The following is a 54,544-nucleotide window of genomic DNA, read 5'->3' as shown; positions in this document are numbered from 1 at the left end:
CAAGCTGCTCGGTGATCGCGAAGCCGGTGACGAAATCGGAAAGGTCGGCGGGCGTCGCCATCATCACCGCGTAGGCGATGCCGTTGAATTCGAGCGCGACGGGCGCTTCCACCGGAATCTCGCGCGTGATCGCGGCGCTGCCGCTGTTTGCGAAGATCTCGGTGAACTGCGCGTGTCGCGCGGCGGTATCAGGCATCGGCGGCGGCGCGGACCTTGCCGAGCGCCGCGCGCGCGGCTGGCGAGAGCCCTTCGCCGCCCGCATCCAGATGGCTGAGGATCATGGACTTCATGCGCGGATCCCAGAAGGCGACGATGTGCGCGGCGGTCGTGTCCGCCGCCTTGTCGCCCTCGGTTTCCAGATTTCGCGCGATCTGGTTCGCCATGTAAACCAGCTTTTCGAGGCTGTTCATTCGGCGGCGATGCCTTCGATGCGGCGCGCGCGCTCGCTCTGGCGCGAATAGTCCTCCTGCCAGTCGGTCGGCCCGTTGGAGGCACTGATCTGCACCGCTGTGACCTTGTATTCTGGGCAGTTGGTAGCCCAGTCCGAATAGTCCGTCGTCACCACGTTCGCCTGCGTCGCGGGGTGGTGGAAGGTCGTGTAGACGACGCCCGGCGCTACCCGGTCCGTCACCAGCGCGCGCAGTGCCGTCTCGCCCGAGCGGCTGGCGAGCTTCACCCAGTCGCCGTCCTTCAGGCCGCGATTTTCGGCGTCGGACGGGTGGATTTCCAGCAGGTCTTCGGGGTGCCAGGCGACGTTCGCGGTGCGGCGGGTCTGCGCGCCGACATTATAGTGGCTGAGGATGCGGCCCGTGGTGAGCAGCAGCGGGAAGCGCGGGCCCGTGCGCTCGTCGGTCGGCACATAGTCGGTGACGACGAACTTGCCGCGCCCCCGCACGAAACCGTCGATGTGCATCACGGGCGTTCCGTCCGGCGCGGCGTCGTTCACCGGCCACTGCATCGAGCCTTCCGCGTCCAGCCGGTCGAAGCTGACGCCCGCGAAGCTGGGCGTCAGGCGCGCGATCTCGTCCATGATCTCGGCGGGGTGCGTGTAGTTCCAATCGAGCCCCATTGCCTGCGCGAGGCGCTGCGTCACCTCCCAGTCGGACAGGCCGTTCAGCGGCGACATCACCTTGCGCACCGGCTGGATACGCCGCTCGGCGTTGGTGAAGGTGCCGTCCTTCTCAAGGAAGGTCGAGCCGGGCAGGAAGATGTGCGCGTAGTTCGCGGTTTCATTGAGGAACAGGTCGTGGACGATCACGCATTCCATCGCGGCGAGGCCGGCGGCGACGTGCTTCGTGTCGGGGTCGGACTGCAGGATATCCTCGCCCTGCACGTAAAGCGCCTTGAACACGCCGTCGACGGCGGCGTCGAGCATGTTGGGGATGCGCAGGCCGGGCTCGGGATCGAGGTGAACGCCCCAGTCATCCTCGAAGAGCTTGCGCGCGGCGGCGTCGGAGATGTGGCGATAGCCGGAAAGCTCGTGCGGGAAGCTGCCCATGTCGCAGGCGCCCTGCACGTTGTTCTGGCCGCGCAGCGGGTTCACGCCGACGCCCGGCCGTCCGATGTTGCCCGTCGCCATCGCGAGGTTGGCGATCGCCATCACGGTGGACGAACCCTGCGAATGTTCGGTAACGCCGAGGCCATAGTAGATCGCCGCGTTGCCGCCGGTGGCATAGAGGCGCGCGGCGGCGCGAAGCTCGGCAGGATCAACGCCCGTGACCGGGGCGAGCGTTTCGGGCGAATTCTTGGCGTCGGACACGAACGCCGCCCAGTCCTGATACTCGTCCCAGTCGCAGCGTTCGCGGATGAAGGCTTCGTCGGCGAGGCCTTCGGTGACGATGGTGTGCGCCATCGCCGTCAGCACGGCGACGTTGGTGCCGGGGCGCAGCGGCAGATGGTGCTCCGCCTCGATATGCGGCGAGCGGACGAGATCGGTGCGGCGCGGATCGATGACGATCAGCTTCGCGCCCTGGCGCAGGCGCCGCTTCATGCGGCTGGCGAAGACGGGGTGGCCGTCTGTGGGGTTGGCGCCGATGACGAGCATGACGTCGCTCTGTTCGACGCTGTCGAAATCCTGTGTGCCCGCCGAGGTGCCGAACGTGGTCTTCAGGCCGTAACCGGTCGGCGAATGGCAGACGCGCGCGCACGTATCGACATTGTTGTTGCCGAAGCCTGCGCGGACGAGCTTCTGGACGAGGAATGTCTCCTCGTTGGTGCAGCGCGACGAGGTGATGCCGCCGAGCGCCTTGTCGCCGTACGTCGCGGCGATGCGCTTCAGTTCGGAGGCGGCGTAGGCGAAGGCTTCGTCCCACTCCACCTCGCGCCAAGGATCGTTGATGCTGGCGCGGATCATCGGTTTCAGGATGCGGTCGGCGTGCTGGGCATAGCCCCACGCGAAGCGGCCCTTCACGCAGCTGTGGCCGCGATTGGCCTTGCCGTCCTTCCACGGCACCATACGGACGAGCTGCTCGCCGCGCATCTCGGCGCGGAAGGTGCAGCCGACGCCGCAATAGGCGCAGGTGGTGACGACGCTGCGGTCGGGAAGGCCGATTTCCTTCACCGACTTTTCCTGCAGGGTCGCGGTGGGGCAGGCCTGCACGCAGGCGCCGCAGGAGACGCATTCGGAGCCGAGGAAATCGTCCGAGCCAAGCCCCGCCGAGACCTTCGATTCGAAGCCGCGCCCTTCGATGGTCAGCGCGAACGTGCCCTGCACCTCGTCGCAGGCGCGCACGCAGCGCGAGCAGGCGATGCACTTCGAAGGGTCGAAATCAAAATAGGGGTTCGACGTATCGAGATCGAGCGCGAGGTGGTTTTCGCCCTCATAGCCGTAGCGCACGTCGCGCAGGCCCACGGCGGCGGCCTGATCCTGCAGTTCGCAGTCGTTGTTGGCCGAGCAGGTGAGGCAGTCGAGCGGGTGATCGGAGATGTAAAGCTCCATCACGCCGCGCCGCAGCTTTTGCAGGCGCGGCGTTTCGGTGTGCACCACCATGCCGCCGGCGACGGGCGTGGTGCACGAAGCGGGCGTGCCGCGCGCGCCGTCGATTTCAACGAGGCACAGCCGGCACGAGCCGAACGCCTTGAGGTTGTCGCTCGCGCAAAGTTTGGGAATCGCGGTGCCGATTTCGGCGGCGGCGCGCATCACGGTGGTGCCCTTGGGCACGCTCACCGCCCGCCCGTCGATGGTGAGCGTGACGGTTTCCTCGCTCAGTGATGCGGGCGTTCCGAAATCGTTCTGGCGAACATAGGTCATGCTGCGTTTCCTTCAGCGGCGGACTCTACCACAAAATCCTCCGGAAAGTGATTGAGCGCCGAAAGCACAGGGTAAGGTGTGAAGCCGCCGAGCGCGCAGAGCGAGCCGAACTTCATGGTTTCGCAGAGGTCGCGCAGCAGTGCGACCTCGTCTTCCGCCGCGCGTTTGCGACGAGGGGCGTTGTGGATCTGCGGCAGGTTTTCAACCGCACCGCGCGTCCTTCCGCCTGCCATAAGGCGGTCGATGGTCTCCACCCCGCGCACCGCGCCGATGCGGCAGGGCGTGCATTTTCCGCAGCTTTCCACCGCGCAGAACTGCATCGCGAAGCGCGCCTGCCGCGCCATGTCCACGCTGTCGTCGAACACGACGATGCCGCCGTGGCCGATCAGGCCGTCGGCTGCCGCGAACGCCTCGTAATCGAACGGCAGGTCGAACTGCGACACCGGCACATAAGCGCCGAGCGGCCCGCCGACCTGGACGGCGCGCACGGGACGGCCGGAGGCGGTGCCCCCGCCGATCTCGTTCACGAGCGCGCCGAGCGTGATGCCGAACGCGATCTCATAGAGGCCGCCGTGCCTGATGTTTCCGGCAAGCTGCACAGGCATCGTGCCGCGCGACCGGCCCATGCCGTAGTCGGCATAGGCTTTCGCGCCCTCCGCCAGCACGAACGGCACGGCGGCGAGCGTCAGCACGTTGTTGATGACGGTGGGGCAGCCGAAAAGCCCCTCGTGCGCGGGCAGCGGCGGCTTGGCGCGAACCTCTCCGCGCTTGCCTTCAAGGCTGTTCAGCAGCGAGGTTTCCTCGCCGCACACATAGGCGCCCGCGCCGGTGCGGATTTCCACCTCGAACGGGGCGATGATCGGCGAAGCGAGCGCGGCGGCGGCCTCCATCTTCGCGATCGCGTGCGGATATTCGCTGCGGATGTAGACGTAGGCCTTGCCGGCACCCACCGCGAGGCCTGCGATGGCGAGCCCCTCGATCAGCATGAAGGGATCGCCCTCCATCACCATGCGGTCGGCGAACGTGCCGCTGTCGCCTTCGTCGGCATTGCAGACGATGAACTTGCGCGGCCCCGGCGCGTCCGCGACCGTGCGCCACTTGATGCCCGCCGGGAACCCCGCGCCGCCGCGCCCGCGCAGGCCCGAGGCGAGCACTTCGGCGATGGTGTCGTCGGCGCCGAGCGCGCGGGCGCGCTCCAGCCCCTTCCAGCCGCCGGTCGCGGCGTAATCGTCGAGGCTCAGCGGGCGTGTCTTGCCGAAGCGCGCGAAGGTCAGGCGCTGCTGGCTCTTGATGAACGGGTGCTCGGCAACCGCGCCGATGCGAAGGTCGTCGGCGCGGCCTGCGAGGATGTCCCCGACGCGATCCGGCATCACCGGTCCGTAGCCGATGCCGTCCACCTCGACGAGCGGTTCCAGCCAGTGCATGCCCCAGCTCGATACGCGCTCGGCTGTACGGCCTGCCTTCGCAAACGCCTCGGCGACCGCGTCCGCACCGCAGGCAAGCGCTGCCGCATCGTCGGAAATACGAATGGTCATGGCCTACAGCGCCTCGATCAGGGTCGCGAGACGGTCGCCGTCCAGGCGGGCATGAACCTGCCCGTTCGTCATTGCGGCCGGGCCGATGGCGCAGAGGCCGAGGCAGTAGACGGTTTCGATATGCACGCGCTCTCCCGCCGCCCTTTCGGCCTCCGCGACAAGCGCCTCGACCCCGCGCGCCTGGCAGGCCTCGGCGCGGCAGAGTTTGAGCACCGGGCGGGGATCGGCCTTCGCCTTGTAGTCATGATAAAAGCTGACGACGCCGTGCACCTCGGCGCGGCTGAGGTTGAGCGCGGCGGCGAGCGCGCGCACTGTATCCTCGTCCACGCAGCCGAACGCTGCCTGCACGTCGTTCAAAATGGGCAGCAGCGCGCCCTCGCGATTGTGATGAGCCGCGATGATATCGGCCAGACGATCGTCCCTCATACGCGGCGGTGTAGCGCCGTCGCGCCGCAGGAACAATTTCAAATCCGCTTTGTCGCGCCTGTCATTCAGCTTGTGCGATGCCGGGCGAGCATCGGTCGACGAGGACCATGACCTGACCGGCGACGACGAACGCGGCGCCGATGACGGCGACAGTGATCGCGGCCTGCAGAAGGCCTTGACCTGCATCGCATAACGCGAGAGGCCCGGCAGAATGACGAAGGCCGCCGAACGACTGGGCAAGAGCCGCACCGCATTTGCCGTGCTCGGGTTCCTCGCGGGCGCGCCGCGCTCGGGCTACGAGATCAAGAAGGCGATCGAGCGCAGCACCAGCTATTTCTGGAACGAGAGCTTCGGGCAGATATACCCCATCCTGCAGAAGCTGGAGGCCGAAGGGCTGGCGGAATGCCTGGGCGCGGAGACGCACGGGCGGCGCAAGAGCCGCAAGTACGCGATCACCGAAACCGGGCGGGAGGCGCTTCGGGACTGGCTTGCCGCACCGGTTTCAGGCGCGGGTATTCGCAACGAGCACATGCTGAAACTGTTCTTCGGCCGCCATGTCGCGCCCGAGGTCAGCATCGCCCATCTTTCGGACTATCGTCGCCAGCTCACGCACGACCTGGCGACGTTCGAAGCGTTTCGCGCAGGCTATGAAGACGCGATCCGCGCCGGGCGGACCAGCAAGACGCTGATCTACGTGCTCGCACCGCTCGATTTCGGCATTCGCGGCGCACGCTCGCAGATCGAATGGTGCGACGAGACTATCCGCGCGCTGGAGGCGCTGCGGGAAAGCTGAGACAGACAAGAAGGCCGCCGCCGTCCTGGTTAGCGAAGCGCACGGTGCCGTCGCTGCGCTCGACAAGTGCGCGGACGATGGCGAGCCCCAGCCCGACGCCGCCCGTGGTGCGGTCGCGCGACGGGTCGAGGCGTCCGAACGGCTCCCCGAGCCGCGCAAGCGCGGCAGCGGGTACGCCCGGGCCGTTATCGGACACCCGAATCTCGATCGTCTCGCCCTCGCGTGTCGTGCTCAGCGAAACCGTCGTGCCGTGGCGCAGGCCGTTGTCGATCAGGTTGGCAAGGATACGCCGGAGCGCGAGCGGGGAAAGGCGCACCGCTGTACCCTTCGCGCCCCCATCGAACCAGACTGCGTCTTCCATCTCGCGCCGCACCGCGACGAGCGCCTCGATCTCGGCATCGATGTCGAGGTGCGCGGGGTCCGGGCCGTCACTGGCGTCCTGCCGCGCGAACAGCAGCGTGTCGTCGAGCATCGCCGACATTTCCTGAAGGTCGGCGGCGGCTTTCCGGCGCTGTTCCGGGTCTTCGATGAAATCGGTGCGCAGCCGCAGCCGCGTGATGTAGGTGCGCATGTCGTGCGCGACGGCGGCGAGGATGCGCGTGCGCTCGTTGACGAGATCGGCGATGCGCCGCTTCATGTCGTTGTAGGCAACGGCAAGTTCGCGCATTTCGCGTGCGCCCTCCACGGGCACGTCGGGCGCATCGAGTTCGCTGCCGAAGCGGCGCACACCCGCCGAAAGCCGAACCAGTGGTTTCGTCGCGCGGCGCACGGCGACGGTAAGGATCGCGAGCAGGAGGAGCCCGCCGATCACGCCCAGCAGCGCGCGGCGGCGCAGATAGGTGCGGACCACTGCGGAGGGGCGGCTTTCGATGACGAGCGTTTCGCCGATCGAGAGGCGGACGGTAAGTTGAACGGGCGAGAACAGCCGGCCGGTCCAGCGGTTTTCGCGAAACGCTCCGCCGATCAGCGGGCGGCGCGAGGGCAGCGTCACCGTGCGTCCGGGCAGCGCGGCCGCATAGGTCGCGTGAAGCGCCGAGAGGCCGCCGTCGAAACCGGCGGGGCTGCCGCGCGCCAGCCGCAGCGTGTAGAGCGAATCGTTGAACAGCGAGAGCAGCTCCGCGCGCCGGGCAGGTGGCGATGTTTCCAGCGTTTCCGCGAGCACTCGCACGTCGTCTGGCTGCGGCAGATTGAAGGGCCGATGCGCGTCGCCGCGCGTCGGCAGCGCCGTAACCGCCAGCAGCAACAGCTGGATGATGACGAACCCCGAAAGCAGGATGGCGATAATGCGAAGGCCCAGATTCGACATTGCGCTCAGTCCCGTTCGACGCCGGCTGCGAACAGATAGCCGCCGCCGCGCACGGTCTTGATGAGCATCTCGCCGCCGTGGTCGGCGAGCTTGCGGCGCAGGCGGCTGAGCTGCACGTCGATGGCGCGGTCGAAGGGGCCGGCGCTGCGTCCGCGTGTCCAGTCGAGCAGTTGATCGCGGTTCAGCACGCGCTGCGGGTGCGTCACGAACGCGAGCAGCAGGTCGAACTCGCCGCCGGTGAGATCGACCACGCCAGCGGGCGCATTCAGCGCGCGGGTTCCCACGTCGAGCGTCCACCCGTCGAAGCGGTAGCGCTCCGATGGCTGCGCGGCGACCGACACGCGGTTCGTGTCGCGCGTGCGGCGCAGCACGGCGCGGACGCGCGCCACAAGTTCGCGCGGGTTGAACGGTTTGGCGAGATAGTCGTCGGCGCCGATTTCGAGCCCGATGATGCGGTCGATGTCGTCGCCCTTCGCCGTCACCATCAGCACGGCGACGTCGCCGCGTGCGCGCAGGCGGCGGCAGATCGAGAGCCCGTCCTCGCCCGGCAGCATGATGTCGAGCACAGCAAGATCGACGCGCTGGCGTTCGAGCAGCCGGTCAAGCTCCGCGCCTGAACGGCAGCCCGATACCTCGAAGCCCTCGCGCGCAAGGAGCCCGGTGACGAGTGTGCGGATTTCGTTGTCGTCCTCGACGACGGCGATGAAGCTGCTGCCCATGCGCCTGTTTGTGCCGCAGCCGCGCCGTGAGGGGAACGGGGCACGGCGGCGGCGTTACACTTTGTTACCGTCCGTTACCTTGCGGCAGCACGCCGCTTACGCAAGCCTTCTACACAAGGCCCGGACGGACATGATCCGTCGGTATCGATTGAAGACCCGGAGCAAACCCATGATGAAGCCACTTCTCGTTTTCGCGGTGATCGGCACGACCGCGCTCACTGCCGCCGCGCTTCCCGCCGAGGCGCGCGACCGCACCCGTATCGTCAATGTCGAGGGCGCAGGCGGCAGCCTCGTCAGGCAGCGCAGCGTTTCGCGCGAGCCGGGAAGCAGAGCGGTGTCGCGATCGGTGCAGGGCGGCGAAGGGCGCGGCTACGTGTCCTCGCGCGGCCGATCGGTCGAGGACGGCGCCTACACCGGCGGCCGCATGACGACCACGAACCGCGGCGCCACCTTCGGCCGCAGCACCGCAGCGGCGGCGAACGGCGACGGCAGCGCCGATTATTCGACGACGCGCACGCGCCGCGACGGTTCAACGACAACCAGAAGCGGGACCGTAACCCGCGACGACTGAGGATCCCGACCCGTTCCTCTCCCTCCGACCGACTGGCCGCGCCCCTTAACCCCAACCCCCCGCCGGGGCGCGGCCGTACTTTTCGCAGGATACGCATCCATGACCCGCAGAGTTCTGATCGCCCTTGCCGCTGCTACGCTCGTCGCGTCCCCCGCCGCCGCGCAGCGCTGGGGCGGAGGTGACGGCGCCGCCGCTTTCGACAAGGCTGATGCCGACGGCGACGGCGTCGTCACCCGCAGCGAGTTCCTGAAAAGCCGCAGCGCCCGCTTCGATACGATGGACCGCAACAACGATGGTGTCGTCAGCGAGTCCGATTTCAAGCGTATTCTGAAGTTCCGGCCCGAAGCCGGCGCGCGTCTCGAACGCCTGATCGCCGAGGCCGATGCCAACCGCGACGGCAAGGTGACGCGGGCCGAATTTGATGTGGCGCCCACGCCCGTGTTCGATCTCGCCGACACCAACGGGGACGGTAAAGTCGACAGGGCCGAACTGGAAACCTTCCGAAACAAGGCTGCGCAGGCGAAATCCGGCAGGCCGTAAGGCAGGCCTCAGACCGCCAGGCCGCGCAGCGTCACGATGCGGTCGGCCTCGGCGGCGGGCTTGTCGATGCGGATGCGGCTGATGCGCGGGAAGCGCATGGCGAGGCCGGATTTATGGCGCTTCGATGCGTGGATCGAATCGAAGGCGACCTCCAGCACCAGCGTCTTTTCCACCTCGCGCACGGGGCCGAAGCGGGCGACCGTGTGGCTGCGCACGAAGCGGTCGAGCATCATCAGTTCCTCGTCGGTGAACCCCGAATAGGCCTTGCCGACGGGCAGCAGTTCGCCCTCCTCGGTCCAGCAGCCGAACGTGTAATCGGAATAATAGCTCGATCGTTTGCCGTGGCCGCGCTGCGCGTACATCATCACGCAGTCGGCCACGAGCGGGTCGCGTTTCCATTTGTACCAGAGCCCGACGCGGCGCCCCGAAACATATGGGCTGTTGCGCCGCTTCAGCATCAGCCCTTCGATCGCGGCCTCGCGCGCGCCGAGCCGCAGCGTTTCCAGCGCGGCGAAATCCGGCGCATCGACGAGCGGGGATATGTCGAAGCGCGCGCTGTCGAGCCGCGACATGAATGTCTCCAGCCGGGCGCGCCGCTGCGTCCACGGCTGCGGGCGAAGGTCTTCGGGGCCGTCGAACAGAATGTCGTAGAGGCGGACGAAAGCCCGAAAATCCCGCAGCATCGCCTGTGAAACCGTCTTGCGGCCGAGCCGCTGCTGCAGGGCGTTGAAACTTGCCGCCGCGCCGCCCTGCACGTCGCCGCGCACGAGCAGTTCGCCATCGAGAACGCCGGGCGTGCGATAGCTTTCCGCGACCTCGGGGAAACTCTGCGTAATGTCGTCGCCCGCGCGGCTGTAGAGCCGGGTCTCGCCGCCGACATGCACGAGCTGCACGCGAATGCCGTCCCACTTCCATTCGGCGGCATAGTCTGAAAGATCGACATCCCGGTCGTCGAGCGGATGCGCGAGCATGAAGGGGCGAAACACCGGCGCATCATCGGACGACGGGCGCTCGCCGCGTCCTTCGCCCCAGGCAAAAAGCGCCGTGTAGGGCGGCGAAACGCCGTGCCAGACTTCCTCGACATCGTCGGGATCGAGCGCGAAGGCCTGCGCGAACGCCGTCTTGGCGAGGCGCGCGGAAACGCCGACGCGCAGCCCGCCGGTCGCGAGCTTGAGCAGCGCGAAACGGCCGTCCGCGTCGAGGCGGTCGAGCAGCCGGGTCATCACCGCCGGTGCCTGCGTGCGGGTGATCCGCTGCAATTCGTCGACCACTTCGGAAAGGCGCGGCGGCGGGGCGGCGATCTGTGCGCCGGGCCAGATCAGGGCTGCGGTTTCCGCAAGGTCGCCGACATAATCGTAGCTGAGCCCGAACAGCACCGGATCCACACGCTGGGAGACGAGCGCGCGGATGATGCCCGGCTGGACCGCCCGAAGCGAAAGATCGCCGGTCAGCGCGGCGAGCGCCCAGCCGCGGTCGGGGTCGGGCGCCGCTTTCAGATACGCGCCGATCAGGGCGAGCTTTGCGTTGCGCGAGCGCGTGTAGATCAGGCTGTCGAGGAGCTGCGCGAACGCCTGCATCAGTCGTCCTCATCCTCGCGGCCGACGAGGGCGAGTTCGCGCGCCGGGATCTGTCGCTGTCGGCACCAGTGCACCAGCGCATCCTCGCGGCCGTGCGTCACCCAGACTTCGCCCGGTGCGATCTCGCTGATCGTTCCGGTCAGCTCGTCCCAGTCGGCGTGATCGGAGATGACGAGCGGCATCTCGACGCCGCGCTGCCGCGCCCGCTGGCGCACACGCATCCAGCCGCTCGCCATCGCCGTAACCGGATCGGGCAGCCGCCGCGACCAGCGATCATTGAGCGCAGAGGGCGGCGCGAGCACGATCCGGCCGGCAAGCTCGGCAGGTTTCAGGTCGGCGACGGGGCGGAGTTCGCCGAGGTCGACCCCCAGTTCGCGGTAGAGGTCGCACAGGCGCTGCATCGCGCCGTGAATGAAGATCGGCGCGTCATAGCCGTGACGCCTCAACTCCGCGATCACGCGCTGCGCCTTGCCGAGCGCATAGGCGCCGATCAGCACGGCCCGTTCCGGCTGCGCCTCCCGCACGGCGAGCAGCCGGTCGATCTCGCCGCCGATCGGCGGGTGCCGGAACACCGGCAGCGCAAACGTCGCCTCGGTCACGAACACATCGCACGATACGGGTTCGAAAGGGGCGCATGTCGGATCGGGGCGGCGCTTGTAGTCTCCCGACACCACGACACGCTCGCCGCCGCGTTCCAGCACCGCCTGCGCCGACCCGAGCACATGCCCGGCAGGGACGAGACGGAGATCGACGTCGCCGAGGCGGATCGTTTCGCCGTAGCCGATCGCCTGTCCGGGCTGCGGGCCGTAGCGGCAATCCATGATGGCGAGGGTTTCGCGCGTGGCGAGCACGGCGCGGTGCCCGCCGCGTGCATGGTCCGCATGGCCGTGCGTGATGATCGCGCGATCGACGGGAACGGCAGGGTCTATCCATGCGTCTGCGGTCGGCAAATAAATGCCGGTCGGGTGGGCTTCGATCCAGGAAGCGCGCGGGGCCATATCCGCTATAGGGGAGAAAGCGCGGGAAAGTTCCCGCCGCCGCTCAAATCGGCTGGATGCCGCCGGGCTCTTCTCCGTGCAGGCTCATCAGCGAATCCATCAGATCGCCTTCGGCCGCCGAACAGACACCGATGGTCAGCGCCTCGTCGCAGCCTTCGCCCACCACATAGGCGTGGCCCATGCTCGAATCGAGATAGATCGATTGCCCGGCTTCGAGCACGATCGGATCGTAATATTCCGTGTGCACGACCATGCGGCCCTCGATCACATATACGAACTCCTCGCCGGGGTGGCGCACGAGTTCGCCGAACTCCTCGACCGACCGCGCGCGGATGCGCGTCACCAGCGGGATCATGCGTTTGCGCCGCAGTTCGGTGCACAGGTAGAAATAATCGTAGTTGTTCGTCTTCACCCGGATCGCGCGGTCCTGGCTGCCAATGCTGCGACGTCCGGTGACGGCGGCGGCTTCCGCCGGCTCCTCCTCCGCGAACAGCTCCGACATGCGGATGCTGAGACGCTGGCTGAGCTGCAGCAGCTTGTCATAGGTCAGCGTCAGGCGGTCGTGTTCGACCTTGGAGAGCGTGGAAACGGGTATGCCGCTCCGTTCGCTCATTTCCTTGAGCGTCCAGTTGTTGCGCGTGCGGAGCCCCCGCAAAAGCGTGCCGAGCGTCGGCTTATCGGATTTCACGCCCGGACCTCGGGGCCCGAAGGCGATGTCTGCTGCATCATGCTGTTTGACAATTTTCCAAATGGGCTCATTATTGCCTGCATGGGACAAAATAACTAGTTCGCGCGCACGGTATATCGTCCGCGTCGAACACGCAATGCAACATGCCGCTCCGCGCGGCAAGGAAGTCTGGAGGGGGAATATGCGAGCCTTACTGAAACCTCTTTTTGCAGGAGCGGTTGCCCTGATGGCGCTGCCCGCACTGGCGCAGCCGGTGCAGGGGCCTGCGCCCGCCAATCCCGTGGCGGCGACGCCCGAAGCCGCCGGTGTACCGATTCCGGTGCCGAGCGGACCGACGCTCACGAAGGCCGATGTCGATTCCTGGCTCGACGGTTTCATGCCCTATGCACTGGCGCGCGGCGCCGTTGCGGGCGCGGTCGTTGTCGTGGTGAAGGACGGCGCGGTGCTGACGCAGCGCGGTTTCGGCTATTCGGACGTCGAGAAGCGCACGCCGGTCGATCCGGAGACAACACTGTTCCGCCCCGGTTCGGTGTCGAAGCTGTTCACATGGACGGCGGTGATGCAGCTCGTGCAGGAGGGCAAGCTCGATCTCGACGCGGACGTGAACACGTACCTCGATTTCAAGATTCCGGCGCGTGACGGCAAGCCGGTGACGCTGCGCAACATCCTGACGCACACCGCCGGTTTCGAAGAACAGATTCGCGGCCTGATTTCGGTGGGCAAGCCCGCGCCGCTCGGCGATCTTCTGAAGCGCTGGGTGCCGAACCGGATTTTCGCGCCGGGGACGACGCCGGCCTATTCGAACTACGCGACCGCGCTCGCGGGCTATATCGTCGAGCGTGCGTCCGGCATGTCTTTCGATGACTATATCGATCAGCGCATCTTCGCGCCGCTCGGCATGAACCATTCGAGCTTCCGCCAGCCGCTGCCGCAGCGGCTGCAGCCGCTGATGTCGAAGGGCTATGCGACAGCGTCCGGCGAGCCCAAACCTTATGAAGTGATTGGTCTTGCGCCGGCGGGCAGCCTTGCCGCGAGCGGCGCGGACATGGCGAAGTTCATGATCGCGCATCTTTCGAACGGCGGGCCGCTGCTCTCGCCCGAAACGGCGAAGCTGATGCACACGACGACGCTCACCATTCTGCCGCCGCTCAACCGCATGGCGCTCGGCTTCTACGAACAGCAGATCAACGGTCAGACGGCGATCGGCCACGGCGGCGACTCGCAGTGGTTCCATAGCAATCTGATGCTGTTCCCGCAGGAAAACGTCGGCATCTACATTTCCATGAACAGCGCGGGGAAGGAGGGCGTGACCAGCCCGATCCGCAGCCATTTGTTCGAAGGTTTCGCGGATCGCTACTTCCCGCTTGAGCGCACGATCACGGCGGGCGTCGATGCAAAGACGGCGGCCGAGCATGCGAAAATGCTGGCGGGCACCTACATCAGCTCGCGGCGCGCGGAGTCGAGCTTCATGAAGGCGCTCGATCTTGCGGGCGGAATGAAGATTGCGCTTGATGCCAAGGGCAATCTCGTCCTGCCGTTCAAGAACACCGGCGGCGAGGATTCGAAGTGGGTGGAAACCGCACCCTTCGTCTGGGAAGAGGTCGGCGGTCATGGCCGCCTTGCCGCCAAGCTCAAGGACGGCAAGGTCGACTGGGTCAGCATCGATGCCATCTCGGCCATCATGATGCTGCAGCGACCGGTGTGGTATGCCTCGCCTGCGTGGCTGTCGCCCGGCGTAATCGCGGGTCTCGTCATCCTCGGGCTCACCGCTCTGTCATGGCCGGTCGGCGCCGTTGTTCGCCGTCGCTACGGTGCGCGGCTGGCGCTTGTCGGCAAGGATCTCAAGGTGTTCCGCCTCGTCCGCGGGTTTGCGGCGGCGGTGACGCTGGTGCTCATCGGCTGGGCGACGACGATCATCACGATGATGGGCGATTTCAGCCTGCTCGGCGGCGCGATGGACTGGGCCGTGTACCTGCTCCAGATCGTCGGCACGGTTGCCTTCATCGGCATGGTGGCGGTCGCGGCGTGGAACCTTGTCCTCGTGTGGACAGGCGCGCGCGGCTGGTTCTCCAAACTGTGGAGCGTTCTCATCCTTCTCGCCGCGATCGTGATCCTGTGGGCCGCGTTCGCCTTCCATCTCATCAGCTTTGGAGTTCAGTTCTAATGTCGGTTGCCGGAAACCTCTCTCTCGAAGTCACCGTTGAATCCCTGCCCCTGGCGAAACCGTTCAGGATTTCAGGGCATGTCTTCACCCACTCCGATCTGGTTGTCGTCACGCTTTCAGACGGCACCCATTCGGGGCGGGGAGAGGCTTCCGGCGTCTATTATCTCGGCGACGATGTCGATGCGATGCGCAAAGCCATCGAAGCCGTCCGTCCGGAGATCGAGCGCGGCATCGACCGCGCCGGTCTCCAGACGCTGATGCCCGCAAACGGCGCGCGCAATGCGCTCGACTGCGCGCTGTGGGAACTCGAAGCTAAGCAGACCGGGCGCAGCGTGTGGGACATCGCAGGGTTCGAAACCTCGCGTCCGCTGCTCACCACCATGACGCTCGGCGCCGATACGCCCGAGGTGATGGCGGAGGGCGCCACGGTCGGATACGCGCAGGCGCGCGCGCTGAAACTGAAACTCACCGGCGATCTTGAAGACGATATCGCCCGTGTCCGCGCGGTGCGTGCCGCGCGGCCCGATTGCTGGATCGGCGTCGATGCCAACCAGGGCTTCAGCATCGCCGACCTTCCCGCGCTCGTCGATGTTCTCGTCGAAGCCGACGTGAAGCTGCTGGAGCAGCCGCTGCGCCGCGGCGCCGAAGCCGACCTCGACGGTTTCACCTGCCCGATACCGCTGGCCGCCGACGAGAGCGTTCTGACGCTTGCCGACGTCCCCGGCCTCGTCGGGCGTTTCAATGTCGTCAACATCAAGCTCGACAAGTGCGGCGGCCTTACCGAAGGGCTCGCGATGGCCCGGAAGGCGCGCGAACTCGGGCTCGGCGTGATGGTCGGCAACATGGTGAGCACCAGCCTTGCGATGGCGCCGGCCTTCGTCGTCGGGCAGCTTTGCGACGTGGTCGATCTCGACGGGCCGATCTTCCTTGCGAAGGATCGGGAGCCCGGAATCGTCTATGAAGACGGATATGTGCGCTGCCCGGATAGCGTCTGGGGCCGCGACGCCTGAACGAAGTCGGATAAAAGGGGTAAGACATGAAGTCAGTTCTCGGGCTGCTGCTTGCAGCCACGATCATCAGCGGCGCGGCTGCGGCCGATGGTCCCGTCACGTATGTTCAGGCCGGGCGCCTGCTTGCCGATCCGGCGAGCGGCCGGGTCGAAACGGAAAAGACCATCGTGGTTCAGGGCGGCCGCATCACGGAAATCCGCGATGGGTACGTGGGCGAAGGCAAGGTCGTCGATCTGCGCGATGCCTTCGTGATGCCGGGCTTCATCGACAGTCACGTCCACATCACGGGCGAATCCAACCCCAACGAGCGCAACGACGCGCTCGCCAAGTCCGCGACGGACAGTGCGTTCGACGGTGTTGTCTTTGCCGGGCGCACGCTGCGCGCCGGGTTCACCACGGTGATCGATCTCGGCGGCGAGCCGCAGGCCATCTACGGCCTTCGCAACGCCATCGCGGTGGGCAAGGTCGAAGGGCCGCGCATCATCGCGGCGGGCGGCGTGGCGGCGCATGGCGGCCACGGCGACATCCACGGCTACCGTCAGGAAATCCTCGATCTCTACCGCTCGCCGACCTTGTGCTCGGGCGCGGACGACTGCGCGCGTGCGGTGCGGCAGGCGATTCAGAGCGGCGCCGATGTCATCAAGACCGCCTCGACGGGAGGCGTGATGTCGAACACCGCCGCAGGTCTCGGCCAGCAGATGAGCGACGCGGAACTCACGTCGATCGTGGACACCGCGCACCGGCTCGGCCGCAAGGTGGCGGCGCACGCGCACGGCACCGACGGGGTCAACGCCGCACTGCGCGCCGGGGTCGATTCGATCGAGCACGGCACCTATCTCGATGCCGAATCCACCAAGCTCTTCAAGGCGAAGGGCGGCTACCTCGTGCCCACCCTGCTCGCCGGCGACACGGTGAAGAAGCGCGCCGAAACGGCCGAATGGATGCCCGCGCCGGTGCGCGCCAAGGCGCGCCAGGTCGGCCCGCTGATGGTAGATGCGCTGCGGCGCGCGCACAAGGCAGGCGTGAAGATCGCGTTCGGCACCGATTCCGGCGTGTCCGCGCACGGCGACAATGCGCAGGAGTTCGCGCTGATGGTGGAAGCGGGGATGACCCCGCTGGAAACCATCCGCGCAGCGACGGTTTGGGCGGCGGAGCATGCCGGGCTCGGCAGCGAGATCGGCACGCTCGCCCCTGGCAAGGCTGCCGATATCGTGGCCGTGAAGGGCGATCCGCTCAGCAATGTGCGGGTGCTCGAAACCACCGCCTTCGTCATGAAGGGCGGCGCCATCGCCAAGGCGCCCGGACAAGCGGTTGATTGACAATTTTCCGATCAGGACTAATAAGCCTGACCGGGCTGAATTCACAGATAGACAGGGAGAACGGCGATGACTGCATTGCCCGAAGTTTCTCGTCGCCGCCTGCTCGGCGGCGCAGTTGCGGCAGCGGCCGTCACCGGTTTCCCGATGATCAACACGGGCCTGTTCCGCGCCCACGCTGCGGCGACGAAGGCCTATTCGAAGCGCGCCGTCGATCTCGTCAAGCAGTCGCTCGTCATCGATATGCTCGCGCCGCTCAAGATCGATTTCCGGCCTGAATATTACGCGAATCCGCTCAGCGAGAAGGATGCCGCCGAATTCCGCGCGAGCGGCATTACCGGCTTTCACAATGCCGTCGGCACCGGCGGGCCGGAGGCCTACGCGAACACCCTCGCGTGGATCGCCGCTTGGCAGGGCTTCGCGGGCCGCAATTCGCACGTGTTCTCGCTCGTCGGCAAGGTCGAGGATCTCGATCGCGCCAAGCGTGAAGGCAAGTGCGCGGTCATCATGGGCGTCCAGAATTCCGAGCACTTCCGCAAGGTGGAAGACGTGAAGAGCTTCTACCAGATCGGCCAGCGCTGCTCGCAGCTCACCTACAACAGCCAGAACCTTCTGGGCTCCGGCAGTACCGAGCGTGTCGATGGCGGCATCACCGATTACGGCGCGGCGATCATCAAGGCGATGAACGACGTCGGCATGCTCATCGACGTGTCGCACTGCGGCGATCGCACCACGCTCGACGCCATCGATATTTCGCCCAGGCCCATCGCGATCACGCACAGCAATTGCCGCGCGCTCGTCGATCACCCGCGCGTCAAGGCAGACGAGGCGATCAAGGCGCTTGGCGCCAAGGGCGGCGTCATGGGCATCACCGGCGTGCGCATGTTCGTCAGCGCGAAGGAGCCGACGGCGATCGGCGACATGGTCGATCACATCGATCATGTCGTGAAGCTGATCGGCATCGATCATGTCGGCATCGGTTCGGACGCCGACCTCAACGGCTATGACGACATGCCCGCCGACCAGTACAAGATGCTGAAGGCCGGCTACAAGGCGAGCTATGCGTTCCGCGACAAGATCGATACGGACGGTTTCGATCATCCGATGAAGACTTACGACCTCGTTGAGGAACTCATCCGCCGCAAATATTCGAACGACAACATCACCGCCATCCTGGGAGGAAACTTCCGCCGGTTGCTGGGTGCGACCTGGGCATAAAGCCCGGGCGTTCAATCTCTCTTTCCAACCTGAAGAATTGACTGGTATTCACGCACATGTCGTCTTTTCCCGGAAACGCCGCGCTTCGGCTTCCAACTCCCTATCTTTTGTTTCTCGGCGACAGCGTTGAGGGTGGTTACGCGAAGACGGCGTTCGGTCTTCGGGACTGGGCCGGCGACAAGTGCATAGCCGAGTATCGTCTGGCGCCGGGTACGGTGACGGCGGGTTTGCCGATGATGAGCCCTGCGGCGGCGTATGCTGCGGGGGCGCGCGCGCTGGTGATCGGCGTCGCGCCGAGCGGCGGCGGCATTGCGGCGGCGTGGGTTCCTGCGCTGGTCGAGGCGCTGGAGGCCGGGCTTGATCTGGTGAGCGGCATGCATGTGCGGCTCGGCGACGTACCGCAGCTTGCGGCGGCGGCGGCGAAGCACGGCCGGGCGCTGATCGACGTGCGCGTTCCGCCTGCGGGCTTGCCGGTGGGCACGGGCCGCAAGCGGACGGGCAAGCGGCTTCTCACGGTGGGGACGGACTGCGCGCTCGGCAAGAAATACACGGCGCTGTCGCTGGCAAACGCGTTTGCGGAGCGCGGCGTCGATGTCGATTTCCGCGCGACGGGCCAGACCGGCATCATGATCGCGGGCGGCGGCATTCCGATGGACGCGGTGGTTTCGGATTTCGAGGCGGGCGCGGCGGAAGTGCTGAGCCCGGATGCGGCACCCGATCACTGGGACGTGGTCGAGGGGCAGGGATCGCTGTTTCACCCGGCCTACGCGGCGGTGTCGCTGGGGCTTCTGCACGGCAGCCAGCCCGACGTCATCGTGGTGTGCCACCAGCCGGGCCGCACGGAGATCCTGGGCGCGCCGGGATATGTGATCCCCAGCCTTGAGGAAACCGTCGAGCTCAACCTGCTGCTCGGGCGCCGCACCAACCCGGCGATCCGCTGCGCGGGCTTTGCCTTCAACACCGGCGACATGGACGCTGCGGAGGCCGAGGCCCTGATGGACGCGGAGAGCAAGCGCCTCGGCCTCCCGGTCGCAGACCCCATTCGCGGCGGTGACGCCTTCAAAAAACTCGTCGACAACTGCCTGGGATAAAATTGATGACAGCCACGACAACCACACAGCCGTCGTGGTTCCAGCGTTTCCTGCTTCCGGGCCTTATCTTCAAGGGCGTCGTCATCGGCGGCGGCTATGCGACGGGCCGGGAGCTTGCCGAGTTCTTCCTGGGCAGCGGGCCTTTTGGCGGGCTGATGGGCATTCTGCTTGCCATGGTCGTGTGGAGCGCCGTGTGCGCGGCGACGTTCCTGTTTTCCTACCGGTTTGCGGTCTACAACTACCGCGACTTTTTCAAGGCTTTGCTCGGTCCGGGCTGGGTCGTGTTCGAAATCGCCTATCTGGCGCTGCTGGTGCTCATTCTCGCCGTCGTTGCGGCGGCCGCCGGCACGATCGGCGCGGAGGTGTTCGGCCTGCCGGAGATCGTGGGCACATTGTTCCTCGTCATCTCGATCGCCGCGACGGCAAGTTTCGGCAATGCGGGCGTCGAGCAGGTCTTCAAATATGCCTCGACCTTCATCTACCTGACCTATGCGGTGTTCCTCGTGCTCGCGCTGTCGACGTTCGGAGACAGGATCGCGCCGTCTCTGGCGCTCGATGTGCCCACCACGGGCTGGGTCATGGGCGGGCTGACGTACGCCAGCTACAACGTGGTCGGCGCGATTGCCGTGCTTTCGTTCGTGACCAACTTCACACGTCCGCGCGACGCTGTGATCGCGGGGGTCGTCGCCGGTCCGCTTGCGATGATTCCGGCGATCGCCTTCTTCCTCTGCATGGTCGCGTTCTATCCCGAAATTGCGAGCGCCTCGCTGCCGTCCGATTTCCTGCTGCGCCGCATGGACGCGCCGTGGCTTCAGATCGCGTTCCAGCTGATGATCTTCTGCGCGCTGCTTGAAACCGGCGTGGGCGTCGTGAACACGCTGAACGAGCGCATCGCCGGTGTCGCGGCAACGCGCGGCAAGCGTTTTACGCCGCTTGCCCGTCTCGGCGTTTCGGCGGCTGTTCTGCTCGCCTGCGGTTTCGTTGCGGCGCGGATCGGTCTCATTGATCTCATAGCGTCGGGTTACGGCGCGTTCGGCTATATCATGCTTGCCATCTTCGTCGTGCCGCTGCTTACTCTGGGTGTCGCAAGGCTCGTCAGGCACCGCGCGGCGAACGGGTAGGCGCGCGAATCCAATCGCGATTGCCGGGATCGATCACCCGTCGCCGTCCCAGGGCTGCGGGCTTTGAAACCCGGCGAACGCGTGCCGGTCGGTCAGGGTGCGTTTTGTTGAGCCCGGTCGACCGGCCAGCCGTTCACGGTGATGAAAAGGGAGAAATGAAGTGAAGCGTGTTCTTGCCTCCGTCCTGCTCGCTGCGGCGCTCCCGGCGCATGCCGAAACGCTGCACCAGCGCACGCTCACGCTCGACACGCATCTCGATACGCCGATGCACTTCGCGCGGCCGGGCTGGAGCTTCGGCGACACGCACAGCTACGATACCGATCTCGTGCAGGTCGATCTCGGGCGCATGGACGCGGGCAATCTCGATGGCGGTTTCTTCGTCATCTATACCGAGCAGGGGCCGGTGACGCCGGAGGGGTTCGCCAAGGCGAAGGCTTACGCCCTCGGCCGCGCCGAACTCATCCGCTCGACGCTGGCGAAGTTTCCGGACCGGATCGCGCTCATCTCCACGGCGGCCGACGCGAAGCGGATGGATGCCGAAGGCAAGCGCTTCGGCTGGCTCAGCATCGAGAATTCCTATCCCCTGGGCGAGGATCTGTCGCTGCTGGAGACGTTCTACATCCTCGGCGTGCGCATGGCGGGGCCGGTGCACGGCAAGAACAACCAGTTCGCCGATTCCGCCACCGATACCCCGAAGTGGAACGGCCTCAGCCCGCTCGGGCGCCAATGGGTTGCCGAGATGAACCGGCTCGGCATGGTGATCGACGCGAGCCATTCCTCCGACGCCGCGTTCGACCAGATGGTGAGCCTGTCGAAGACACCGCTGGTCCTGTCCCACTCGGGTTCGAAAACCATCTCGGATCAGCCGCGGAACCTCGATGATGCGCGCATCCGCAAGCTCGCCGAGGCGGGCGGCGTGATCTGCGTCACAACCGTGTTCCTCGCGACGATGAATTTCACGCCCGAGCGCAGCGCGCTGTTCGGGCAGATCGAAAACATGGGCACGATGACGCCGGAACAGCAGGCGCAGCTGACGCGCGAAACGCGTGCGCTCGATGCGGTTCTGCCGATCCAGAACACGGATTTCGAAGCCTTCATGCAAAGCCTGCTCCACATCATCAAGGTGGCGGGCGTGGATCATGTCGGCATCGGCGCCGACTGGGACGGCGGCGGCGGCGTGAAGGGCCTTGAAGACATCGGCGGGCTGCCCAAGATCACCGAGCGCCTTCATGCCGAGGGCTTTTCGGACGCCGATATCGAGAAAATCTGGAGCGGCAACGTGCTGCGCCTCCTGCGCCTCGCCGAGGAAAACGCAGCGCGCTGACGATCGACACTCGGCCATTCCGGTTTTCCGCGTTTCTGTTATCAGCGGGGAATGACAGGGGATTGCGAGACCGCGCCGCCGCAGGGCGCCGCCGCCGATTGGACCGTGCCGCAGCGGTGGGGGGATTATACCCCCGCCGAACATGCGATGTGGGACCGTCTGTTCGCGCGGCAGACGGGCATGCTTCCCGGCCGGGTCGTTCCCGCTTTTCTGCAGGGGCTCGATACGCTCGGCATGTCGGAAGGCGGGATCCCGGATTTCGAGGTCTTGTCGGATCGCCTGATGAAGGCGACCGGCTGGCAGGTCGTCGCCGTGCCGGGCCTCGTCCCCGACCGCGTGTTCTTCGAACATCTCGCGAACCGGCGCTTCGTTGCCGGGCGCTTCATTCGCACGCCCGAACAGCTCGATTATCTGGAAGAACCCGATGTCTTCCACGATGTGTTCGGACATGCGCCGCTGCTCGCCAACCCGGTTTACGCCGATTACATGCAGGCCTACGGCGAGGGTGGCCTTCGCGCCGCGAGCACCGGCGTTCTGGGCAAGCTCGCGCGGCTTTACTGGTACACGGTTGAATTCGGCCTCATCCGCGAGGGCGATGCGCTGCGCCTCTACGGCGCGGGGATCGTGTCCTCGTTCGGCGAATCCGTTTTCGCGCTCGACGATCCGAGCCCCAACCGCATCGGTTTCGATCTCAAGCGCGTCATGCGCACGCGCTACCGGATCGACGACTACCAGCAGAGCTATTTCGTCATCGACAGCTTCGAGGATCTGCTGGAGCAGACGCTCAGCACCGATTTCGGACCCGTCTATGCAGATATTTTCGGCGCTGACGACATCGCCGAAGACGCCATCCTTGCGACGGATCGCGTCTTCACGCGGGGCACGCAGGCCCATGCGCGCCGCCTGCGCGGATGAAGGCGCTGCGCGGACGGGCCTCGTCCACTTTGAATCCCCTGTCTGGAGAGATTGCGTGACAGACTCTGTTCGCGCCGGCCGCCGATACGCCCCCGCAACCGCGCGAAACCGCGATTCCATCCTGGACGTGCTGGGGTCGCTTCTGCCCGAATCGGGCGTGGTCCTCGAAATTGCGAGCGGTACGGGCGAGCATGTCGTGCATTTCGCGCGGGCGCGCCCGGATCTCCTCTGGCAGCCGACGGATCCCTCGGCGGACGCGCGCGATTCGATTGCGGCGTGGGTGGCTGCAGAAGGGCTGCAGAACGTCCGCGCGCCGCTCGATCTGGATGCGGCGGCGGAACGCTGGCCCATCGGGCGCATCGATGCGGCGGTTTGCATCAACATGCTTCACATAAGCCCGTGGGCGGCCACGGAGGGTCTGATGCGCGGCGCGGGGCTGCACGCCCCGCCGGGCGGGCTGCTCTATATCTACGGGCCGTTCCGCCGCGCGGATGTTCCTACCGCGCCCAGCAACGAAGCGTTTGATGCCGATCTCAAGGCGCGCGACGCACGCTGGGGCCTTCGCGATCTGGACGATGTGCGCAGCGAAGCCGACGCGAACGGGCTCGGCTTCGAAGGGCTCGTGGAAATGCCCGCGAACAACCTGTCGCTGATCTTCCGCAAACGCTGAGGACCAAAAAAAAGCGGCGCAGGTTGCCCCGCGCCGCTCGTTTTTCGTCACGAAGCCGAATCAGGCTTTCGCTTCGCCTTCGTTTTCAACCTCGACCTCTGCGAATTCGCCGGGCTCAAGGTTCGGATCACGATCTTCCGTGAAGCCGCTCACGTCTTTTTCGAACATGTCGGCAAGCACGTTGACGCCCTGCGCCTGCAGATCGGCCTCGTCGCTCGAACGGGCGACGTTGGCTTCGATCTCGATGCTGACTTCCGGGTGTAGCGCCACGCGGACCTTGTGAATGCCCAGCGCCTTGATCGGCGTATTCAGCACCACCTGGTTTCTGTGGACGGCGATGCCGTTTGCCTCGGTCAGCGCCTCGGCGATGTCGCGTGCGGCGACGGAGCCGTAGAGTTGGCCCGCATCCGAAGCGGCGCGGATCAGCACGATCTTGGCGCCGTTCAGCGTTTTCGAATCGTTCTCTGCCCCTGAACGCTTCTCGGCGTTGTCCTTTTCGATGCGCTCGCGGTTCGCTTCGAACTTCGCCTTGTTGGCGTCGTTGGCGCGCAGCGCCTTGCCGCGCGGCAACAGGAAGTTACGGGCGTAGCCGGGCTTCACCGAAACCACGTCGCCGATGCCGCCGAGGTTCTCGACGCGTTCGAGCAGGATGATGTCCATAGCCATGGGTTCTATCCTTCCTTAGCGGACGAGGAACGGCAGCAGGCCGAGGTGGCGGGCGCGCTTGATCGCCTTGGCCAGCTCACGCTGCTTTTTTGCCGAAACGGCGGTGATGCGGCTCGGTACGATCTTGCCGCGCTCGGAGACGAAGCCCTGAAGCAGGCGCACGTCTTTGTAATCGATCTTCGGCGCATCGGCCCGGCTGAACGGGCAGGTCTTGCGGCGGCGGAAAAACGGACGTCCCATCTTTATTCTCCTTCACGCTCGCGGCGGGGGCCGCGGTCGCGATCACCGCGGTCTCCACGATCGCCGCGCGGTCCACCGCGCGAGTCGCGCTCGCCGCGGTCGCTCTTGCGCATCATCGCCGAAGGCTCTTTTTCAAGTTCGTCGACGCGGATCGTCTGATAGCGGATCACATCTTCGTTGATCGCGATGTTGCGCTCCAGCTCGTGCAGCGCCGGGGCCGGAGCCTCGATGTTGAGCAGCACGTAGTGCGCCTTGCGATTCTTCTTGATGCGATAAGCGAGGCTCTTGAGGCCCCAGTATTCGGTCTTTTCGACCTTGCCGGCACCGTCCTCGATAATTTTCGTGAACGTCTCGGCAAGGCCATCCACCTGCGCGGTGGACAGGTCCTGGCGTGCCAGGAAAACATGCTCGTAAGAGGGCATGGTCCTATTTTCTCCTCAAATACCGATCGCTGACGACGGGCAATCCGCCGCCCCTCCGGCTGGCTACGGGATACAAATAAACAGCGGCGGGAAGGCTGGCTCCCCGCCGCTGGTGACGGCCCTATGGCGCAAACGCGCCGGAAAGGCAAGCGCGGTTAGGCGGCGCTCGTCGAGGTGTAGAGCGCCCAGAGCCCGGCGACGCCGCTGTACGCGCTCGCTTCCGGAATGCTCTTGAACGTTCCCGACGCGGCGGCACGATTGCCCGAACGCAGCTGGCTGATACCGGCCAGAACCTTGGCCTGGTCCGCCGTGGCGCCGCCCGCCTTCGCAGCCGCGCCGTAAAGCGCCGCAGCCCTGGCGTAGTCCCCGGCGCCAAAGGCGACGTGACCGGCCTGCAATTGCCCCGCGCCGGTCTTCGGCAGCTTGGATACGCCTGCCGAAGCGGCCGCAGAGCGCTTGGCCGCAGCCTCCAGAAGCCGGGCGTTCATGGAGTCGCTCGCCGGGATCACGCCCGCTTTCATGCCGCTTTCGAGCGAGCGCTTGGCAAGCGCCGGCTGGTTCGCGACGATCGCGAGCTTGGCATACTCCTGATAATCCTCAGGCTTCGTGATATTGCCCGTCTGCTCCATCAGTTCGAAGAGAGCGAGCTTCGCCTCGCGGGGCATCTGGCCGTTCTTCATGTCGACAAGCAGGGCGCGCCAGCGCGCCGGTGACGGATCGACCTTGATGAGCCGCTCGGTCGTGGCGAGATAGCCCTTCTTGTCATTCATCTTGAACTGGGCGTTGGCCAAGCTCTGCAGCCAGGCTTCACGCGCGCCGTTCTGCTTGATGAGGTTCTGGTAAACGTCTGCAGCGCCCTTGAAATTTCCCTGACGGAAGTAGGATTGCGCAACGATCGTCTGGCCTTGCACGCCGCCGGTTTTCTTGCCGAGCGTGATCGCCTTGTCGAGCTGACCGGCGCGGTAATAAAGCGGGGCGAGCTGCGAAGCGGGCGCTCCGATGCTTTCCAGCTCCTGCGCGGCGGCGGCCCAGCGGCCACCCTTGGTATGCACGAACGCCGCCATTTCAGCGACCTTGCGGCGCTCGACAGCGGTGCTTGCAGCACTGCGGGCGGCATTCACGCGCGCAGTCGCTGCGGCATTGTTGCCCGCATTCGCGAGCTTTGAGGCTTCCTGCAGGGGCTTGCCGACGCCCGCTGAAAGCGCCTGGGCCAGGGCCGGCGCTGAAAGGCCGATCGGAGCTGCAAATGCGAGCGCCGCAGCCATCGTCAAGCGAGAAACAAACGTCATTGTAATCCTTCCACTCCCAGTTGTCGGTCCGGCGTGCCGAAACTCGGCACATTAACGCCTGGAAAGGCCCTCCGATCCAGACATTTGACCATGCTTTATTACACGGCGATGATGGCCCACTGCTGAACGGGTCATTCATCGCAGCGAATGAAAACCGCGAGAACCTTAACGATTCGGAGCCGAATCGCAACATTCCTCTGTCGCTTGCGCGCGAGCCGCGACATCACTAAGCGCCTCCCGCAGGCACTGTAACCATATACGAAGAAGGGGCGGCCCTTATGGCACGCGCATTCATTTTCCCGGGGCAGGGCAGTCAATCGGTCGGCATGGGGCAGGCGCTCGCGGCGGCAAGCCCGGCGGCAAGGGAAGTGTTTCAAGAGGTTGACGAGGCGCTGGGGCAAAAGCTTTCGAAGCTCATGTTCGAAGGCCCCGAAGCCGATCTCATTCTCACCGAGAACGCCCAGCCCGCGATCATGGCGAACGCCATTGCGGCGCTGCGCGTTCTGGAAAAGGAAGGCGGGCTGCTGCTCGCCGACAAGGCTGCTTACGTGGCGGGCCACAGTCTCGGCGAATATACGGCGCTCTGCGCGGCGGGCAGCCTTGGCCTCGCCGAAACGGCGCGGCTTCTGAAGCTGCGCGGACAGGCGATGCAGGCGGCGGTTCCGGTGGGCGAAGGCGCGATGGCGGCCTTGCTGGGCCTCGATTTCGAAGCCGCCGTGAAAGCCGCCGCGGAAGGCGCGCAGGGCGATGTCTGCCAGGCCGCGAACGATAACGCGCCGGGCCAGGTCGTCATTTCCGGGCACAAGGCGGCGGTTGAGCGCGCCATCGAGATTGCCAAGGGGCTCGGCGCCAAGCGCGGCATGCTGCTGCCGGTCTCCGCCCCGTTCCACTGCGCGCTGATGGCGCCCGCCGCCGAGAAGATGGCGCTGGCGCTGGAGGCGGCGAACATCGCACTGCCGTTCGTCCCCGTGGTCGCCAACGTCACGGCGGCGCCGGTTACCGATCCTGCCGAAATCCGGCGGCTTCTGGTCGAGCAGGTCACCGGCACCGTGCGCTGGCGCGAAAGCGTCCACGCGATGGCCGCGCTCGGCGTCGACAGTTTCGTCGAGTTCGGCGGCAAGGTTCTCGGCCCGATGATAAAGCGCATCGAGCCTGATGCGACAACGCTCAGCCTCGTTTCGATGGATGACATCGAGGCGGCGGCGAAGACACTCTAGCGGAGGGGCAGGCATGTTCGATCTTACCGGAATGAAGGCGCTCGTCACCGGCGCCAGCGGCGGCATCGGCGCGGCGATCGCGAAATCGCTTGTCGATCGGGGCGCGACGCTGGCGCTTTCCGGCACCCGCGAGGACGCCTTGAAGGCCGTCGCTGCTGAAATCGGCGGCGATACGCACATTCTGCCCTGCAACCTTTCCGACAGTGCGGCGGTGGACGCGCTCGTGGGCCGCGCCGTGGAGGCGATGGGCGGCATCGATATCCTCGTGAACAATGCAGGCGTCACGCGCGACAACCTCGCGATGCGCATGAAGGACGAGGAGTGGTCGGACGTGATCCGCATCAACCTCGAAGCCGCCTTCCGCCTGTCGCGCGCGGCGCTGAAGCCCATGATGAAGGCGCGTTTCGGGCGGATCATTTCGATCACCTCGGTCGTCGGCGCGACCGGCAATCCGGGGCAGATCAACTACGCGGCCTCCAAGGCCGGTCTCGTCGGCATGTCGAAGGCGCTCGCGCAGGAAGTCGCCAGCCGCAACATCACGGTGAACTGCGTGGCGCCGGGCTTCATCAAATCGGCGATGACCGATGCGCTTCCAGACGCCCAGAAAGAGGCGCTGACGGCCCGGATTCCGGCGGGTCGCCTCGGCGAAGGCGGCGACGTGGCATCCGCCGTCGTTTACCTCGCCAGCCGCGAGGCGGCTTACGTGACCGGCCAGACGCTGCATGTGAACGGCGGAATGGCGATGATCTGAGCCTCCCGACACTACGCGGGGACTTGCAAGGCCACGGACACACGGTTACTGCCAACTTCAAACATCAGTCTGTTCTTCTAGGGGACCATTTATATGAGCGATGTCGCAGAGCGCGTGAAGAAGATCGTCGTCGAGCACCTCGGCGTCGAGCCGGACAAGGTGACCGAAGACGCGAGCTTCATCGACGATCTCGGCGCAGACAGCCTCGACACTGTCGAGCTGGTGATGGCGTTCGAGGAAGAGTTCGGTGTCGAGATCCCCGACGATGCCGCCGAGAAGATCCTCACCGTGAAGGATGCCATCGGCTACATCGAGGAAAACAGCGCCGCCTGACACGGGGACGCTTGCCGAACAAAACGGCATGGTATTCGCGAGCGGCTCCCCGGAAAAGCCGGAGGGCCGCTCGCTTGTTATAAGGATCACGGGAGAACCGCATGCGCCGCGTCGTCGTCACCGGACTGGGTCTTGTTACACCCCTCGGCGGGGACGTCGAATCAAGCTGGCGGGGCATCCTTGCCTCGAAGTCGGGCGCCGCGCGCATCACCCGTTTCGATCCGTCGGATCAGGCCTGCACGATCGCCTGCGAAGTGAAGATGGACGGCCGCGAGGATGGCTGGGACGTCTCGAAGCGCGTCGATCACAAGGTGCAGCGCCAGGTCGATCTGTTCATCCAGTTCGGCATCGATGCGGCCGGTCAGGCGATCGAGGATGCGGGCCTCGCCCACCTCACCGACGAGCAGAAGCTCCGTGCGGGCTGCTCGATCGGCTCGGGCATCGGCGGTTTGCCGGGCATCGAATCCGAATCGATCGTGCTTCACGAAAAAGGCCCGCGCCGCGTCAGCCCGCATTTCGTGCACGGCCGCCTCATCAATCTCGTGTCGGGGCAGGTTTCGATCAAATACGGCCTGATGGGCCCGAATCATGCCGTCGTCACGGCCTGCTCGACAGGCGCGCACTCGATCGGCGACGCCGCGCGCATGATCGCGCTCGACGATGCCGACATCATGCTCGCGGGCGGCGCCGAAAGCGCGATCTGCCCGCTCGGCATCGCAGGCTTCGCGCAGGCGCGGGCGCTCTCCACCGCGTTCAACGACCAGCCCGAGCGCGCCAGCCGCCCCTACGACAAGGACCGCGACGGCTTCGTCATGGGCGAAGGCGCGGGTGTCGTCGTGCTCGAGGAGTATGAGCACGCGAAGGCGCGCGGCGCGAAAATCTACGGCGAGGTCGTCGGCTACGGCCTCACCGGCGATGCCTATCACGTCACGGCGCCGCACCCGGAAGGCTTCGGCGGCTTCCGCGCGATGCAGATGGCGCTGAAGAGGGCCGGCCTGAACCCGGAAGACATCGATTACGTCAACGCCCACGGCACCTCGACGCCGCTCGGCGACGAGATCGAGCTTGGCGCCGTCCGCCGCCTGTTCGGCAGCGCGATGGATACGGTTTCGATGTCCTCCACCAAAAGCGCGATCGGGCACTTGCTCGGCGGCGCAGGCGCGGTCGAGACGATCTTCTGCCTGCTCGCCATCCGCGATCAGGTTGCGCCGCCGACGATCAATCTCGAAAACCCCAGCGACGGCTGCGCGGGTGTCGATCTCGTGCCGCTCGTGGCGCGCAAGCGGAAGATCAAGGCCGCGCTCAACAACAGCTTCGGCTTCGGCGGCACCAACGCCTCGCTGATCGTCAAGGCGCTCTGAGCGTATGAAGAAACTGCTGGTCGCCATCGTCGTCGCGGCGCTGGCGGCTGCTGCCGTGCTCGCGTTCCAGTGGACCGCCAAGGGTCCGCTCGCGGCGGATACGGACATCATCGTGCCGCGCGGCGCGTCGCTTTCCGCCATGGCTGTCCGGCTTGAAGATGCGGGCATGATCCGCTCGTCCGATGCGTTCCGGCTGATGGCGCGCGTTCTGGGTTCCGGCGCACCGATCAAGGCGGGAGAGTTCTCGGTTCCGGCGGGCAGCAGCGCGGCGTCGATCCTCCGCATCCTTCAGGAAGGCGAGCCGTTGCAGCGCCTCCTCGTGATACCCGAGGGCCTGCCGTCGATCCTCGTTCACGAAAAGCTGATGGCGGAGGAACTGCTGACGGGAGAGGTCGACGTTCCTGCGGAAGGCGCCGTCTTGCCCGGCGGCTACAGCTTCGAGCGCGGCGAGCCGCGCGCGGCGGTGCTGAAGCGCATGGAAGACGCGATGACGAAGACGCTCGCGGAACTCTGGGCGACGCGCAAGTCCTCGGCGGTCGTGAAAACGCCGGAGGAGGCCGTGAACCTGGCCGCCATCGTCGAGAAGGAAACCGCGAAGGCTGAGGAACGCCGCACGATCGCGGGCGTCTATTCGAACCGGCTGCGCATCGGCATGATGCTGCAGGCCGATCCCACGGTGATCTACCCGATCACCAAGGGGAAGCCGCTCGGCCGCCGGATTCGCCAGTCGGAGCTGCGCGCCGACAACGGCTACAACACCTATGCGAAGGCGGGCTTGCCCACGGGGCCGATCGCCAATCCGGGCCGCGCGTCGATCGAGGCCGTGCTCGATCCGGAAACCACCGATGCGCTCTATTTCGTGGCGGACGGCACCGGCGGCCACGTGTTCGCGCGCACGCTTGCCGAGCACAACGCCAATGTCGTCAAGTGGCGCGCGATCCGCCGGGAACGCGGCGAGCTATAGCCGCCGCACCGCCGTCACCGGCTCGTCGTACTGCGGCAGCAAGCGCCCCACCACGTCGTCGAGCGGCTCGATCACCGTCGACATGAAAAACGCATTGGCATGCAGCAGCCGCGTCTCGTCGTGCATGAAGCCGACATGGCCGGGGAAGAACACCAGGTCGCCGCGCCGGTAGCGCCGATCTTCGACCTCGCGCCCCAGCGCTGCCTGCATGTCGCTGTCGCGGGGGCAATCGATCCCGCAGGCGCCAAGCGCGATCTGCACAAGGCCCGAACAATCGATCCCGCCGCGCGTGCGGCCGCCCCACTTGTACGGCGTGCCGAGGAACAGTTCGGCGACCGCCGCCGGATCGGCGGCGTGGTCGTCGATCGCGGCGATGTGCCGCCTGTGAACATAGCCGCCCGCGGCCGCCGCGAATTTCTCGTCATGCTCCGCAGCGCCGATCAGCGCGCCCATCGGCAGTGCGCCGAGCACGGTGGATTTGATGTCGGGCCTTGCGAAGATCAGTGCGGTCGGCGCGGCGATCCGGTGCGTCGGCGTCTCTCCGGCGTCCGCGAGCAGCGCGGCATCGACATAGCCGACATAATGGTCGTGAACGCTGTAGCCCCACGCGACGCCGCCCGACACATCGAGCACGTCGAAGGCCTCGCCCGAAAGAAGTTCGCTCACCGCGACGGCGTCTGCGTCCGGCGCCTTGCGGATGGGCGCTTGCGGCGCGGTCAGCCGGTGCCGAACAGGAACCGCGAAGCGCGGCGCGTCGACCACGCCCTCGAGCGCCGCATCGGCAAGATCATCCCGCCACGCATGCGTGCGCGGGTCGGGGCGCCGGGCGCTAGAGGTAGGCGCGGTCTTCGCGTTCGGTGTTGCGGTTGGCATGGCCCTGCGTCGTCTCGATCATTTCCGCGAAGGTCTCGAGAAATTCATGGCCCTGCGCCGTCCGCTCCACGAAGATGTTGCGCAGGTCGCTCTCGTCCTTCTGGCGGCGGATATAGCCGAACGCGCCGAGCGTGTTGAGTGCCCGCGTGATGACGGGTTTCGAAACCCTCAGCTTGGCCGCGAGCCCGCGCACGGTGTGCGGTCCCTGGGTCAGATAGACAACCAGAAGCAGCGCCATCTGCCGGTTCGTGAGATCGGGACGGTTCGATTGCACATAGGCAATCACAGTCCGCATCCAGGGGCTGAGCAGCGCGTCGATCCGGTCGTCTAGGCCTGAGAGAGACATGGTTGTTTCACCCGTTATCTTGTTTCGGGTCACCATATTTTAACTGGAGTTAATGATGTGTTTATATTTTGGGTTAACCCGCCGAAGCGTTCATTCATTGCGATGATTACCGTAGCGTCTCTCTACATACGCCCAAAACGCCCTCAGGCCTAGCGCTTCGCCGCCTTTCGGGCGGCCCGGTTTTGCCGTCGGCATCCACGCGAAGGTATCAAGGTGCGCCCAGGGTGTCTTGGGATCGACGAACTTTTCAAGGTAAAGCGCGGCGGTGATCGCCCCCGCAAAGCCCCCGGAGGCGCTGTTGTTGATGTCGGCGATATCCGATTTCAGCATGTCCGCATAAGGTTTCCACAGCGGCATGCGCCACAGCGGATCACCACTCGCCTTCGCCGCGTCCAGCAGCCGTTCGGCGAGGGCATCGTCGTTGGCGAACAGCGCGGGAAGGTCGGGCCCGAGCGCGACGCGCGCCGCGCCGGTGAGTGTCGCGAAGTCGAGAACAAGGTCCGGGTTGTCCTCTCCCGCCAGCGTGAGCGCGTCACACAGCACGAGCCGCCCCTCGGCATCGGTGTTGCCGATCTCGACCGTGGTGCCCTTGCGCGTCCTGATGATGTCGCCGGGCCGGAAGGCGCTGCCGTCGATGGCGTTTTCCACGGCCGGGATCAGCAGCCGCAGCCGCACGCGCAGCTTCGCGCCCATCACCAGCCCGGCAAGCGCGAGCGCGTGCGCCGCGCCGCCCATGTCTTTCTTCATCAGCAGCATGCTGCCCGAGGTCTTGATGTCGAGCCCGCCGGAATCGAAGCACACGCCTTTGCCGATGATGGTCAGCTTCGGGTCGCCCTTGCGGCCCCATGCCATGTCGATCAGCCGGGGTTCGCGGCCCGCCGCCGCGGCGCGGCCGACGGCGTGAATTGTCGGCAAGTTCGCCGCCAGCAACGCGTCGCCGGTGATCGTCTTCACCTCGGCGCCGTGGTGCCGCGCGACGTCGCGCACTGCGGCGTCCAGCGCTTCGGGGCCCATGTCTTCGGCGGGTGTGTTGACAAGGTCGCGCACGAGGCTCTGCGCGCCTGCAAGCTGCTGGAGCGCCGCGATATCGACCGACTTCGGCACCAGAAGCACGCGCGGCTCCACGGGCTTCGGCGCGGACTGGTAGCGCGTGTACGTATAGTGGGCGAGTATCCAGCCGAGCGCCGCCGCGCCCGGCTCGCGGCCCGCAAGCCTGTACCGTCCCGCAGGCAGCGCTTTTACCGCGCCTGCAAGATCCCAGGGTTCGAGCGTTGCAGGCGCGCCGAACGCGGCGCTCCAGCTTTCCGGGTCGGCGCCGTACAGGATCACCCTTGTGCCCGCCGCGCCCTTGAACTGCGCGGCCTCGACAGCGGCGCGCGCGCGCGCCGGCAGCGCGTCCCACCAGGCTTCGAAACCGGAGGGATCGACAAGCATGATCTCGCGGGCGTCCTGTCCCGTATCGTGTTCGATGAGGCTTGGAGAATCCATCGTAGCGGTGCTTTTCCGTTCCTGCTCTTGACTTGCCGCGAAGCGGCAGACCGCCTAAACGATCCGCCGAAATTCAACTCCACGCCCGCGCCCGAAGGAACACAATGGCCACCAATCCGCAAGCCGCTCAGTTGCCGCCGCTTTACAATACGCTCACGCCGCTTTCCTCGTCCCAGCATTCCACGCTCGGGCTGAAATCCCGCACGGGCGCGCCGTTTGCGCGGGGCTTGCATGCCATCCCGATCACGGTCGATGAATTTCACCTCGTGCAGCGGCATTATCCGATCGTGTTCGCGGCGGGTCAGACGCCCGTGCCGCTTGCGCTCACCTCGCTCAGCGAAGGCCAGAACCTGTTCGTCGACGAAGGCGGCAACTGGCGCGCCGGCACCTACGTGCCTGCCTATGTGCGCCGCTATCCCTTCCTGCTCGCGCGCATCAATCCGCAGTCGGAGGAGTTGACGCTCTGCTTCGACGAGACCTCCGAGGATCTCGGCGCCGATGAAGGCGAGGCGCTGTTCAAGGACGGCGAGGCAAGCGACGTCGTGAAGAACGTCCTCGAATTCTGCGAGCAGTTCGAAAACTCGATGCGCAAGACGCAGGCGTTCGTGCAGGAGCTCGAAAAGGGCGAGTTCCTGATGGACGGCGAGGTGTCCATCCAGATGGACGGCATGGCGCAGCCCGCGATCTACCGGGGCTTCAAGATGATCTCGCAGGACAAGATCCGCGATCTGCGCGGCGATCAGGCGCGCAAGCTCATCCAGAACGGCATGATGCCGCTGATGTACGCGCACCTCTTCTCGCTGTCCTACGTCACCGACCTGTTCTCGCAGGGCGCGGCGAAGGTCGCGGCGGAGCGCGCGGACGCCTGAGCGCGGTCTTGCGCTGCCAGGGATTCGCCCTAGACTTCCGCGCGTTCAGGCAATGCGGGGAGGGCACATATGGCGACCGTTCACAGCAGCTATTCACGAACGGCGATCACGCTTCATTGGCTGATCGCCGTTCTGGTTCTCGGCAACATCACCGGCGCGCTGTACGCCGAAGGCCTTGAAGGCGCCGAGCGCGGCGCGATCATGGGCATTCACAAATCGATCGGCATCACCGTCCTTGTGCTCACGCTGTGGCGTCTTGGTCTGCGGCTGAAGGAGGGCTTCCTGCTCCTGCCCGCGCACATGAAGGGGTGGGAGATCGCGCTCGCCCCCGCGACTCACATCGGCTTCTATGTCCTGCTGCTCGCGATCCCGCTCAGCGGCTGGGCGTTCGCCGCAAGTCCAGAGCGGCCGCTCGTCTGGTTCAATCTCATCGCGCTTCCCGATTCGCCGCTGGGCAAGGCCGGGCGCGGCTTCTTCCACGATCTGCACGGCCTCGCCGCGCTGCTCGCGATCGTGCTCGTGGTTCTGCATGTGCTCGGCGCGCTCAAGCATCATTTCCCCGATCGCGACGACGTTTTGGCCAGAATGTTGCCTTTTTTGCGAAAAAATCGGCCAGACGCTTGAAAACTTCATAATTCCGGCCCATCTTGCTTTCAGGCGGCGCTGCGTTCCCCCCCTTTTGCGCGGCACGCCCACGTTGCATCGTCCTTTGGATGATGCCACGTCCTCCCTGAACCCTGGTCACTTCGACATCGTCGAAGTGACCTTTTTTCTTTCAGGGGCTTATTCGGCCGCGATTGCCTGCGGTCTTCCGAACATTTGCGGAAGCTGGACGAGCAATCCGCTCACCAGGCTCTTCAGCGTTTCCGCGACGAAGCTGAATCCGGCGTGTCGTTCCAGCGTCTCGGGGTTCATGTAAAGCGTGCGGTCGATTTCGATCTGGATCGCGAATCGGTTCCGCACGGGCGCGCCGTGGAACCGGGTCGTGTACCCGCCCGCGTAGGGCGTGTTGCGCGCGACGCGCAGGCCCGCGCGCCGGAAATGCGCTTCCACCCATCGCACGACCGATTCGGGCGCGGAGGTGCCGCCCGCGTCCCCGATCACGATCTGCGGCCGCTGGCGCGCGGGCAGCGACAGCGGCGGCATCGAATGGCCGTCGATCAGCAGCGCATAGCCGTGGCACGCCGCAGCCTCCTCCACGAGCGCCGCAAGCCGCTGGTGATAGGGCGCGTGCACGGCGGCGATTCGCTGCAGCACCGCCGCGCTGCTGATCCGGTTTCGATAGATGTGAAGGCCCGGCCCGGTCAGCCTGGGCACCACGCCGAGGCCGGAGCGCACGCGCTCGGTGGTTTTCACCGGGCCGATCGCCGCCGGGTCGCTCAGCATGGAAAGGTCGATTTCCTGCGGGTCGCGGTTCAGATCGATATAGGCGCGCGCCCAGCGCGCCGTAATCATCGGCGCGCCCGTTTCGGCCGCCGGGGTCAGCAGTTCATCGACATACGCATCTTCCGCGCGCCGCAGCCCGCCGATATCCAGCGCGGAGGCGGAAACGAACCCGGGCGGATACGCGCGGCCGCTGTGCGGAGAGGCGAGCACGAGCGGCGCGGGCGCGCCGCGCGCACCCGAAACGAAGTGGCCGGGCGTCACGGATGAAGCCGAAGGCTCGGCGTTCAACGGCATCGATCTGGAATGTGCGGCATCGCGGGCATTCTATCCCCTGCGAAACGAAAGCAAAAGAGGCGCGCGCGAACCGGTTTCGGGCTGGCAAGTCCACGAGAGGAAATGTTAAGTCCTCGCGCTTAGAAAGCGGCGGACACGATCATGACGACACAACCCGAAGGCCGCATCACAGGCCGCATCCTGCTCGCGGAAGATGACGACTCGATGCGTCTTTTCCTGGAACGCGCGATTTCCCGCGCGGGCTACGAAGTGGTTGCGGTCGATCGCGGCACGGCGGCGCTGCCGCACATCGCGACGGGCGGCTTCGGCCTTCTGCTCACCGACATCGTCATGCCGGAAATGGACGGCATCGAACTCGCCCAGCGCGCCGCGCAGCTTGCGCCGTCGATGCGCGTCATGTTCATCACCGGGTTTGCCGCCGTCGCGCTCAGCCGAGGCTCGGGCGCGCCGAGCGATGCCAAGGTGCTCTCGAAACCGTTCCACCTGCGCGATCTCGTCGCCGAAATCGACCGTATCTTCGAACGCGAATAACCGGCTTGCGCAGTGCCCGGCGCTCGCCTAGAAGGCACGCCGCGTGGGCGCGTAGCTCAGTGGTAGAGCACTGTGTTGACATCGCAGGGGTCGCAAGTTCAATCCTTGCCGCGCCCACCATCAACTCCCCTTACTTCTCCTGCGTCTTCATCAGGAACGCGCCGAGTTCGGGCTGCGTCAGATAGCGTCCGTAGCCGAATTTCCGGCCCTTTTCGTCCGTATGGGCATCGATCTGGTCGGCTTCGGCCATGAGCCGTTCCGCGCCCTTGCCGCGCGCGAAGAAGGGCACGAGCTGGTTGGAGTGCGAATCCCACGCCCAGGAATAGCCCGGCAGCTTGCCTGCGCCGTTGTTGGTCACGCGCTGGAACGGTTCGTCGAGATCGGGGCCGTACAGCAGATGATCGTGGTCGGCGGTGACGACGAGCAGCGTGTCGTCCCAGCTCGCGGCGCTTTCCGGGCTCTCGATCCACGCGACCACCGCGCGCACGGCGTCGTCGAACGCCATGTATTCCTCGATCATGCGCGGGAAGTCGTTGGCGTGCATCGCCCAGTCGACTGCGCCGCCCTCGATCGTCATGAAGAAGCCGTCGCGGTCGGTGCCCACGTGCTTCAGCGCCGCGATCGCCATCTCGTCGAGCGTCACCATGCCGGGCGTCAGCGGCACCGCGCCGGGATCCGCCGTGCCGCGCGCGATGTTTGACGGATAGGCGCGCCCCGCCTGCAATGTCGGGTTCACCGCCGCGATCATCGCCAGCGGTTTTGCAGACGTCGCCTTGCCCTCGGCAAGCGCGCGGATGTCGCCGGCCGTCTCGACAAGGTTCCAGCGCGAATTCGCGCCTTTCAGTTCCGTCCACAGCTCGGGCGGTATCCACTTGAAGCGGATTTCCGCGTGCTCGTCGGTGATCGGCTTGCCGTCCTGGTCATAGTCCGGGTTGCCGCCGCCGCCGATCACGTCCAGCGTTCCGCCGAACATCTCGCGGGCGAGACCGTGATAGTCGTCCCGGTCGGGATTGTGCGCGCCGCCGCCCGCTGCGGGGGTCGCGTGGTTGAACGGCACGCTCGAAATGGCGCCGGTCATCTTGCCTGCCGCCTTCGCGGCCTCGGCGACCGACAGCACGGGCTTTTCCGCGCCGTCCACGTCGATCGCGCCGTCGAAGGTGCGCACGCCCGTCATCATCGCCGACATGGTGTTGGCGCTGTCGGGGGCGGAGCGGCGGTGCCACTCATATCCGGCGAACAGCGCCGGATAGGTGCTCCCGGCCTTCTTCGCCATGCCCTTCACGGGCCGCGTGTCCCATGCCTTTGCGGGGTCATAGACGGCGTCGGGGTCCTGCGCGTAGGGGTCGCCGCCTTCGGGCACCTTGCGTTCCGGCCGCAGGCCGTAGGTCGCCATCGATGCGCGCAGCCATGGGCCGGTGTCCATGGCGAGCGGCCGCCCGGTCCAGAAGCGCGTGGCGGCGAGCGTGTTGTGGCCCGCGCCGTCGGCGATCATCACGATCACGTTCTTGGGCATGTCCGCGGCGATTGCGGGTGTGGCGGCGGCAAGCAGCAGTGCGGTGACGAAAGCGCGCATGGGATCCCCTCAAGATGTCGCGGGCACCCTTGTCCCGAATATGTGACATGGGGAAGTCAAGGTGCGCGATTCGTCAGAACTGGCGGCGCGCGCGAAGCATCCAGACGCGCGGCGTGTTCAGCCACGAGACGTTGCCGAGCGACGCATCGACCGTCGTTTCGTTCAGGCAGTTCTCGCACTCAAGGCTCACCCGCCAGAAATTGTCGTCGGTGCGCAGCGCGATCCCGGCGTTCACCAGAAGCTGCGATTTGGACCGCGATCCGGCGATGAAGTCGCCGTCGTAGGGATTGGCGGGATAGACGGTGCCCGCTGAACTGGTCACGCTGCCCGTGTACAAGGAATAATTCGCCGAATCTGTTTCCATGGACGATCGGTACGTCACGTTCACGGATGGCGTCACGATTGAACCTGACGCCGGCGGTAGCCAGATGTCCCACGATGCGCCCGCCGAAAATGTCCATCTGGGCGTCCGCATGGGCTTCGCAATGTCGCCTGTCGTCGTCACGAAGCCGTAGCCACACCATGGATTAGGCGGATCGGTATCCCAACCGGCAACGGAACCAAACGCAAGAGCCAGTCGGCAGGCGTCCTGCTGTGAACGCATATCATCGTTTGTTTTGTATTTTGCATCCTGCCAACCCGCGCCTGCCTGCACAGTTACGCCGGTGAAGGGGGTGGCTCTGACTTCAAGTTCCATACCTTTGTTCTTGAAGCCGGGAGCGTTGAAGGTTTCGAACAACATGAAACCGCCGGGCCAGGAATCAGCGGAGGGAACCTGGGCGCTGTTGCCGTCCACGTAAAAGGCGGTCAGATCGACGGCGACCCGCCGCTCGAACCATGTGGATTTCAGCCCGGCCTCGTAACTCCAGATCGTTTCCGCCGTATAAGGGCGGATTGTCGCGGCGGCCGTACTGCGATCATTCCATCCCGCCGAGCGATAGCCGCGCGCGGCCGACGCGAACAGCGTGGCGTTTTCGGCAACCTTGAACGCGGCGGCGAAGCGCGGCGACCAGAAGCTGTCGCTGATCTTCGCCGGAACGCCCGCAGTCACGAGCGCATCTTCCAGGCAGCCGCCCGGAAGCGCGGCGCATCCCGCGCGGTTGTCGGCAAGGCCGAAACGCAAATCCTCGTCGCTGTAGCGAAGCCCTGCGGTCAGCGTCAGCGCCTCGGTCGCGTTCACATCGATCTGCGCGTAGGCGGATTTGGATTTCGTCTCGGTCGTCACGCGCCGGTCGGCGACGAGGCTCGCGATGCCGGTGCCCGGCGTGAAGATGTCGGCAAGGTCGCTGTCGCCGTCTTCCTCGGCGTAGGACACGCCCGCGACATAATTCACGAAGCCGCCCGCCAGCGCGCCGCTCAGGCGCAGCTCCTGCGAGAACTGCTTGAAATGCGTATCGCCCAGGATCGTGTAGCCGCCGTACACATCGCCGCGCGCTGCGGGCACGGGGTCTGCGATCGTCGGCGCGTCGCGGCCGTCGCGAAGGTCGATGCCGTACTGCCGCTTGGTATCGACATAGCCGGTGATCGCTTCAAGGGTAACGGCCTCGCTCGGTGCCCACGCGATGCGCGAGGTCGCAAGATAGGTCTTCGCCGCATTGCCGAACCCGAAGCTCGCCTTGCGCCCGCTCACGCCGAGCGGTCCGAAGTGGTTCGGGCCGACCGTTTCGGCATAGCCGGTGGAGGCAAAGCGGCCCTTGCAGTCGGCAGGCGCGGCGGGGTCGCATTCGAAATCGGGCGCGTAGAGCGACGTGCTCTCCATCCGCGCGATCGATCCCGTCCACGTCAGCGTGTCGGAGAGTTTCGCGTGCGCGGCGGCGCGCAGGCCCCAGCCGTCGTCCTCGTTCAGCCGGTCGCCGGTCGTCGCGTTCCGCACATAGCCGTTCGAATCCCGCCAATACCCCGAAAGGCCGAGCGAGAAACGCTCGCCCACCGGCACATCGAGCGCGGCGCGGAACTGGTATGTGCCGAAGCGGCCGTAGGCGCCGTCGAGATAGCCGCTCGTCCGGTCGCCGGGTATGCGGTTCACGATGTGGAGCACGCCGCCGCTCGTGTCGCGGCCGTAAAGCGCGCTCTGCGGACCGCGCAGCACCTCGATGCGGTCGATGTCGAAGAAGCCGTAATTCGTGGCCGCGCCGCGTCCCACGTAAATGCCGTCGATGATCGTGCCGACGCCGCTGCGGCCACGGATCACATAGTCGTTATCGCTGCCGAAGCCGGGCACATGCGCCGCCACCGTGTTCGGGATGCCGCGCACGGCATCCAGCGGATCATCGATCCCGCGCGCCTCGATCTCGCCCGAAAGCAGCGCCGAAACGGCAAGCGGCACCGCTTCGACGGGCTGCGGCCGAAGCTGCGCCGTCACCGCGATCGCGGGCAGCGCGGCCTTCGCCGCCTCGTCCTGTGCCATTGCGGGCGCGGCCGCCACAACGATTGCGGCGATGGCGCAGCTTCCATGCAACAGCGAACGTCCTGACATACGCGACCTTTCCCGGAAACAAGAGCTTGCCTCTTGCCTTCCCGCGCCGCGCTTCGCAAGCCGTGTGCGATGGTCGGCTTCAGCGTTTGCTTTTGTCTTCCAGCAGTTCGGTCGTGCGCTTGCGGAAGAAACCGGCGATCTTCTCGCCGAACATGCCCAGAAGGCCGGGCAGCGCCAGCGCGACGTGCACATGGTCGTCGCCGACATCGAGATGCGCCGTCGTCACCTGCCCCATCGCCGTGACCTCGACCACCAGCCGGTCTTCCTGCCAGGTCTTGTCGATGCGCGACGCGAAGGGCATCGCGCGGTCAAGGTCGTCCAGTCCGCCGTCCATGCGGCGGCGTGCTTCCGCCCTGCCGAGGCGGTGCGGAATGTCGAAGCGGATCGGCTGTGCCATAAGGGGAAGTCTAGCGCGCTGTCTTGATCGTGCAAGACACTCAGGTCTGACACCGGATCCGGTACACCGTCGCGGGCGGCAGGTTTCGCCATACGCGCCCGGCCGGTTCCGCGACGAGGCCCAGCGCGGCGAGCGTGCCGCGCCCCAGCGGCGCGCGCGGCCCATAGGTGAACTGGTAGAGCGCGCCGTCCTGCGCAAGCCGCGCGAAGATCGCTTCCAGGATGCGCCGCCGCAGCGCCGACGGGAAATTGAGAAGCGGCAGGCCGCTGACGGCGTCGGCATACTGCCGTTGCGCGAGCCCGCCGCCTGCGCCGAGCACATCTTCCGCGCGGCCCTCCACGATCTCGACGCCCGGAAACCGCGTTCGCAGCAGCGATGCGAACACGGGGTCGGCCTCCACTGCGGTCAGCGCTTCGGGCTTCACGCCGCGCGCGAGCAGCGCGGCGGTGAAGACCCCGGTTCCCGCGCCGACCTCCAGCACCGCGCCGCGCGCCGGATCGATGCCCGCAACGATGCGCCTTGCAAGGGCAGGCCCGCTGGGCGTGACCGCGCCCATCATGCGCGCGTTGTGCAGGCGGCCGAGGAAGCGCAGCGCGTCTTCCGACTCGGTCTGGAAACGGCGCCGCGACCGGCGTATGCGCTCGGCGACCGAAGGTCCGGCGTCCATCAGCCTGCGCCGTCCCCGACTTCGATCAGTTCGATCAGTTCCCCCGCCGCGCCGCGTGTGCAGGCGGTTCGGCGCCCCGCATAAAGCGGCCCGTCCAGGGTTTCGGGCGGTGCGATCAGCGGCGCGCGGACGGCATCGAGCGAACGGACCGCGAAACTCACAAGCGCGTTGCCGGGCGGCAGATAGCCGAGCAGCTGCTTGCGCTGCGTGGTTCCGGGCGGGAACTGGTCGATCTCGCACACCGGCATGGATCCCACGCTGATGACCGTCGCTTCGCTTTCGGTGTCCGGGTGCAGTCCGAATGCGGTGTTGATGATGGGGTAGGGCAGGCGGAATGTGCCGCCCTCGGAAAAGCCGAGCGCATCGATATGAAAGCGCACGGCGGCGGCGCGGTCGGCGGCGGCGAGCATGGCGACCATGATCCGGTCGACTTCCGCCACAGCGCGCGGAAATTCCAGATCGCGCAGCGTTTCGGTCACGGCGTTGAAGAACAGCACCTCGCCTGCGCGTCCGGTGGCCTCGATCGGTGTCCAGCCCGCACCGTCGGGCGTGCGTTCGGGGGGCGTCAGGATGCGGATGCTGCTTCCGCGCAGGCGGTCGTGGAGCGAAGGCACGTCGCGGATCGTAAGCTCGTAGCCGACCCAGCCGAATGTCCGCATCGGCAGGTAGGCGAGCACGGCGGGCTGTTCCACGATGCGGATGAAGGCGGTGTCGCCGCCGCCCGGCGGCGCCAGCAAGGCGGTGCGCGCGCCCAGTGTCTTCAGCGCCCCCCAGCCGTTCGCCAGCTCGATCGGCACCTTGCCGGTCTCCACGCAGTCATAGCCGAGCAGCCCCGTCCAGTCCGACAATGATCCCTGGAAATCGGGCACGGAAATCGTGCCGCATTTGATGCGGCCATGCGTATCGAACATGACACCCCGACATGCCGGAATGCACCGGCTTTTTTCTGTTTTTGACCCCTGCACGGTCCCGTGCAAGCATTGTTTTTACATTCCTTCGGGCTGATTCGCGCGCGGCATGAACACTTGGGCCCAATATGGATTTTTCGGGATGCGATGCTCCGGCCTTGCGCTGTGGTTCCGGCTGGCCCTCCTGTTGATGGTTGCAGCGACCCCCGCGCTCGCCGGCGTCGAGGGTGTCTACCGCCTCGAAGGTGTCCGCGAGGCCGCCTCGGGGCTCGAACTCACTGCCGACGGCCGCTTCCGCTACGGCCTCACCTACGGCGCGCTCGACGAGGCGGGCGAGGGCCGCTGGGTGCGAAACGGCAACCGCATCCTGCTCACCACCGAGCCGGAATGGAAGCCGCCCGAATTCGTCCCCGTCTCCGCCGCGCGCAATCCCGAAATGCCGCTCCGCGTCCAGGTGACGGCGCCGGACGGCACGCCGATGGGCTGGCCGGTGGATGTCGTCCTCATGCTGGCGGACGGCACCGAGATGGATGGCTACACCCAGTCCTACGGCTATATCCCGAACCTGCCCGAAGGCACGCAGGTCACGGCGCTGCGCCTCGGCCTCGGCGTCTTCGATTTCGTCTCGGCCCCGTTCCCGGTCGATCTCGCCCGCGCCAACGATCTCAGCTTCCGCCTCGTCCCCAACAGCCTCGGCCAGCCGCCGTTCAAGGATCAACCGCTCGTCATCGAAGGCGATGATCTGGTGATGCTGCGCGGCGACGGGCGCCTCACCTATCGCAAAGAGTCCGAATAGGCGCCTATTCGCTGTCCATGATCGCCTGCAGCGCAGTCGGTTTCAGAATGCGCAGGCCGCGGCGTCCCTCGGTGGCGATCGCGCCCGCGTCCTTCAGCTTGCCGAGTTCGCGGCTCACCGTCTCGATGGTAAGCCCCGCAACGTCCGCCATCTCGGTGCGTGTGAGCGGCAGCTGGATCAGCTGTCCGATGCCGAAATCGGTGCCGCAACCCGTCTGTGCCATGCGCCGCGCGATGTCGATCAGCAGCCCCGCGAGCCGCGCGCCCGCGCTCTTGCGGCCCACGAACAGCAACCAGCGCCGGCTGCGTTCAAGCTCGCTCAGCGTGCGCCTCAGAAGCTGCCGCTCCAGCGCAGCGTTCTGCGCAAGCATGCGCTCGAACGGTGCGCGCGGGAAGATGCATACCTCGGCCCTGGTCAGCGCGGTGATGTCGTGGTCGACGGTGTCGGCATAAGGGCGCCCGATGAAATCGGCGGGGTAAAGGAGACCCACGGTTTGCGCGCCGCCCGAAGCGGTGAGCGAGCTCAGCTTCAGCACGCCGTCCAGCACGTTTGCGCACAGGATATTATCGTCGCCCTCGAACTGGAGCGACTCCCCGGCGGCAAGCGTGCGTCTGCGGCCGATGCGCGCCATCTCGGCGAGCGCGGTCTTGTCGAGCGCGCCGCAGAGCGATCGGTCGCGCACAACGCAATCCTCGCAAACGCTCATGATGATCGTCCCAGGTTAAGGCCGCGACGGCATCCGCTGCGGCACGCGCACGTTGCAGATGTCGATGAAGCCCGAATCGCTGTCGAACCAGCCGTCGCGCGTGCGGTGCGCGCGCGCGTCCACAAAGGCGCGGAACGAAGCGCTGTCGGTCCGCATGATCTCGACAGACAGGCGTTCGCCTTCGGGAACGTCGCTGCCCAGCCGGATGCGCGTAATCGGCACGCGCTCTGCGGCGGTTTCGTAGAAGCCGAGCGCGCCCGTGCCGCGCTTCAGGCTGGAAAGATGCTCGCTGCCGGAAATCACGCGCCCGGTGATGGTGACGTTGCGGTCCAGGTGCCGGGGCGCGTGGCCGATCACGACATAGAGTTCTGCCCCGTTGCCGCTGTCCGCCGCCTCGGCGCGCCCGACGCCGAGTGCGGCGTAGCAGTGCGTCGCCCACACCGCGCCGTTCTTCCGGGTCGCCGCGAAGCCGTTCACGAATCCGGGCTCGCCGAACCCGTCCGGGCCGGGGATAGGCGTGAAGGCGATGCCCGCTGCGGGCACGCCGAACTCGGGCGAGAGCGTCGCGGGGATGCCCTGCCTGCGCTGCGCGGCGGGGTTCTCCGCGTCAGGGTCGCCCCACTGCACGACATAATTGTCCTGAACGCGATTGATGCTCAGCCCGTCGAAATAGCGCTCGCGCACCAGCGTGCGGATGTTGCCCACGGTTCTGGGCGCCAGTTCGGGTGCGAGTTCGAACACGACCGTATTCCCGCCCACCTCCATGTAGAGCGTGTTTTCAGGCGCGAGCGCCCGCCACTCTTCGGGCCGGGAGGCGTCGATCACCGCCTGCGAGCCGAGCGGCGCGAACCCTGCGAGCAGGCAGGCGAGGGGAAGCAGTGCTTTCATGTGTCGTCCTTCCGCGTCATCGGAACGCGAAGATATAGATGATGACGAGGTTCACGGCGAGCAGCGGCAGCGCGGTGGCGATCTGCGCGCGGATCACGCCGTTCCGGTTCTTCAGTTCAAGCAGCGCGGCGGGCACGATGTTGAAGTTCGCCGCCATCGGCGTCATCAGCGTGCCGCAGAACCCCGCGAGCATCCCGACCGCGCCGATCACCGCCGCATCGCCGCCCATGCCCACGATCAGCACCGGCACGCCGATCGCCGCCGCCATCACCGGGAAGGCGGCGAAGGCGTTTCCCATCACCATCGTGAACCCCGCCATGCCCAGTGCGAACACGGCGACGGCGGCGAAGCGGTTGCCCTCGGGGATGATCGCGCCGGCGATCTCTCCCACCACGTCGCCCACGCCCGCAAGCGCGAAGACCGCGCCGAGCGAGGCGAGCATCTGCGGCAGCACCGCCGCCCAGCCCACCGAATCGATCAGCCGCCGCCCTTCCTCGATCGGCGCGAGCGGCGGCGGCCGCAGCCAGAGCATCGAGACGGCAAGCGCGAGCACGACGCCGATGCCGAGCGACAGCAGCGTCACCTGCCGGGGATCGAACAGCGGCGCGCCGCCCACGCTGATCGCCTTGAACGCAAGCGTGCCGACAAGCGCAGTCACCGGGATGATGAGCGCAGGCAAAAACAGCCGGTTGCCGAGTCTTGCCGAAAGCGCAGTCCGCTCTTCCGGGCTCGTCGTCTTCGGCGTGCCGCTGCCGAGCGCGCCTGCGCCCGCGAGCCCCACGAGGCACAGCACCAGCACGCCGTTGCCCAGATCGCCGAGCCGGTCGCCCGCAAGGAAGCTCAGCGACAGCAGGCCCCAGAATGCGGCATTGCCCAGCCGCCTGGCGTTGCTGCGGTCGCGCAGGCTTCCCAATGCGAAGGCGGCGAACACCAGCCCGGCAAACGTGTAGAGTGCGGGAAGCCCGATCATCGCGCGCCCAGTCGCCGGTCGAGCAGCATCAGCCGCGCGCCGTGGATCAGCAGCGCCGCGATCGCGGTGGGGATCGCCCACACCGAAAGTTCGATCGGCGCCAGCGTGATGCCGTAGGTTTCGAACGTGCTCTTGATGAGAAGGATCGAGGCGATTGCGATGAAGATGTCCTCGCCGAAAAACAGCCCGACATTGTCGGTCGCCGCCGCCATCGCCTTCACCTCTTCGCGCGTCTCTTCGTCGGCCGTGCGCCCTGTCTGCATCTGCGCTTCGGCCGCCGCCTCCGCCATCGGCGCGACGAGCGGCCGCACGGTCTGCGCATGTCCGGCGATCGAGGTGAGGCCGAGCGCGGCGGCGATCTGGCGCGCGATCAGATACACGATCAGCAGGCGGCCCACGGTCGCGCCTCGCAGGTCGGCGATCAGCGTCCGCGCGCGCTGCTGCAATCCATAGCGCTCCAGAAGGCCGATCACGGGCAGCACGATCCACACCACGCTCACATAGCGGTTGTCGTTGAACGCCTTGCCGAACGCGGAAACCACCGCGACCGGATCGAGTCCGGCGGCGATGCCCGTGGCGAGCGCTGCGATCGTCACGACGAGCAGCGGATTGAGCCGGACCATGAAGCCCAGCACGATGATGACGATTCCCGACAGGACGAGCACGACGCGAGACCCCCGACTCAAAGCGTCTTTACATCGCGCCTGCCGGGTTTAGCATCGGAAAAAAACAGCTTGCGGGAAGACCTTAATGACGCTTCAGATCGCGATCGTCGGTTCGGGTCCGGCCGGTTATTATACTGCAGAGGCCGCGCAGAAGCTGAACGGCGGCGATGTGCGCATCGATATCATCGATCGGTTGCCGACGCCCTTCGGGCTGATCCGTGCGGGCGTCGCGCCCGATCACCAGTCGATCAAGGCGGTTTCGCGCCGCTACGAAAAGACAGCGCTTTCCGACAATGTCCGCTTCGCCGGAAACGTCCCGGTGGGGGATGGCGGCATCGCGATCGAAGACCTGCTCGGGCTCTATGATGCCGTGGTGCTCGCCACCGGCGCGCCCACCGATCGTCCGCTCGGCGTGCCGGGCGAAAACCTCCCCGGCGTTCTCGGCTCCGCCGCGTTCGTCGGCTGGTACAACGGTCATCCGGATTTCGCCGATCTCGCGCCGCCGCTGGAAAGCGAGGCGGTCGTCGTCGTCGGCAACGGCAATGTCGCGATCGATTGCGCGCGCATCCTCGCGAAGCTGCCCGAAGAGTTCGAAGGCGCGGACATCGTGCAGCACGCCGTCGATGCGCTTGCCGTGTCGCAGGTGAAGTGCATCCGCATCGTCGGCCGCCGCGGCCCGCATCAGGTCAGCTTCACGCCCAAGGAAGTTGGCGAGATGGGCGAGCTTGTGCGCGCGACGCCCATCGTCGATCCCGCTGCGTTTCCGCCCGTGGAAGACGACGAGGCGCTGGAGCCGGGTCTCCGCAAGGTCGTTACCGCGCTGCGCGGTTTCGCCGCCGCCGGTCCTGACCTTGAAAAACCCGTCCGCGTCCACTTCGATTTCTTCCTGCGCCCCGTCGCGGTGCTGGGCGAGGGCCGGGTCGAGGCGCTGCGCCTCGAACGCACCCGCCTCGTCGACGGCCGCGCCGAGGGGACGGGCGAAATGCTCGATATCCCCTGCGGCATGGTGGTCAGCTGCATCGGCTACCGCACGCTGCCGATCGCGGGCGTCCCCTACGACGAGCGCGGCGGGCGTTTCGTGAACGACGAAGGCCGCATCTCGCCCGGCCTCTACTGCGTCGGCTGGGCGCGGCGCGGCGCGACGGGCACGATCGGCACGAACCGGCCCGACGGCTTCGCCATTTCGGAATTGATCGCGTCACAGGTCACATCTTCGGGCAAGGCCGGGCGCGCCGGTCTGGATGCGCTCGCGGCCGAAAAGGGCATCGACATCGTCACGTTCCGGGATTGGCAGAAGATCGACGCCGCCGAGGTCGCGCGCGCGCGCGGCGGCGCCCCCCGCGAGAAATTCGTGCTGGTCGACGATATGATGTCGGCAGCGCGAAGCTGAGGCTTGCGGGGGTCAAACCTCGCCGCTATAAGCCGCCGTCCGCTGTCCCGAGGGCTCTTGCCCACAGCGGTCATCGCCTGCGCGTCGGGGAGTAGCTCAGCCTGGTAGAGCACTGTCTTCGGGAGGCAGGGGCCGGAGGTTCGAATCCTCTCTCCCCGACCACGCGCAGTCCCTCAGGTTGCCGGGAACTGTGTTTCCACCATTGAAGACCGCGAGGCCCATTCGTCGTGGAGCTTCGTCAGCGCCGGCCGGGTACGCTTCCAGTCGAGCACCGGATGGCGATAGTCGATGTATTCGAGCGCGATCACCGACAGCATTTCGGCGTAGCGGCGATAGGCGGGCGCGGCATCCAGCATCGCGGGAAGCGCATCGAGCGCGCGCTCGATCTTTCCGCGCCACCGTCCCTGCCAGAAGATCGAGCGTTCGCCCGGCTGGCGCTGCGTCTCCATGCGCCAGGCGACGGCGGCGTCCAGAATGGCGTCGATGTGCGCGGCAAGCGTCATGGCTGCCCAGCGTTTGGGATCGCCGGGGGCGGGGTAGAGATCGCCGGGGTCTTTCAGGCTCGCCAGATAGGCCAGGATCACGCGGCTGTCGTGCACCGACGTCCCGTCATCGGTGATGAGCGCGGGGATCTTCGAGACCGGGTTCACCGAGACGAGATCGTCGGGGTCGTCGAGCGGATTGACCGGCACCTCGTCGACGGCATCCTCAAGATCGAGTTCGCGGGCGAACACACGCACCTTGCGCGCATAGGGGGAGGTGTAGGACATGTAGAGCTTCATGCATGATTCCCTGAACAATTTTGCGCACGCTAGCGGCGCGGTGCAGGCAAGGAAAGGCGAACCATGAGCCGCGCCGACGACCTTGCCTTCGCGCACCGCCTTGCCGATGCCGCGGGTGAAGCGATCCGCCCGTGGTTCCGCGCCCGCGTCGAGGTCGAAACGAAGGGCGACGCCTCGCCCGTCACCGTCGCGGACCGCGCGGCGGAAACCGCGATGCGCACGCTCATCGCGGCGGAGCGGCCCGGCGACGGCATCATCGGCGAGGAGTTCGGCGTCTCCAATCCGGGCGCCGCGCGCGTCTGGGTGCTCGATCCGATCGACGGCACGCGCAGCTTCATCGCGGGGCGGCCGATTTTCGGCACGCTGATCGCGCTGCTGGAGGAAAACCGCCCCGTGCTCGGCATCATCGATCAGCCGATCGGCCGCGATCGCTGGGCGGGCGCGGAGGGCCGGGCGACCACGCTGAACGGCGCGGCCATAACCACGCGCCGCTGCCCGGCGCTGTCGATGGCGTTTATCGCGTCGTCCGGCCCGCAATATTTCGATGCGCCGCAGCGCGCGCGTTTCGAGGCGCTTTCCGAGGCCTCCGGCCAGCTCGTCTACGGCGGAGACTGCTACAACTACGGCCTCGTCGCCGCCGGCCACATCGACCTCGTCGTGGAGGCGAACCTCAAGCTGCACGATTTCGCCGCGCTCGCGCCCATCGTCATCGGCGCGGGCGGCTCGATGACGGACTGGCAGGGCCGCCCCCTCACCGGCGAGAGCGACGGCAGCGTCATCGCCCTGGGGGATACTTCGCTGCTCCCCGAGGTTTCCCGGCGCCTCCGCGACTAATTCGTCTACTTGTCCTCGGCCGCCTTGTCCGCCGCGCGCACCGCCGCACCGCTCGCTCCGGCAAGCACCGGAGCGCAGTTCGTATCCTCCTCGTCGCCGAGGTCGATGAACGCGACAAGCACCGCAAGCGGTGAGATCAGCGCGCCGAGAGCGGCGCCCGCCGCCACGCGCCCGATCAGCTTGCCCGAGATGGGGTTGATCGTCGGCGCCGCGAACCAGCCGCCCACGCCCACCGGCGACTGGCCCGAAAACAGGCTGGGGTTCTTCGCGTCCGCTTCCAGCGCGAGGTCGAGGCTTTCGTCCTTGAAGCTGATGCTGCCGCCGCCCCGGATCACGTTCCGGCGCGTATCGATGAAGATGGGGTCCGCGCGGCCGATGCCGTCCTTCACCGTGAAGGCGAGCAGGCCGCAGCGGATGCGCGCGGGTTCCTTCAGCTTGTCGCCGAGCGCCGCTTCCACGAAGTCGCCGATGTCGAGCTCCAGAAGCTCCGCGTTGCGCAGCCACAGATTGCCCTGCGGCAGGATCACCGCGATACGCCCGTTCGCCGATCCCAGCGATTCGCGAATGTCGTCGCCGTATCCCGTAAGGTTCAGGCGGCCTTTCAGCACGCCGTTCGTTCCGCTGCTTTCCACACCGAAACCGCGGAGCATCTCGGCGATGCGAACGGGGCTGAGGTTCACGTCATAGCGCGTCACCACGGGCGACTGGCGTGCGTTTACGTTGATGTTCCCGGTCAGCGTGCCGCCGGCAAAATCGAATTTCACGGGCGTCAGCGCCAGCTGCCGGTTGTCGAGCGCCAGTTTCAGCTCCAGATTCTGCAAGGGGATCGTGCCCGTGCGCACGGCGGTCGCGCGGTAGCCGATGCGCGCATCGAAGCGATTGAGTCCTTCGGCGTTCAGCGGTGCATTGGGCAGCACGCGCGGGCGCCCGCCTTCCGTGGTGATTGCGCCCTTGCCGCCCATGCGCTCCAGTCGCTCGGGCGAAATGCCGATCCACGGTCCGGCGTCGAGGATATCGAGCGCGCGGCTGGCAAGGTCCGCCGCGATGAACAGCCGCTCGCCGCCGGTGCGCACCGTCATGCTGCCGGAAAGGTCGCTTTGCCCGAAAGTTCCGGCGATCTTCGTCATACGCCATTCGTTGCCCACGGGCCGCAGTTCGCCGCCCAGATCAAAGCGCCGCGTTTCGGGGATGGCGACGCCCAGCAGGAGGAAGGGCGTCGCAAGATTGCCGCCCCGCGCGCGAACATTCAGCATCGCGCCGTCGAGTTCGGTCACGCCGGGCAGGGTTCCGGCCGCGTCGATCTGGCTGTCGCCGACCTCGATCCGGAAGGCGAGATCGTTGCGCCCGCCCGCCGCCGTGGCATTCGGGCTTTCCATACGGCCGGTTACGTCGAAGGCCTTACCCATCGAGGTGCCGCCGCCCCGGAAGCCGATCGCCTCACCGAACCGGCTCGATCGTGCGGCGATCGGTGCGAAGGCGAGGTCGGCGATCAGCCGCCGCGGCGGGTCGCGATAGGCAAGCGTCGTGCCGGTGATCGTGGCGCGCCGGATTTCGGGAAGCCGGAACGGCTCGCCGGGCGTGTCGCCGAACGTCCAGCTGTTGCGTGCGCCCGCCTTGTCCCACTCCATCGCAAACTGTGTGTCTTCAAGCGTCGCCTGCCGGAACAATGTTTTCCCGAAGATCAGCCGAAGTATGTCGATGTTCAGATCGATGCGTTTTGCATCGACGAAGCGGTCGTTCTCGGCCCATTCGGGATTGGTGATGACGAGCCGCTGCGCGCGGAACGTGATGTGCGGGTTCGAATACAACTGAAAGTCGCCGCCCACGCTCACGTCGCGGCCTGTCAGGCTCGAGGCGACGCGCTCAAACGGGCGCTCCAGAAAGCGGCCCTTTGTGATGAACAGGATCAGCCACAGCAGAAACAAAGTGCCGATCATCCACAGCACGGCCTTCAGCGCGAGTTTTACAGGGCCAGGAGAGCGATCCCATGCGTCGCGGCCGGATTGACCATGTTTCCGGCGCCACTCACGGATGGACGGCATCTGCATGGGGAGTCTAACGTGCGGCGATGATGCAGCGTTCCACCAGACAAACTCTAGCCGCCGCGCGAATCGATACGCCGACCGGCGAAATGCTGTGCGTCTGGGGTGTGGACGGACGCGTGAGAGCGCTCGAATGGGTGGATAAAGAGGATCGCTTCCAGGCGCTCCTCGCCCGCTATCAAGGGCCCGATACCATACTCGAACTGAACGAAACGCCGCCCGCAGGCGTAAGCCGCGCGCTTGCTGCTTACTTCGGGGGTGATTTCGCGGCGACGGCGGCGATCGAGGTCGATCCCGGCGGCACGCCGTTTCAGAAGGAAGCGTGGGCGGCACTGCGGCGTATCCCGCCCGGCGAAACCCGCACCTACGCGCAGCAGGCCGCCGCCATCGGCCGTCCGGCCGCCGTGCGCGCCGTCGGCGCTGCGAACGGCGCGAATCCCGTGTCGATCATCGTGCCCTGCCACCGCGTGATCGGCGCGGACGGTTCGCTCACCGGCTTCGGCGGTGGTATCGAACGCAAACGCTGGTTGCTCGCCCACGAAGGCGCGGTGCTGGCAGCGGTGCAACCGGGGCTTTTCGGCTGAAGCAACTCAACTGGAACGCGAAAACGCCAGTTTCAGCCCGAACGCGATGAAGACGCCGCCTGTCAGCCGGTCCATCGGCTTCAATACGAGCGGGCGTGCGAGGAACCGGCCGAGCGGCACGGTTGCGGCGATCAGCAGCGCGAACCACACCGAGCCGAGCAAGACGTGCACGCCTGTAAGGATGAAGGAAAACCCGGCGGGATCGACGCCGGTTGGAATGAACTGCGGCAGGAAGGTGATGTAGAACACGCCGATCTTAGGGTTCAGCAGATTGGTGACGAGCCCCTGCGTGAAAGCCTCGCGCGCACTACCGCCTGTCGCGGCGGCGCCCACGGCGAGCGCGCTGCGTGGTTTCAGGATCAGGCCGACGCCCAGATAAAGAAGATACGCCGCGCCCGCCCATTTCACGATGGTGAAGGCCATTTCCGATGCCGCGAGCAGCGCGCCGAGCCCGAGCGACACCGCGCCGCCCCAAATCAGGCAGCCGAGCCCGATGCCGATCGCCGCGAACGTCGCGCTGCGCGGGCCGCTCGCGGCGCGGCGCAGCACCATCGCGTTATCGACGCCGGGCGTCAGCGTCAGCACCGTCGCGGCGGCGGCGAAGCGCTCGATGACTATCCCCGTGCACTGTGGGCGCAGACTTCCAGCTCCCAAACACCGCCCTTAATCCTCTTGAGAAGGCGGCCCCCGGAATGGATTCGTGATTCTCATCAGGTAGCATCAAGGTGGTGAGGTCCAATCCGGGATAGTGCCGCTGGGTAATTATTTCCAGAAATTCTGGTATCAACTCCACACCTTTCGCCCAACCGTGCTGGTCTGATTGTACAAGCGCGTCGGCCAAGGTTTTCTTGAGTTCTCCATCAGCGACGTTCATCGCCCGCTCGACCGTCTTTCGATGGTTCGTGGCGGTCTCGAGCCCGCCAAAGGTGACAAACACGCGTGCCGACAAGTCTGCATGTACGGCCGCGTAGGCCGCTTCCCAACGCCATATCTCGTATTCGTTCCACCACCAGGACGGGCTGACAACGACATAGCGATTAAAAAGCTGGGGCCTATGGAACAGGACCCACGAGGAAAACAGCCCTCCTAGCGAGTGGCCCACAATGGTTCGGTCGTCCTGCATGATGGGATAGGTGGCTTGCAGGCGTGGCAGAAGCTCGCACTCCAGAAATGCAAGGAAGGCATTCGCGCCGCCATGACCCACGCCGCTTGCGCGGTTGTTGGTTCCTGTTTGCGCTTCCCGCTCTCCACCCCGGCTCGGCGTCAGGTCAGCCTGACGTCGGATGGCGTCCTTTTCGAAGAAGCTTTCGTCGCCCGCATAGCCAATGCCCACAACGTACGCGGGAGGCAGTTGGCCGAGAGAATTCATGATCTGAACTTGTGCATGAACGAGAGCAAAGTTCAGCTTGGCGTCTAGGACGAGGATCACGGGACAGCGCGCATCCTGCTCCGCATCGCCTGCGAAGAAGGAGGGATTGGGGCCACCGATGAAGATGCGGTATTGCTCGGCATTGGAGAGCGCGGTCATCTCAAAATAGCTGCTGTTCCATAGACCGCTCATGATCGTGCAGTCCGGCGGACCCTCATCCGGTATCGGCAACATTGTATCCTGCTTCCGAAGTGAATGATCATTCAGTCATTATATCGTCTTCACTAAGGATGCAAGGCGAATGAATCTTGATTCATTGACAGCTGACTGCACCATGATATGGCGACCCTGAGTGAGGTGATGGGATGAAGCAGAGGCGCACGGAGGCTCCGGAGGTTCGGAAGTCCCAAATATTGGAAGCCGCGAAAGTGTGCTTCGTCCGATCGGGTTTTGCCCTCACGAAAGTCGCTGACATAGCAGCTGAGGCCGGGGTAAGTGTCGGCTTGGTTTATCGGTTTTTCCCAAGCAAGGAAGCGCTCGTCGAGGCTATCGTTGCTGCCGATGCTCAGCGGCAGCTTTACCGACTTTCTAGCGTGCTCGCGGACCATCCCGCCACGGTCGGGTCAGCCATCAAGCATTTCCTTGGGGACCTGAGGTCGATGTTGCTCGACCGAAACCGTACAGCGCTTATGACTGAAATTGCCGCCGAGACGATGCGGAACGAAAAAGTCCGGCAAGTCTTGATGTCGCAAGACAAGGCGTCAGAGAATCTGGAAGGCAAGCTCAAAATTCTATCGAATGGGCCAGAGGACCCGAGCAACCTTGAACTACGTTTGCGGCTCGTAAGTGCGCTCGCGAGCGGCGCTGCAATCGAGATAGCGATGCGCCCTGAACTACGATCGAGTTCGTTCCTCGATCTACTTGATGAGGCAGCAGAGCATATTTTAAGCGCTGCCTAGGTGTTTAGTCCCTCGTTTTGATGGTGCGGTTCTCTGATAAACCGTTTTGGCTGCTCGGACCATATTTTGCAGACATATTCATATGGGGTGAGGCCTTTGAGTGTTTTGAGGCGCCGGGCAAAATTGTAGGCATTGACGAAGTCAGCCAGGTGCCTGCGTAGCTGATCGTGGTTTTCATAATAGTCAATCGGCGTCCAAAAGGGACCCCCGATCGGCGTGCAAAAGGGACCCCACCGCGGCGTGGCGATCGGTTGATGTTGAGCGCGAGTTTCGCTC

At 66.0% G+C, this 54,544-nt stretch carries 57 protein-coding genes and 2 tRNA genes (1 of these 59 cut by a window edge); 27 read left to right on the top strand and 32 right to left on the bottom strand.

Annotation, left to right across the window (positions count from 1 at the left end):
* The 5 genes in view from fdhD to GGQ98_RS02830 are tightly spaced (at most 3 nt apart) and all read right to left on the bottom strand, a layout consistent with a single transcriptional unit that may run on beyond the window.
* A protein-coding gene (fdhD, locus tag GGQ98_RS02850; protein WP_184064799.1) for a formate dehydrogenase accessory sulfurtransferase FdhD crosses the window boundary here: on the bottom strand, window positions 1-196 show its beginning. It extends 587 nt beyond the left edge of the window; only the first 196 of its 783 coding nucleotides appear in the window; it begins with the start codon at window positions 194-196; the stop codon falls past the left edge of the window.
* Complete coding sequence (locus GGQ98_RS02845; RefSeq protein WP_184064796.1) at window positions 189-410, bottom strand: formate dehydrogenase subunit delta; 222 nt, start codon at window positions 408-410, stop codon at window positions 189-191. Before GGQ98_RS02845 ends, fdhD begins: the two co-directional genes overlap by 8 nt.
* Window positions 407-3,250, bottom strand: coding sequence for a formate dehydrogenase subunit alpha (fdhF, locus tag GGQ98_RS02840; protein ID WP_184064793.1), 2,844 nt, complete (start codon window positions 3,248-3,250; stop codon window positions 407-409). The genes GGQ98_RS02845 and fdhF overlap by 4 nt, the downstream gene beginning before the upstream one ends.
* A complete protein-coding gene (locus tag GGQ98_RS02835) occupies window positions 3,247-4,785 on the bottom strand; it encodes an NADH-ubiquinone oxidoreductase-F iron-sulfur binding region domain-containing protein (protein WP_184064790.1) in 1,539 nt (512 codons plus the stop codon). Before GGQ98_RS02835 ends, fdhF begins: the two co-directional genes overlap by 4 nt.
* A 3-nt stretch (window positions 4,786-4,788) precedes the next feature.
* Complete coding sequence (locus GGQ98_RS02830) at window positions 4,789-5,211, bottom strand: NAD(P)H-dependent oxidoreductase subunit E (RefSeq protein ID WP_184064787.1); 423 nt, start codon at window positions 5,209-5,211, stop codon at window positions 4,789-4,791.
* A gap of 211 nt (window positions 5,212-5,422) precedes the next feature.
* Here GGQ98_RS02830 and GGQ98_RS02825 point away from each other — a divergent pair, with 211 nt between their 5' ends.
* Window positions 5,423-6,004 carry a PadR family transcriptional regulator gene (locus GGQ98_RS02825; RefSeq protein WP_184064784.1) on the top strand — a complete coding sequence of 194 codons (582 nt, stop codon included), beginning with the start codon at window positions 5,423-5,425 and terminating at the stop codon, window positions 6,002-6,004.
* On the opposite strand, the gene GGQ98_RS02820 is transcribed toward GGQ98_RS02825, so the two are convergent.
* Window positions 5,970-7,310, bottom strand: coding sequence for an ATP-binding protein (locus GGQ98_RS02820; protein ID WP_184064781.1), 1,341 nt, complete (start codon window positions 7,308-7,310; stop codon window positions 5,970-5,972). The genes GGQ98_RS02825 and GGQ98_RS02820 overlap by 35 nt on opposite strands.
* 5 nt (window positions 7,311-7,315) lie before the next feature.
* Window positions 7,316-8,029, bottom strand: a complete 714-nt coding sequence (locus GGQ98_RS02815) for a response regulator (protein WP_184064778.1) — start codon at window positions 8,027-8,029, stop codon at window positions 7,316-7,318.
* Window positions 8,030-8,198: 169 nt separating this feature from the next.
* Between GGQ98_RS02815 and GGQ98_RS02810 the strand changes: the two genes are divergently transcribed.
* Window positions 8,199-8,600 carry a hypothetical protein gene (locus tag GGQ98_RS02810; RefSeq protein ID WP_243451653.1) on the top strand — a complete coding sequence of 134 codons (402 nt, stop codon included), beginning with the start codon at window positions 8,199-8,201 and terminating at the stop codon, window positions 8,598-8,600.
* A 99-nt stretch (window positions 8,601-8,699) separates the two neighbouring features.
* Window positions 8,700-9,140, top strand: coding sequence for an EF-hand domain-containing protein (locus tag GGQ98_RS02805; RefSeq protein ID WP_184064775.1), 441 nt, complete (start codon window positions 8,700-8,702; stop codon window positions 9,138-9,140).
* Window positions 9,141-9,148: 8 nt separating this feature from the next.
* Here GGQ98_RS02805 and GGQ98_RS02800 read toward each other — a convergent pair whose 3' ends face one another.
* From GGQ98_RS02800 to GGQ98_RS02790, 3 genes are read right to left on the bottom strand one after another with little or no spacing between them, the layout of a single operon-like run.
* A complete protein-coding gene (locus GGQ98_RS02800) occupies window positions 9,149-10,717 on the bottom strand; it encodes a cisplatin damage response ATP-dependent DNA ligase (RefSeq protein WP_184064772.1) in 1,569 nt (522 codons plus the stop codon).
* Window positions 10,717-11,715 (bottom strand): ligase-associated DNA damage response exonuclease, encoded by a 999-nt coding sequence (locus tag GGQ98_RS02795; protein WP_184064769.1) that lies wholly within the window; start codon window positions 11,713-11,715, stop codon window positions 10,717-10,719. The genes GGQ98_RS02800 and GGQ98_RS02795 overlap by 1 nt, the downstream gene beginning before the upstream one ends.
* A gap of 43 nt (window positions 11,716-11,758) precedes the next feature.
* A complete protein-coding gene (locus tag GGQ98_RS02790) occupies window positions 11,759-12,403 on the bottom strand; it encodes a cupin domain-containing protein (RefSeq protein ID WP_184064766.1) in 645 nt (214 codons plus the stop codon).
* Between the two features lie 226 nt (window positions 12,404-12,629).
* Here GGQ98_RS02790 and GGQ98_RS02785 point away from each other — a divergent pair, with 226 nt between their 5' ends.
* The 9 genes from GGQ98_RS02785 to GGQ98_RS02745 all read left to right on the top strand — a co-directional run bounded on the left by GGQ98_RS02785 (window position 12,630) and on the right by GGQ98_RS02745 (window position 23,232).
* A complete protein-coding gene (locus GGQ98_RS02785; RefSeq protein WP_243451652.1) occupies window positions 12,630-14,567 on the top strand; it encodes a serine hydrolase domain-containing protein in 1,938 nt (645 codons plus the stop codon).
* Window positions 14,567-15,577, top strand: coding sequence for a dipeptide epimerase (locus tag GGQ98_RS02780; protein ID WP_184064760.1), 1,011 nt, complete (start codon window positions 14,567-14,569; stop codon window positions 15,575-15,577). The genes GGQ98_RS02785 and GGQ98_RS02780 overlap by 1 nt, the downstream gene beginning before the upstream one ends.
* A gap of 26 nt (window positions 15,578-15,603) precedes the next feature.
* Window positions 15,604-16,896 (top strand): metal-dependent hydrolase family protein, encoded by a 1,293-nt coding sequence (locus GGQ98_RS02775; RefSeq protein WP_184064757.1) that lies wholly within the window; start codon window positions 15,604-15,606, stop codon window positions 16,894-16,896.
* 66 nt (window positions 16,897-16,962) lie between these two features.
* Window positions 16,963-18,111, top strand: a complete 1,149-nt coding sequence (locus tag GGQ98_RS02770) for a dipeptidase (RefSeq protein ID WP_184064754.1) — start codon at window positions 16,963-16,965, stop codon at window positions 18,109-18,111.
* Window positions 18,112-18,167: 56 nt separating this feature from the next.
* Window positions 18,168-19,202 carry an N-acetyltransferase DgcN family protein gene (locus GGQ98_RS02765; RefSeq protein ID WP_184064751.1) on the top strand — a complete coding sequence of 345 codons (1,035 nt, stop codon included), beginning with the start codon at window positions 18,168-18,170 and terminating at the stop codon, window positions 19,200-19,202.
* Between the two features lie 5 nt (window positions 19,203-19,207).
* Window positions 19,208-20,323 carry a YkvI family membrane protein gene (locus tag GGQ98_RS02760; protein WP_184064748.1) on the top strand — a complete coding sequence of 372 codons (1,116 nt, stop codon included), beginning with the start codon at window positions 19,208-19,210 and terminating at the stop codon, window positions 20,321-20,323.
* Window positions 20,324-20,483: 160 nt separating this feature from the next.
* Complete coding sequence (locus GGQ98_RS02755; protein WP_184064745.1) at window positions 20,484-21,647, top strand: membrane dipeptidase; 1,164 nt, start codon at window positions 20,484-20,486, stop codon at window positions 21,645-21,647.
* Between the two features lie 51 nt (window positions 21,648-21,698).
* Window positions 21,699-22,562, top strand: coding sequence for a phenylalanine 4-monooxygenase (phhA, locus tag GGQ98_RS02750; protein WP_184064743.1), 864 nt, complete (start codon window positions 21,699-21,701; stop codon window positions 22,560-22,562).
* A 55-nt stretch (window positions 22,563-22,617) separates the two neighbouring features.
* Window positions 22,618-23,232 carry a DUF938 domain-containing protein gene (locus tag GGQ98_RS02745; RefSeq protein WP_341534117.1) on the top strand — a complete coding sequence of 205 codons (615 nt, stop codon included), beginning with the start codon at window positions 22,618-22,620 and terminating at the stop codon, window positions 23,230-23,232.
* A gap of 60 nt (window positions 23,233-23,292) precedes the next feature.
* Here the strand turns inward: GGQ98_RS02745 and rplI are convergent, their stop codons facing one another.
* From rplI to GGQ98_RS02725, 4 genes are all read right to left on the bottom strand, one after another.
* Window positions 23,293-23,892: a 50S ribosomal protein L9 gene (gene rplI / locus GGQ98_RS02740; RefSeq protein WP_184064995.1), complete on the bottom strand. Its 600-nt coding sequence runs from the start codon at window positions 23,890-23,892 to the stop codon at window positions 23,293-23,295.
* Between the two features lie 21 nt (window positions 23,893-23,913).
* Window positions 23,914-24,138, bottom strand: coding sequence for a 30S ribosomal protein S18 (rpsR, locus tag GGQ98_RS02735; RefSeq protein WP_184064740.1), 225 nt, complete (start codon window positions 24,136-24,138; stop codon window positions 23,914-23,916).
* Between the two features lie 2 nt (window positions 24,139-24,140).
* Window positions 24,141-24,560: a 30S ribosomal protein S6 gene (gene rpsF, locus GGQ98_RS02730; RefSeq protein ID WP_184064738.1), complete on the bottom strand. Its 420-nt coding sequence runs from the start codon at window positions 24,558-24,560 to the stop codon at window positions 24,141-24,143.
* A gap of 155 nt (window positions 24,561-24,715) precedes the next feature.
* Window positions 24,716-25,849, bottom strand: coding sequence for a tetratricopeptide repeat protein (locus tag GGQ98_RS02725; RefSeq protein WP_184064736.1), 1,134 nt, complete (start codon window positions 25,847-25,849; stop codon window positions 24,716-24,718).
* 278 nt (window positions 25,850-26,127) lie between these two features.
* On the opposite strand from GGQ98_RS02725, the gene fabD reads away from it, so the two are divergent.
* From fabD to mltG, 5 genes are all read left to right on the top strand, one after another.
* Window positions 26,128-27,066, top strand: coding sequence for an ACP S-malonyltransferase (gene fabD, locus GGQ98_RS02720; RefSeq protein WP_184064734.1), 939 nt, complete (start codon window positions 26,128-26,130; stop codon window positions 27,064-27,066).
* 13 nt (window positions 27,067-27,079) lie between these two features.
* Window positions 27,080-27,817, top strand: a complete 738-nt coding sequence (gene fabG / locus GGQ98_RS02715) for a 3-oxoacyl-[acyl-carrier-protein] reductase (protein WP_184064731.1) — start codon at window positions 27,080-27,082, stop codon at window positions 27,815-27,817.
* Window positions 27,818-27,910: 93 nt separating this feature from the next.
* The gene (locus GGQ98_RS02710; RefSeq protein WP_121050812.1) at window positions 27,911-28,150 is read left to right on the top strand and encodes an acyl carrier protein; all 240 of its coding nucleotides are present in this window, start codon (window positions 27,911-27,913) and stop codon (window positions 28,148-28,150) included.
* A gap of 101 nt (window positions 28,151-28,251) precedes the next feature.
* The gene (fabF, locus tag GGQ98_RS02705) at window positions 28,252-29,511 is read left to right on the top strand and encodes a beta-ketoacyl-ACP synthase II (RefSeq protein WP_184064727.1); all 1,260 of its coding nucleotides are present in this window, start codon (window positions 28,252-28,254) and stop codon (window positions 29,509-29,511) included.
* 4 nt (window positions 29,512-29,515) lie between these two features.
* Complete coding sequence (mltG, locus tag GGQ98_RS02700; protein WP_184064724.1) at window positions 29,516-30,475, top strand: endolytic transglycosylase MltG; 960 nt, start codon at window positions 29,516-29,518, stop codon at window positions 30,473-30,475.
* Here the strand turns inward: mltG and GGQ98_RS02695 are convergent.
* The 3 genes from GGQ98_RS02695 to GGQ98_RS02685 form a co-directional block, all read right to left on the bottom strand.
* Window positions 30,470-31,348: a C40 family peptidase gene (locus GGQ98_RS02695; protein ID WP_184064720.1), complete on the bottom strand. Its 879-nt coding sequence runs from the start codon at window positions 31,346-31,348 to the stop codon at window positions 30,470-30,472. The two genes, mltG and GGQ98_RS02695, sit on opposite strands and share 6 nt — an antisense overlap.
* A complete protein-coding gene (locus tag GGQ98_RS02690; protein ID WP_243451651.1) occupies window positions 31,305-31,694 on the bottom strand; it encodes a MarR family transcriptional regulator in 390 nt (129 codons plus the stop codon). The genes GGQ98_RS02695 and GGQ98_RS02690 overlap by 44 nt, the downstream gene beginning before the upstream one ends.
* A 90-nt stretch (window positions 31,695-31,784) precedes the next feature.
* Window positions 31,785-33,182, bottom strand: a complete 1,398-nt coding sequence (locus GGQ98_RS02685) for a leucyl aminopeptidase family protein (RefSeq protein ID WP_184064718.1) — start codon at window positions 33,180-33,182, stop codon at window positions 31,785-31,787.
* A gap of 104 nt (window positions 33,183-33,286) precedes the next feature.
* Here GGQ98_RS02685 and GGQ98_RS02680 point away from each other — a divergent pair, with 104 nt between their 5' ends.
* On the top strand, window positions 33,287-34,051 hold the full coding sequence (locus tag GGQ98_RS02680) for a SapC family protein (RefSeq protein WP_184064715.1): 765 nt from the start codon (window positions 33,287-33,289) through the stop codon (window positions 34,049-34,051).
* A 69-nt stretch (window positions 34,052-34,120) separates the two neighbouring features.
* On the top strand, window positions 34,121-34,675 hold the full coding sequence (locus GGQ98_RS02675; RefSeq protein WP_184064712.1) for a cytochrome b: 555 nt from the start codon (window positions 34,121-34,123) through the stop codon (window positions 34,673-34,675).
* A gap of 159 nt (window positions 34,676-34,834) precedes the next feature.
* Here GGQ98_RS02675 and GGQ98_RS02670 read toward each other — a convergent pair whose 3' ends face one another.
* A complete protein-coding gene (locus GGQ98_RS02670) occupies window positions 34,835-35,698 on the bottom strand; it encodes an N-formylglutamate amidohydrolase (protein WP_184064709.1) in 864 nt (287 codons plus the stop codon).
* Between the two features lie 174 nt (window positions 35,699-35,872).
* On the opposite strand from GGQ98_RS02670, the gene cpdR reads away from it, so the two are divergent.
* Together cpdR and GGQ98_RS02660 are read left to right on the top strand one after the other, a co-directional pair.
* Window positions 35,873-36,262: a cell cycle two-component system response regulator CpdR gene (gene cpdR / locus GGQ98_RS02665; RefSeq protein WP_184064706.1), complete on the top strand. Its 390-nt coding sequence runs from the start codon at window positions 35,873-35,875 to the stop codon at window positions 36,260-36,262.
* Between the two features lie 45 nt (window positions 36,263-36,307).
* Window positions 36,308-36,382 (top strand) — tRNA-Val (locus GGQ98_RS02660).
* Between the two features lie 10 nt (window positions 36,383-36,392).
* On the opposite strand, the gene GGQ98_RS02655 is transcribed toward GGQ98_RS02660, so the two are convergent.
* The 5 genes from GGQ98_RS02655 to GGQ98_RS02635 form a co-directional block, all read right to left on the bottom strand.
* A complete protein-coding gene (locus tag GGQ98_RS02655) occupies window positions 36,393-37,835 on the bottom strand; it encodes an alkaline phosphatase (RefSeq protein WP_184064703.1) in 1,443 nt (480 codons plus the stop codon).
* Window positions 37,836-37,908: 73 nt separating this feature from the next.
* On the bottom strand, window positions 37,909-40,311 hold the full coding sequence (locus tag GGQ98_RS02650; protein WP_184064700.1) for a TonB-dependent receptor: 2,403 nt from the start codon (window positions 40,309-40,311) through the stop codon (window positions 37,909-37,911).
* 79 nt (window positions 40,312-40,390) lie between these two features.
* Window positions 40,391-40,708 carry a polyhydroxyalkanoic acid system family protein gene (locus tag GGQ98_RS02645; RefSeq protein WP_184064697.1) on the bottom strand — a complete coding sequence of 106 codons (318 nt, stop codon included), beginning with the start codon at window positions 40,706-40,708 and terminating at the stop codon, window positions 40,391-40,393.
* 40 nt (window positions 40,709-40,748) lie between these two features.
* Complete coding sequence (locus GGQ98_RS02640) at window positions 40,749-41,375, bottom strand: class I SAM-dependent methyltransferase (protein WP_207791217.1); 627 nt, start codon at window positions 41,373-41,375, stop codon at window positions 40,749-40,751.
* On the bottom strand, window positions 41,375-42,286 hold the full coding sequence (locus GGQ98_RS02635) for a hypothetical protein (RefSeq protein WP_184064695.1): 912 nt from the start codon (window positions 42,284-42,286) through the stop codon (window positions 41,375-41,377). The genes GGQ98_RS02640 and GGQ98_RS02635 overlap by 1 nt, the downstream gene beginning before the upstream one ends.
* Before the next feature lie 187 nt (window positions 42,287-42,473).
* Between GGQ98_RS02635 and GGQ98_RS02630 the strand changes: the two genes are divergently transcribed.
* On the top strand, window positions 42,474-43,079 hold the full coding sequence (locus GGQ98_RS02630; protein ID WP_184064692.1) for a hypothetical protein: 606 nt from the start codon (window positions 42,474-42,476) through the stop codon (window positions 43,077-43,079).
* Window positions 43,080-43,083: 4 nt separating this feature from the next.
* Here the strand turns inward: GGQ98_RS02630 and GGQ98_RS02625 are convergent, their stop codons facing one another.
* Genes GGQ98_RS02625 through GGQ98_RS02610 form a run of 4 tightly spaced genes read right to left on the bottom strand, consistent with a single transcriptional unit; the run spans window position 43,084 to window position 46,308 of the window.
* Window positions 43,084-43,761 carry a Crp/Fnr family transcriptional regulator gene (locus GGQ98_RS02625; RefSeq protein ID WP_341534115.1) on the bottom strand — a complete coding sequence of 226 codons (678 nt, stop codon included), beginning with the start codon at window positions 43,759-43,761 and terminating at the stop codon, window positions 43,084-43,086.
* A gap of 39 nt (window positions 43,762-43,800) precedes the next feature.
* Window positions 43,801-44,673 (bottom strand): peptidylprolyl isomerase, encoded by an 873-nt coding sequence (locus GGQ98_RS02620; protein ID WP_184064689.1) that lies wholly within the window; start codon window positions 44,671-44,673, stop codon window positions 43,801-43,803.
* A 16-nt stretch (window positions 44,674-44,689) separates the two neighbouring features.
* Window positions 44,690-45,643 (bottom strand): DUF979 domain-containing protein, encoded by a 954-nt coding sequence (locus GGQ98_RS02615; protein WP_184064686.1) that lies wholly within the window; start codon window positions 45,641-45,643, stop codon window positions 44,690-44,692.
* A complete protein-coding gene (locus GGQ98_RS02610) occupies window positions 45,640-46,308 on the bottom strand; it encodes a 5-oxoproline transporter, DUF969 family subunit (RefSeq protein ID WP_184064983.1) in 669 nt (222 codons plus the stop codon). The genes GGQ98_RS02615 and GGQ98_RS02610 overlap by 4 nt, the downstream gene beginning before the upstream one ends.
* A gap of 85 nt (window positions 46,309-46,393) precedes the next feature.
* Here GGQ98_RS02610 and GGQ98_RS02605 point away from each other — a divergent pair, with 85 nt between their 5' ends.
* A complete protein-coding gene (locus GGQ98_RS02605; RefSeq protein WP_184064683.1) occupies window positions 46,394-47,698 on the top strand; it encodes an FAD-dependent oxidoreductase in 1,305 nt (434 codons plus the stop codon).
* A gap of 85 nt (window positions 47,699-47,783) precedes the next feature.
* Window positions 47,784-47,860: transfer RNA gene (locus GGQ98_RS02600), tRNA-Pro, on the top strand.
* 11 nt (window positions 47,861-47,871) lie between these two features.
* Here GGQ98_RS02600 and GGQ98_RS02595 read toward each other — a convergent pair.
* Entirely contained in the window at window positions 47,872-48,480 is a 609-nt protein-coding gene (locus tag GGQ98_RS02595) for a glutathione S-transferase N-terminal domain-containing protein (protein ID WP_184064680.1), read from the bottom strand.
* A 63-nt stretch (window positions 48,481-48,543) separates the two neighbouring features.
* Here GGQ98_RS02595 and hisN point away from each other — a divergent pair, with 63 nt between their 5' ends.
* Window positions 48,544-49,314, top strand: coding sequence for a histidinol-phosphatase (hisN, locus tag GGQ98_RS02590; RefSeq protein ID WP_184064677.1), 771 nt, complete (start codon window positions 48,544-48,546; stop codon window positions 49,312-49,314).
* Window positions 49,315-49,319: 5 nt separating this feature from the next.
* Here the strand turns inward: hisN and GGQ98_RS02585 are convergent, their stop codons facing one another.
* Window positions 49,320-51,362, bottom strand: coding sequence for an AsmA family protein (locus GGQ98_RS02585; RefSeq protein ID WP_184064674.1), 2,043 nt, complete (start codon window positions 51,360-51,362; stop codon window positions 49,320-49,322).
* Window positions 51,363-51,382: 20 nt separating this feature from the next.
* On the opposite strand from GGQ98_RS02585, the gene GGQ98_RS18610 reads away from it, so the two are divergent.
* A complete protein-coding gene (locus GGQ98_RS18610) occupies window positions 51,383-51,940 on the top strand; it encodes a methylated-DNA--[protein]-cysteine S-methyltransferase (RefSeq protein ID WP_279380208.1) in 558 nt (185 codons plus the stop codon).
* Between the two features lie 6 nt (window positions 51,941-51,946).
* Here the strand turns inward: GGQ98_RS18610 and GGQ98_RS02575 are convergent, their stop codons facing one another.
* Both GGQ98_RS02575 and GGQ98_RS02570 read right to left on the bottom strand, forming a co-directional pair.
* On the bottom strand, window positions 51,947-52,525 hold the full coding sequence (locus tag GGQ98_RS02575; RefSeq protein ID WP_341534114.1) for a LysE family translocator: 579 nt from the start codon (window positions 52,523-52,525) through the stop codon (window positions 51,947-51,949).
* Entirely contained in the window at window positions 52,497-53,543 is a 1,047-nt protein-coding gene (locus tag GGQ98_RS02570) for an alpha/beta hydrolase (protein WP_184064671.1), read from the bottom strand. The genes GGQ98_RS02575 and GGQ98_RS02570 overlap by 29 nt, the downstream gene beginning before the upstream one ends.
* A gap of 179 nt (window positions 53,544-53,722) precedes the next feature.
* Between GGQ98_RS02570 and GGQ98_RS02565 the strand changes: the two genes are divergently transcribed.
* Window positions 53,723-54,268 (top strand): TetR/AcrR family transcriptional regulator, encoded by a 546-nt coding sequence (locus GGQ98_RS02565; protein ID WP_184064668.1) that lies wholly within the window; start codon window positions 53,723-53,725, stop codon window positions 54,266-54,268.
* Here GGQ98_RS02565 and GGQ98_RS02560 read toward each other — a convergent pair.
* Window positions 54,265-54,544: IS3 family transposase (locus GGQ98_RS02560; protein WP_243451649.1), on the bottom strand; the 280-nt coding region annotated here is incomplete at its 5' end. The two genes, GGQ98_RS02565 and GGQ98_RS02560, sit on opposite strands and share 4 nt — an antisense overlap.

This window comes from Sphingosinicella soli (assembly GCF_014199685.1).
Lineage (GTDB): Bacteria > Pseudomonadota > Alphaproteobacteria > Sphingomonadales > Sphingomonadaceae > Sphingosinicella > Sphingosinicella soli.
This window is presented reverse-complemented; position numbering and strand designations above follow the sequence as displayed.

Excerpts from the sequence above, each read along its gene's own strand:
- GGQ98_RS02830 (WP_184064787.1), bottom strand. The coding sequence starts at position 5,211 with ATGAGGGACGATCGTCTGGCCGATATCATCGCGGCTCATCACAATCGC.
- hisN (WP_184064677.1), top strand. The coding sequence starts at position 48,544 with ATGAGCCGCGCCGACGACCTTGCCTTCGCGCACCGCCTTGCCGATGCC.
- fabF (WP_184064727.1), top strand. The coding sequence starts at position 28,252 with ATGCGCCGCGTCGTCGTCACCGGACTGGGTCTTGTTACACCCCTCGGC.
- GGQ98_RS02800 (WP_184064772.1), bottom strand. The coding sequence starts at position 10,717 with ATGCAGGCGTTCGCGCAGCTCCTCGACAGCCTGATCTACACGCGCTCG.
- GGQ98_RS02725 (WP_184064736.1), bottom strand. The coding sequence starts at position 25,849 with ATGACGTTTGTTTCTCGCTTGACGATGGCTGCGGCGCTCGCATTTGCA.
- GGQ98_RS02785 (WP_243451652.1), top strand. The coding sequence starts at position 12,630 with ATGGCGCTGCCCGCACTGGCGCAGCCGGTGCAGGGGCCTGCGCCCGCC.
- GGQ98_RS02805 (WP_184064775.1), top strand. The coding sequence starts at position 8,700 with ATGACCCGCAGAGTTCTGATCGCCCTTGCCGCTGCTACGCTCGTCGCG.
- fdhF (WP_184064793.1), bottom strand. The coding sequence starts at position 3,250 with ATGACCTATGTTCGCCAGAACGATTTCGGAACGCCCGCATCACTGAGC.
- GGQ98_RS02695 (WP_184064720.1), bottom strand. The coding sequence starts at position 31,348 with ATGCCAACCGCAACACCGAACGCGAAGACCGCGCCTACCTCTAGCGCC.
- GGQ98_RS02640 (WP_207791217.1), bottom strand. The coding sequence starts at position 41,375 with ATGGACGCCGGACCTTCGGTCGCCGAGCGCATACGCCGGTCGCGGCGC.
- GGQ98_RS02645 (WP_184064697.1), bottom strand. The coding sequence starts at position 40,708 with ATGGCACAGCCGATCCGCTTCGACATTCCGCACCGCCTCGGCAGGGCG.
- rplI (WP_184064995.1), bottom strand. The coding sequence starts at position 23,892 with ATGGACATCATCCTGCTCGAACGCGTCGAGAACCTCGGCGGCATCGGC.
- GGQ98_RS02605 (WP_184064683.1), top strand. The coding sequence starts at position 46,394 with ATGACGCTTCAGATCGCGATCGTCGGTTCGGGTCCGGCCGGTTATTAT.
- GGQ98_RS02820 (WP_184064781.1), bottom strand. The coding sequence starts at position 7,310 with ATGTCGAATCTGGGCCTTCGCATTATCGCCATCCTGCTTTCGGGGTTC.
- GGQ98_RS02690 (WP_243451651.1), bottom strand. The coding sequence starts at position 31,694 with ATGTCTCTCTCAGGCCTAGACGACCGGATCGACGCGCTGCTCAGCCCC.
- GGQ98_RS02585 (WP_184064674.1), bottom strand. The coding sequence starts at position 51,362 with ATGCAGATGCCGTCCATCCGTGAGTGGCGCCGGAAACATGGTCAATCC.
- GGQ98_RS18610 (WP_279380208.1), top strand. The coding sequence starts at position 51,383 with ATGATGCAGCGTTCCACCAGACAAACTCTAGCCGCCGCGCGAATCGAT.
- mltG (WP_184064724.1), top strand. The coding sequence starts at position 29,516 with ATGAAGAAACTGCTGGTCGCCATCGTCGTCGCGGCGCTGGCGGCTGCT.
- GGQ98_RS02630 (WP_184064692.1), top strand. The coding sequence starts at position 42,474 with ATGGTTGCAGCGACCCCCGCGCTCGCCGGCGTCGAGGGTGTCTACCGC.
- rpsR (WP_184064740.1), bottom strand. The coding sequence starts at position 24,138 with ATGGGACGTCCGTTTTTCCGCCGCCGCAAGACCTGCCCGTTCAGCCGG.
- fabG (WP_184064731.1), top strand. The coding sequence starts at position 27,080 with ATGTTCGATCTTACCGGAATGAAGGCGCTCGTCACCGGCGCCAGCGGC.
- GGQ98_RS02815 (WP_184064778.1), bottom strand. The coding sequence starts at position 8,029 with ATGGGCAGCAGCTTCATCGCCGTCGTCGAGGACGACAACGAAATCCGC.
- GGQ98_RS02655 (WP_184064703.1), bottom strand. The coding sequence starts at position 37,835 with ATGCGCGCTTTCGTCACCGCACTGCTGCTTGCCGCCGCCACACCCGCA.
- GGQ98_RS02775 (WP_184064757.1), top strand. The coding sequence starts at position 15,604 with ATGAAGTCAGTTCTCGGGCTGCTGCTTGCAGCCACGATCATCAGCGGC.
- cpdR (WP_184064706.1), top strand. The coding sequence starts at position 35,873 with ATGACGACACAACCCGAAGGCCGCATCACAGGCCGCATCCTGCTCGCG.
- GGQ98_RS02675 (WP_184064712.1), top strand. The coding sequence starts at position 34,121 with ATGGCGACCGTTCACAGCAGCTATTCACGAACGGCGATCACGCTTCAT.
- GGQ98_RS02615 (WP_184064686.1), bottom strand. The coding sequence starts at position 45,643 with ATGATCGGGCTTCCCGCACTCTACACGTTTGCCGGGCTGGTGTTCGCC.
- GGQ98_RS02710 (WP_121050812.1), top strand. The coding sequence starts at position 27,911 with ATGAGCGATGTCGCAGAGCGCGTGAAGAAGATCGTCGTCGAGCACCTC.
- GGQ98_RS02635 (WP_184064695.1), bottom strand. The coding sequence starts at position 42,286 with ATGTTCGATACGCATGGCCGCATCAAATGCGGCACGATTTCCGTGCCC.
- GGQ98_RS02570 (WP_184064671.1), bottom strand. The coding sequence starts at position 53,543 with ATGTTGCCGATACCGGATGAGGGTCCGCCGGACTGCACGATCATGAGC.
- GGQ98_RS02760 (WP_184064748.1), top strand. The coding sequence starts at position 19,208 with ATGACAGCCACGACAACCACACAGCCGTCGTGGTTCCAGCGTTTCCTG.
- GGQ98_RS02685 (WP_184064718.1), bottom strand. The coding sequence starts at position 33,182 with ATGGATTCTCCAAGCCTCATCGAACACGATACGGGACAGGACGCCCGC.
- GGQ98_RS02825 (WP_184064784.1), top strand. The coding sequence starts at position 5,423 with ATGACGAAGGCCGCCGAACGACTGGGCAAGAGCCGCACCGCATTTGCC.
- GGQ98_RS02770 (WP_184064754.1), top strand. The coding sequence starts at position 16,963 with ATGACTGCATTGCCCGAAGTTTCTCGTCGCCGCCTGCTCGGCGGCGCA.
- GGQ98_RS02845 (WP_184064796.1), bottom strand. The coding sequence starts at position 410 with ATGAACAGCCTCGAAAAGCTGGTTTACATGGCGAACCAGATCGCGCGA.
- GGQ98_RS02835 (WP_184064790.1), bottom strand. The coding sequence starts at position 4,785 with ATGACCATTCGTATTTCCGACGATGCGGCAGCGCTTGCCTGCGGTGCG.
- GGQ98_RS02810 (WP_243451653.1), top strand. The coding sequence starts at position 8,199 with ATGATGAAGCCACTTCTCGTTTTCGCGGTGATCGGCACGACCGCGCTC.
- fabD (WP_184064734.1), top strand. The coding sequence starts at position 26,128 with ATGGCACGCGCATTCATTTTCCCGGGGCAGGGCAGTCAATCGGTCGGC.
- GGQ98_RS02680 (WP_184064715.1), top strand. The coding sequence starts at position 33,287 with ATGGCCACCAATCCGCAAGCCGCTCAGTTGCCGCCGCTTTACAATACG.
- phhA (WP_184064743.1), top strand. The coding sequence starts at position 21,699 with ATGACAGGGGATTGCGAGACCGCGCCGCCGCAGGGCGCCGCCGCCGAT.
- GGQ98_RS02595 (WP_184064680.1), bottom strand. The coding sequence starts at position 48,480 with ATGAAGCTCTACATGTCCTACACCTCCCCCTATGCGCGCAAGGTGCGT.
- GGQ98_RS02780 (WP_184064760.1), top strand. The coding sequence starts at position 14,567 with ATGTCGGTTGCCGGAAACCTCTCTCTCGAAGTCACCGTTGAATCCCTG.
- GGQ98_RS02650 (WP_184064700.1), bottom strand. The coding sequence starts at position 40,311 with ATGTCAGGACGTTCGCTGTTGCATGGAAGCTGCGCCATCGCCGCAATC.
- rpsF (WP_184064738.1), bottom strand. The coding sequence starts at position 24,560 with ATGCCCTCTTACGAGCATGTTTTCCTGGCACGCCAGGACCTGTCCACC.
- GGQ98_RS02620 (WP_184064689.1), bottom strand. The coding sequence starts at position 44,673 with ATGAAAGCACTGCTTCCCCTCGCCTGCCTGCTCGCAGGGTTCGCGCCG.
- GGQ98_RS02795 (WP_184064769.1), bottom strand. The coding sequence starts at position 11,715 with ATGGCCCCGCGCGCTTCCTGGATCGAAGCCCACCCGACCGGCATTTAT.
- GGQ98_RS02765 (WP_184064751.1), top strand. The coding sequence starts at position 18,168 with ATGTCGTCTTTTCCCGGAAACGCCGCGCTTCGGCTTCCAACTCCCTAT.